This is a genomic window from Providencia sp. PROV109 (genome assembly GCF_033681625.1).
Taxonomy (GTDB): domain Bacteria; phylum Pseudomonadota; class Gammaproteobacteria; order Enterobacterales; family Enterobacteriaceae; genus Providencia; species Providencia hangzhouensis.
This window is the reverse complement of record NZ_CP096320.1, coordinates 1-57,671: the sequence shown is the minus strand read 5'-3', so window position 1 is coordinate 57,671 and position 57,671 is coordinate 1. Positions and strand designations below refer to the sequence as shown.

At 39.6% G+C, this 57,671-nt stretch carries 44 protein-coding genes (1 of these 44 running past the window's edge); 19 read left to right on the top strand and 25 right to left on the bottom strand.

Annotation, left to right across the window (positions count from 1 at the left end):
* The 13 genes from mnmG to glmS form a co-directional block, all read left to right on the top strand.
* Positions 1-681 carry the final stretch of a tRNA uridine-5-carboxymethylaminomethyl(34) synthesis enzyme MnmG gene (gene mnmG, locus M1F25_RS00220; protein ID WP_181488961.1) on the top strand. The gene continues 1,209 nt to the left of window position 1, outside the view, so 681 of the gene's 1,890 nt are visible here — the last part of the coding sequence; its start codon lies off the left edge, out of view; its stop codon occupies positions 679-681.
* A gap of 1 nt (position 682) precedes the next feature.
* A complete protein-coding gene (gene rsmG / locus M1F25_RS00215; RefSeq protein WP_096863680.1) occupies positions 683-1,303 on the top strand; it encodes a 16S rRNA (guanine(527)-N(7))-methyltransferase RsmG in 621 nt (206 codons plus the stop codon).
* A gap of 601 nt (positions 1,304-1,904) precedes the next feature.
* Entirely contained in the window at positions 1,905-2,282 is a 378-nt protein-coding gene (atpI, locus tag M1F25_RS00210) for a F0F1 ATP synthase subunit I (protein WP_004906317.1), read from the top strand.
* Positions 2,283-2,315: 33 nt separating this feature from the next.
* A complete protein-coding gene (gene atpB, locus M1F25_RS00205; RefSeq protein ID WP_004906316.1) occupies positions 2,316-3,134 on the top strand; it encodes a F0F1 ATP synthase subunit A in 819 nt (272 codons plus the stop codon).
* A gap of 48 nt (positions 3,135-3,182) precedes the next feature.
* On the top strand, positions 3,183-3,422 hold the full coding sequence (gene atpE, locus M1F25_RS00200) for a F0F1 ATP synthase subunit C (RefSeq protein WP_004093904.1): 240 nt from the start codon (positions 3,183-3,185) through the stop codon (positions 3,420-3,422).
* 58 nt (positions 3,423-3,480) lie between these two features.
* The gene (gene atpF, locus M1F25_RS00195; RefSeq protein ID WP_004906301.1) at positions 3,481-3,951 is read left to right on the top strand and encodes a F0F1 ATP synthase subunit B; all 471 of its coding nucleotides are present in this window, start codon (positions 3,481-3,483) and stop codon (positions 3,949-3,951) included.
* A gap of 12 nt (positions 3,952-3,963) precedes the next feature.
* Positions 3,964-4,497, top strand: a complete 534-nt coding sequence (atpH, locus tag M1F25_RS00190; RefSeq protein ID WP_004906300.1) for a F0F1 ATP synthase subunit delta — start codon at positions 3,964-3,966, stop codon at positions 4,495-4,497.
* Positions 4,498-4,511: 14 nt separating this feature from the next.
* Positions 4,512-6,053: a F0F1 ATP synthase subunit alpha gene (gene atpA, locus M1F25_RS00185; protein ID WP_112308042.1), complete on the top strand. Its 1,542-nt coding sequence runs from the start codon at positions 4,512-4,514 to the stop codon at positions 6,051-6,053.
* A 51-nt stretch (positions 6,054-6,104) separates the two neighbouring features.
* Complete coding sequence (atpG, locus tag M1F25_RS00180) at positions 6,105-6,968, top strand: F0F1 ATP synthase subunit gamma (RefSeq protein WP_004906295.1); 864 nt, start codon at positions 6,105-6,107, stop codon at positions 6,966-6,968.
* A gap of 34 nt (positions 6,969-7,002) precedes the next feature.
* Complete coding sequence (gene atpD, locus M1F25_RS00175) at positions 7,003-8,385, top strand: F0F1 ATP synthase subunit beta (protein ID WP_004906293.1); 1,383 nt, start codon at positions 7,003-7,005, stop codon at positions 8,383-8,385.
* 21 nt (positions 8,386-8,406) lie between these two features.
* On the top strand, positions 8,407-8,832 hold the full coding sequence (locus M1F25_RS00170) for a F0F1 ATP synthase subunit epsilon (protein WP_094962008.1): 426 nt from the start codon (positions 8,407-8,409) through the stop codon (positions 8,830-8,832).
* Positions 8,833-8,958: 126 nt separating this feature from the next.
* The gene (gene glmU, locus M1F25_RS00165) at positions 8,959-10,329 is read left to right on the top strand and encodes a bifunctional UDP-N-acetylglucosamine diphosphorylase/glucosamine-1-phosphate N-acetyltransferase GlmU (protein ID WP_166268161.1); all 1,371 of its coding nucleotides are present in this window, start codon (positions 8,959-8,961) and stop codon (positions 10,327-10,329) included.
* A 207-nt stretch (positions 10,330-10,536) separates the two neighbouring features.
* Entirely contained in the window at positions 10,537-12,369 is a 1,833-nt protein-coding gene (glmS, locus tag M1F25_RS00160; protein WP_181488959.1) for a glutamine--fructose-6-phosphate transaminase (isomerizing), read from the top strand.
* Positions 12,370-12,437: 68 nt separating this feature from the next.
* Here glmS and M1F25_RS00155 read toward each other — a convergent pair whose 3' ends face one another.
* The 8 genes from M1F25_RS00155 to M1F25_RS00120 form a co-directional block, all read right to left on the bottom strand.
* Positions 12,438-12,848 carry a ParB N-terminal domain-containing protein gene (locus M1F25_RS00155; protein ID WP_094962005.1) on the bottom strand — a complete coding sequence of 137 codons (411 nt, stop codon included), beginning with the start codon at positions 12,846-12,848 and terminating at the stop codon, positions 12,438-12,440.
* Positions 12,849-12,869: 21 nt separating this feature from the next.
* Positions 12,870-14,015, bottom strand: a complete 1,146-nt coding sequence (locus tag M1F25_RS00150) for an ABC transporter substrate-binding protein (RefSeq protein ID WP_181488957.1) — start codon at positions 14,013-14,015, stop codon at positions 12,870-12,872.
* Positions 13,999-15,210: an MFS transporter gene (locus tag M1F25_RS00145; RefSeq protein WP_094962003.1), complete on the bottom strand. Its 1,212-nt coding sequence runs from the start codon at positions 15,208-15,210 to the stop codon at positions 13,999-14,001. The genes M1F25_RS00150 and M1F25_RS00145 overlap by 17 nt, the downstream gene beginning before the upstream one ends.
* Before the next feature lie 2 nt (positions 15,211-15,212).
* On the bottom strand, positions 15,213-16,376 hold the full coding sequence (locus tag M1F25_RS00140; protein WP_181488955.1) for an NAD/NADP octopine/nopaline dehydrogenase family protein: 1,164 nt from the start codon (positions 16,374-16,376) through the stop codon (positions 15,213-15,215).
* Positions 16,377-16,386: 10 nt separating this feature from the next.
* Positions 16,387-17,403, bottom strand: coding sequence for a PLP-dependent cysteine synthase family protein (locus M1F25_RS00135; protein WP_181488953.1), 1,017 nt, complete (start codon positions 17,401-17,403; stop codon positions 16,387-16,389).
* Positions 17,404-17,411: 8 nt separating this feature from the next.
* A complete protein-coding gene (locus M1F25_RS00130; RefSeq protein ID WP_094962000.1) occupies positions 17,412-18,806 on the bottom strand; it encodes a Y4yA family PLP-dependent enzyme in 1,395 nt (464 codons plus the stop codon).
* A 12-nt stretch (positions 18,807-18,818) separates the two neighbouring features.
* The gene (locus M1F25_RS00125; protein WP_094961999.1) at positions 18,819-20,990 is read right to left on the bottom strand and encodes a TonB-dependent receptor; all 2,172 of its coding nucleotides are present in this window, start codon (positions 20,988-20,990) and stop codon (positions 18,819-18,821) included.
* Positions 20,991-21,074: 84 nt separating this feature from the next.
* Positions 21,075-22,934, bottom strand: coding sequence for an IucA/IucC family protein (locus M1F25_RS00120; protein WP_181488951.1), 1,860 nt, complete (start codon positions 22,932-22,934; stop codon positions 21,075-21,077).
* A gap of 595 nt (positions 22,935-23,529) precedes the next feature.
* Between M1F25_RS00120 and M1F25_RS00115 the strand changes: the two genes are divergently transcribed.
* Positions 23,530-24,696 (top strand): hypothetical protein, encoded by a 1,167-nt coding sequence (locus tag M1F25_RS00115; RefSeq protein WP_181488949.1) that lies wholly within the window; start codon positions 23,530-23,532, stop codon positions 24,694-24,696.
* 267 nt (positions 24,697-24,963) lie between these two features.
* Here M1F25_RS00115 and M1F25_RS00110 read toward each other — a convergent pair whose 3' ends face one another.
* Both M1F25_RS00110 and M1F25_RS00105 read right to left on the bottom strand, forming a co-directional pair.
* The gene (locus M1F25_RS00110) at positions 24,964-25,515 is read right to left on the bottom strand and encodes a hypothetical protein (protein ID WP_181488947.1); all 552 of its coding nucleotides are present in this window, start codon (positions 25,513-25,515) and stop codon (positions 24,964-24,966) included.
* 80 nt (positions 25,516-25,595) lie between these two features.
* Positions 25,596-26,135 carry a TetR/AcrR family transcriptional regulator gene (locus M1F25_RS00105; RefSeq protein ID WP_181488945.1) on the bottom strand — a complete coding sequence of 180 codons (540 nt, stop codon included), beginning with the start codon at positions 26,133-26,135 and terminating at the stop codon, positions 25,596-25,598.
* Positions 26,136-26,230: 95 nt separating this feature from the next.
* On the opposite strand from M1F25_RS00105, the gene M1F25_RS00100 reads away from it, so the two are divergent.
* Positions 26,231-27,727, top strand: a complete 1,497-nt coding sequence (locus M1F25_RS00100; protein WP_110592760.1) for an MFS transporter — start codon at positions 26,231-26,233, stop codon at positions 27,725-27,727.
* A 48-nt stretch (positions 27,728-27,775) separates the two neighbouring features.
* Here M1F25_RS00100 and M1F25_RS00095 read toward each other — a convergent pair whose 3' ends face one another.
* Complete coding sequence (locus M1F25_RS00095; protein WP_153673999.1) at positions 27,776-29,185, bottom strand: MFS transporter; 1,410 nt, start codon at positions 29,183-29,185, stop codon at positions 27,776-27,778.
* 74 nt (positions 29,186-29,259) lie between these two features.
* Between M1F25_RS00095 and M1F25_RS00090 the strand changes: the two genes are divergently transcribed.
* A complete protein-coding gene (locus M1F25_RS00090; protein ID WP_096863658.1) occupies positions 29,260-29,922 on the top strand; it encodes a helix-turn-helix transcriptional regulator in 663 nt (220 codons plus the stop codon).
* Between the two features lie 37 nt (positions 29,923-29,959).
* On the opposite strand, the gene M1F25_RS00085 is transcribed toward M1F25_RS00090, so the two are convergent.
* From M1F25_RS00085 to M1F25_RS00055, 7 genes are all read right to left on the bottom strand, one after another.
* A complete protein-coding gene (locus tag M1F25_RS00085) occupies positions 29,960-32,473 on the bottom strand; it encodes a penicillin G acylase (RefSeq protein WP_181488943.1) in 2,514 nt (837 codons plus the stop codon).
* Positions 32,474-32,639: 166 nt separating this feature from the next.
* The gene (locus tag M1F25_RS00080) at positions 32,640-33,215 is read right to left on the bottom strand and encodes a rhomboid family intramembrane serine protease (protein ID WP_096863656.1); all 576 of its coding nucleotides are present in this window, start codon (positions 33,213-33,215) and stop codon (positions 32,640-32,642) included.
* Positions 33,215-38,152, bottom strand: coding sequence for a DNA repair ATPase (locus tag M1F25_RS00075; protein ID WP_181488941.1), 4,938 nt, complete (start codon positions 38,150-38,152; stop codon positions 33,215-33,217). Before M1F25_RS00075 ends, M1F25_RS00080 begins: the two co-directional genes overlap by 1 nt.
* A gap of 80 nt (positions 38,153-38,232) precedes the next feature.
* Positions 38,233-40,434, bottom strand: coding sequence for a flotillin family protein (locus M1F25_RS00070; RefSeq protein WP_094961989.1), 2,202 nt, complete (start codon positions 40,432-40,434; stop codon positions 38,233-38,235).
* A 75-nt stretch (positions 40,435-40,509) separates the two neighbouring features.
* The gene (locus M1F25_RS00065) at positions 40,510-41,148 is read right to left on the bottom strand and encodes an OB-fold-containig protein (RefSeq protein WP_181488939.1); all 639 of its coding nucleotides are present in this window, start codon (positions 41,146-41,148) and stop codon (positions 40,510-40,512) included.
* Between the two features lie 389 nt (positions 41,149-41,537).
* Positions 41,538-42,449 carry an N-acetylglucosamine kinase gene (gene nagK, locus M1F25_RS00060; RefSeq protein ID WP_094962017.1) on the bottom strand — a complete coding sequence of 304 codons (912 nt, stop codon included), beginning with the start codon at positions 42,447-42,449 and terminating at the stop codon, positions 41,538-41,540.
* Positions 42,450-42,746: 297 nt separating this feature from the next.
* Positions 42,747-43,946, bottom strand: a complete 1,200-nt coding sequence (locus tag M1F25_RS00055) for an SGNH/GDSL hydrolase family protein (RefSeq protein ID WP_181488937.1) — start codon at positions 43,944-43,946, stop codon at positions 42,747-42,749.
* Positions 43,947-44,169: 223 nt separating this feature from the next.
* Here M1F25_RS00055 and M1F25_RS00050 point away from each other — a divergent pair, with 223 nt between their 5' ends.
* The 3 genes from M1F25_RS00050 to asd all read left to right on the top strand — a co-directional run bounded on the left by M1F25_RS00050 (position 44,170) and on the right by asd (position 46,015).
* On the top strand, positions 44,170-44,430 hold the full coding sequence (locus M1F25_RS00050; RefSeq protein WP_004906261.1) for a type B 50S ribosomal protein L31: 261 nt from the start codon (positions 44,170-44,172) through the stop codon (positions 44,428-44,430).
* A gap of 2 nt (positions 44,431-44,432) precedes the next feature.
* Positions 44,433-44,573, top strand: coding sequence for a type B 50S ribosomal protein L36 (ykgO, locus tag M1F25_RS00045; RefSeq protein ID WP_004906260.1), 141 nt, complete (start codon positions 44,433-44,435; stop codon positions 44,571-44,573).
* Positions 44,574-44,908: 335 nt separating this feature from the next.
* A complete protein-coding gene (gene asd / locus M1F25_RS00040; RefSeq protein WP_094961987.1) occupies positions 44,909-46,015 on the top strand; it encodes an aspartate-semialdehyde dehydrogenase in 1,107 nt (368 codons plus the stop codon).
* Between the two features lie 70 nt (positions 46,016-46,085).
* Here asd and M1F25_RS00035 read toward each other — a convergent pair whose 3' ends face one another.
* From M1F25_RS00035 to dnaA, 7 genes are all read right to left on the bottom strand, one after another.
* Positions 46,086-46,433 (bottom strand): DUF1622 domain-containing protein, encoded by a 348-nt coding sequence (locus tag M1F25_RS00035; protein WP_094961986.1) that lies wholly within the window; start codon positions 46,431-46,433, stop codon positions 46,086-46,088.
* A 69-nt stretch (positions 46,434-46,502) separates the two neighbouring features.
* The gene (locus M1F25_RS00030; RefSeq protein ID WP_112308050.1) at positions 46,503-48,086 is read right to left on the bottom strand and encodes a phosphoethanolamine transferase; all 1,584 of its coding nucleotides are present in this window, start codon (positions 48,084-48,086) and stop codon (positions 46,503-46,505) included.
* A 210-nt stretch (positions 48,087-48,296) separates the two neighbouring features.
* Positions 48,297-51,194 (bottom strand): autotransporter domain-containing protein, encoded by a 2,898-nt coding sequence (locus M1F25_RS00025; protein ID WP_181488936.1) that lies wholly within the window; start codon positions 51,192-51,194, stop codon positions 48,297-48,299.
* Positions 51,195-51,492: 298 nt separating this feature from the next.
* Positions 51,493-53,907: a DNA topoisomerase (ATP-hydrolyzing) subunit B gene (gene gyrB, locus M1F25_RS00020; protein WP_004906247.1), complete on the bottom strand. Its 2,415-nt coding sequence runs from the start codon at positions 53,905-53,907 to the stop codon at positions 51,493-51,495.
* A gap of 18 nt (positions 53,908-53,925) precedes the next feature.
* Positions 53,926-55,020 (bottom strand): DNA replication/repair protein RecF, encoded by a 1,095-nt coding sequence (gene recF / locus M1F25_RS00015; RefSeq protein WP_004906804.1) that lies wholly within the window; start codon positions 55,018-55,020, stop codon positions 53,926-53,928.
* A gap of 9 nt (positions 55,021-55,029) precedes the next feature.
* A complete protein-coding gene (dnaN, locus tag M1F25_RS00010; protein ID WP_004906243.1) occupies positions 55,030-56,130 on the bottom strand; it encodes a DNA polymerase III subunit beta in 1,101 nt (366 codons plus the stop codon).
* Positions 56,131-56,135: 5 nt separating this feature from the next.
* Positions 56,136-57,527: a chromosomal replication initiator protein DnaA gene (dnaA, locus tag M1F25_RS00005; RefSeq protein ID WP_004906241.1), complete on the bottom strand. Its 1,392-nt coding sequence runs from the start codon at positions 57,525-57,527 to the stop codon at positions 56,136-56,138.
* Between the last annotated feature and the right edge of the window lie 144 nt (positions 57,528-57,671).

Here is a 57,671-nt window from a genome sequence, read left to right as displayed (position 1 = left end):
CGTCGTGACCAAGCTTATATCGGTGTTCTCGTTGACGACCTTTGTACTTTAGGGACAAAAGAACCTTACCGTATGTTTACCTCACGTGCTGAATACCGTTTGATGCTTCGTGAAGACAATGCAGATTTACGTCTGACAGAAAAAGGCCGAGAGTTAGGTTTAGTTGATGATGTTCGCTGGGCGCATTTTAATAACAAAGTCGAATTGATTGAAAAAGAGCGTCAGCGCTTAAAAGATATCTGGGTTCATCCTAAATCGGATAACCACACAGAAATAGATGGAATTTTAACCGTTCCATTATCTAAAGAAGCAAATGGGGAAGATTTACTCCGTCGCCCAGAAATGACGTATAAGATGTTAACTTCACTCAACCTTTTTGCACCGGGTATTGATGATCCTCAAGCTGCGGATCAAGTGGAAATCCAAGTTAAATACGAAGGGTATATTGCTCGTCAAAAAGAAGAAATTGAAAGACAACTGCGTAATGAAAATACCTTGTTGCCTGTTGACCTTGATTACAAACAAGTCAAAGGGTTGTCTAACGAAGTGATGGCGAAACTAAACGATCATAAACCAACATCTATTGGTCAAGCATCGCGAATTTCAGGGATCACGCCTGCTGCAATCTCTATTTTACTTGTTTGGCTGAAAAAACAAGGCATGCTACGCCGGAGCGCTTAACGTGGATTTATTATCAAAACTTAATCAATTGCTAGTAAAAACCGATATCGACTTAACGGAAAAGCAAAAACAGCAGTTAGTTGATTATGTTGGGTTATTAGCGAAATGGAATAAAGCCTATAACCTGACATCGGTACGTGACCCACAGCAGATGTTAATCCGTCATATCATGGATAGCATAGTGGTGAACGGTCAACTCAACGGAACAAAATTTATTGATGTAGGAACAGGTCCTGGTTTGCCTGGTGTTCCTTTAGCGATTGTTCGACCTGATTCCCATTTTGTTTTATTGGACAGCTTAGGGAAGCGCATACGCTTTCTAAAACAGGTTCAACATGAGTTAGGGCTAACTAATATTGAGCCTGTTCAATCACGTGTTGAAGAATATCGGATTGAAAATGGTTTTGATGGTGTGATTAGCCGCGCATTTGCTTCACTGAATGATATGTTGAGTTGGTGCCATCATTTACCTTCATCTGAAGGGCGCTTTTATGCACTTAAAGGTGTCATTCGTGATGATGAAATGGTGCTACCAGAAGGTTTTGTGATTGAATCTATTACAGAGCTTGAAGTACCTGAACTTGATGAGCAGCGCCATTTAGTTAAAGTTTCTATAAAATAAAGTTGCTTTCTGTCAAAATATTTTGTCTTTTAGAGCGATAGTCGGTGTGTTAAAAAGCACCGGCTATTTTTATTTTTAGCTAAAGAATAAATACTTATATTTCACGTGTTATTTACATGTAAATAACGAATAAGTTTCAAAAATAAAGTGTTGATAGAAAAAATGCTGGCTAATTGGCAATTTTTACTTAATCGATTTAGCTAGGTAAATAGTTAACAGTGAAATATTTGATTTATCACGTTTAAATTTAACTTAAAAAACTAATTCTTTAATTGTTTGATTTACAGATTAAATCTATTTTTTGTTGTCAGTAAAGTTGAAAGAATAAATAAAGAGGATAAAGTCAAATGTGATATTTATCACATTAATGTGAATATATGCAGCAATTCATTAACTATTTATTAATTATTACAGCGACAATTCTGCGCCAACTCGAAAAAATTAAATATTTATTCACCTTTTCGCTACTTACTGATTGAATTCATTTCGCCTGCCCGTATAATTTGCACGTTTTTGTCTCTTGACACATTTACGCAAAGGCAGTTTTATACAACACTTAGCGTTTCTGAGGCTGAGAAGAGCTGGGAGTAAACAAAAAGTTATGTCTGTATCCCTTTATGACAACAAACACGCTGCAAAGCAGTTGTCTGTTCAGTTTATAACTTTAGTGATCCTCAGTGGGGCTTTCTGTGCAAATAGTATAGAATGGGGGGCCTCTGCTCTTGCTGGTGGGTTAGCATGCTGGTTACCAAATATCGTATTTATGCTGCTAGCACAATTTCAGAAAGCAAAAGGAGAGGATGAACCTGTCCGCATTGCCTGGTTCTTAGCATTAGGAGCAGGGCTAAAGGTTGTTACAACTATCGCTGTCTTAGTTGTTGCTTTCGGTGTGTTCAAAGCGTCATTAACACCACTGGGTTTGACCTATTTAGCGGTGCTAATTGTTCAGATTGTTGCACCAGCCGTTTTTAAACGGTAAGTATTTTTAAACTACAAAAGGGTAAGAGGCATCATGTCTGCATCAGGAGAAGTGATGACTACAGAGGATTACATAGGCCACCATCTGAAAAACCTTCAGTTGGACCTGAGTACCTTTAAGTTGGTCGATCCCCACGCTAGTCCAACATTTTGGACGTTGAACATTGACTCGCTTTTTTTCTCGGTAGTTCTCGGGGCTCTGTTCCTGTGGCTATTTAGAAGAGTTGCAGCCAATGCGACTAGTGGCGTACCCGGTAAGTTACAGACTGCAATAGAACTGATCATTGGTTTCGTTGATAACTCAGTCCGTGATATGTATCACGGCAAGAGCAAAGTTATTGCTCCTTTAGCATTAACTGTGTTCGTCTGGGTATTCTTAATGAACCTAATGGATTTACTCCCAATTGATTTCCTTCCGTATATTGCTGAGCATTATCTCGGGTTACCTGCATTACGTGCAGTACCAACCGCAGATGTTAGTGTCACATTATCGATGGCTATTGGTGTGTTTATCCTAATCCTCTTCTACAGCATCAAAATGAAAGGAATTGGCGGATTTACAAAAGAGCTCACAATGCAGCCTTTTAACCATCCTGTCTTCATTCCAGTCAATTTGATTCTTGAAGGGGTAAGCCTGCTGTCAAAACCTGTATCACTCGGTCTGCGACTGTTTGGTAACATGTATGCAGGTGAATTGATCTTTATTCTTATCGCGGCTCTGCTTCCGTGGTGGTCACAGTGGTTGTTAAGCCTACCTTGGGCTATCTTCCACATACTGATTATTACGCTACAAGCCTTTATTTTTATGGTTCTGACGGTTGTTTATCTGTCGATGGCATCTGAAGAACACTAATTTAATTTTATCAATAATTGTATTAACTGAAACAAACTGGAGACTGTCATGGAAAACCTGAGTATGGATCTGCTGTACATGGCTGCCGCTGTGATGATGGGCTTAGCGGCGATCGGTGCTGCGATCGGTATCGGCATCCTAGGTGGTAAATTTTTAGAAGGTGCTGCTCGTCAGCCAGATTTAATTCCTCTGCTGCGTACACAGTTCTTTATCGTAATGGGTCTGGTCGATGCTATTCCGATGATTGCTGTTGGTCTGGGCTTGTATGTAATGTTCGCTGTTGCTTAATTAACGTTACGGAACACTGTAAGAACATTAATTCACTAATGAATATGAGGTATTGTCTGTGAATCTAAATGCAACAATCCTCGGCCAGGCTATCGCGTTTGTCCTGTTTGTTTGGTTCTGTATGAAGTATGTATGGCCACCGATTATGGCGGCCATTGAAAAACGTCAAAAAGAAATTGCTGACGGTTTATCTTCCGCAGAACGTGCTAAAAAGAACCTGGAACTGGCGCAAACCGACGCAACCGACCGACTGAAAAAAGCGAAAGCTGAAGCACAAGTCATCATTGAACAAGCTAATAAACAGCGCGTTCAAATGATTGATGAAGCAAAAGCAGAAGCGGAAGCAGAACGTGCAAAAATCGTCGCGCAAGCGCAAGCTGAAATTGATGCTGAGCGCAAACGTGCACGTGAAGAGTTACGTAAACAGGTTGCGATGCTTGCTATCGCAGGTGCCGAGAAGATCATCGAACGTTCCGTGGATGAAGCTGCTAACAGCGACATCGTTGATAAACTAGTCGCTGAACTGTAAGGAGGGAGGGGCATGTCTGAAATTGCTACTGTAGCTCGCCCCTACGCCAAAGCAGCTTTTGACTTTGCTGTGGAAAACCAAGCTGTTGCTAAATGGCAGGAAATGCTAGCCTTCACCGCTGAGGTGACGCGCAATGAACAGGTTGGAGAGCTGCTTTCTGGTTCTATTGCACCAGAAACATTAGCTAAAACGTTTATCTCTGTTTGTGGAGATGAAATTGACGAGCATGTTCAGAATCTGATTCGTGTTATGGCGGATAACGGGCGTTTAACGACGCTACCAGAAGTGTTAACGCAATTTATCCAATTGCGTGATTCTCTGGAATCAACTATTGAAGTTGATGTAATTTCTGCCAACGAACTGAGTGAACAGCAGTCAGCTAAAATTTCTGCAGCGATGGAAAAACGTCTGTCACGCAAAGTTAAGCTGAATTGCAAAATTGATAAGTCTGTTATTGCTGGAGTGATCATTCGTGCTGGAGACCTCGTTATTGACGGGAGTATCCGCGGTCGCTTAGAGCGTTTAACTGACGTCTTGCAGTCTTAAGGGGACTGGAGCATATGCAACTGAATTCCACCGAAATCAGCGAACTGATCAAACAGCGTATTGCTCAGTTCGATGTTGTGAGTGAAGCTCACAATGAAGGTACGATTGTATCCGTTAATGACGGTATTATTCGTATTCACGGTTTAGCCGAAGTCATGCAGGGTGAAATGATCGCGCTGCCTGGCAACCGTTACGCTATCGCACTGAACTTAGAGCGTGACTCTGTTGGTGCGGTCGTCATGGGTCCTTATGCCGACTTGGCAGAAGGCATGAAAGTTAAATGTACTGGTCGTATTCTTGAAGTTCCAGTAGGCCGTGGCCTGCTAGGACGTGTTGTGAATACACTGGGTCAACCAATTGATGGTAAAGGTCCTGTTGATAACGATGGCTTCTCTCCTGTAGAAGTTATTGCTCCAGGTGTTATCGACCGTCAATCTGTTGATCAACCAGTTCAAACTGGTTATAAATCAGTCGATGCCATGATTCCAATCGGTCGTGGTCAGCGTGAGCTTGTTATCGGTGACCGTCAAACAGGTAAAACTGCTTTGGCTATCGATGCAATCATCAACCAACGCGACTCAGGCATCAAATGTGTGTACGTAGCTATCGGCCAGAAAGCGTCTACCGTTTCTAACGTAGTTCGTAAACTGGAAGAGCACGGCGCACTGCAAAATACTATCGTTGTTGTTGCTACAGCATCTGAATCAGCTGCTCTGCAATACTTAGCACCATATGCTGGTTGCGCGATGGGTGAATATTTCCGTGACCGCGGTGAAGATGCACTGATCGTATACGATGACCTGTCTAAACAGGCTGTGGCATACCGTCAAATTTCACTGTTGCTACGTCGTCCACCAGGACGTGAAGCTTACCCAGGTGACGTTTTCTATCTGCACTCACGTTTACTTGAGCGTGCTGCTCGCGTTAACGCTGAATACGTAGAAAACTTTACTAAAGGTGAAGTTAAAGGCAAAACAGGTTCATTGACAGCTCTGCCTATCATTGAAACCCAAGCTGGTGACGTTTCTGCATTCGTACCAACAAACGTAATTTCGATTACAGATGGTCAGATCTTCCTGGAATCTAACCTGTTTAACTCTGGTATTCGTCCAGCGGTTAACCCAGGTATTTCAGTATCTCGTGTTGGTGGTGCTGCTCAGACTAAAATTATCAAGAAACTGTCTGGTGGTATCCGTACCGCACTTGCTCAGTATCGTGAACTGGCAGCGTTTGCTCAGTTTGCTTCCGACCTCGATGACGCGACTCGTAAACAGTTAAGTCATGGTCAGAAAGTAACTGAACTGCTGAAACAGAAACAGTACGCACCGATGTCAGTAGCAGAGCAGGCACTGTCTCTGTTCGCGGCAGAACGTGGGTTCTTGGATGATGTTGAGTTAGCGAAAATTGGTGCGTTTGAAGCTGCTTTAGTTTCTTTTGCACAGCGCGAGCATGCTGACCTTATGAACGAAATTGGCCCGGCTGGTAGCTATAACGATGATATCGAAAGCAAGTTGAAAAAACTGCTCGAATCATTTAAAGCAACTCAGTCCTGGTAATACTATTCGGCCCAGTTCTTAGGGCCGTCTGGTTAATAAGGAGAAGCAGAAATGGCCGGCGCAAAAGAGATACGTTCCAAGATCGGAAGTGTACAAAATACACAAAAGATCACTAAAGCGATGGAAATGGTCGCTGCGTCCAAAATGCGTAAAACGCAGGAACGCATGGCGGCCAGCCGTCCTTATGCAGAAACCATGCGCAGTGTGATTGGTCACCTAGCGTTAGGTAATCTGGAATATAAACACCCATATCTCGAAGAGCGCGAAGTTAAGCGTGTCGGGTATCTGGTTGTTTCAACAGACCGTGGTCTGTGTGGTGGCTTGAACATTAACTTGTTCAAAAAACTGTTAGCAGATATGAAGTTATGGTCTGAGAAAAACGTTCAGGTTGATTTGGCTTTAATCGGTTCTAAAGCGGTATCATTCTTCGGGTCTGTGGGCGGCAATGTCGTGACTCAAGTTACCGGAATGGGGGATAACCCAACGCTTTCGGACTTGATTGGTCCAGTTAACACTATGCTACAAGCCTATGATGAAGGGCGTTTGGATAAACTGTATGTGGTGACGAATAAGTTCATCAATACAATGTCTCAGGAGCCAACTATTCTTCAATTGTTACCATTGCCTGCAAGTGATGATGAAACACTGAAGAAGAAGTCTTGGGATTACATTTACGAACCCGATCCTAAGGCGTTGCTGGATACCCTGCTACGTCGTTATATCGAGTCGCAGGTTTATCAGGGCGTCGTTGAAAACCTGGCTAGTGAGCAGGCCGCACGAATGGTAGCGATGAAAGCCGCTACTGATAATGGTGGAAACCTGATCAAAGAGTTACAGTTGGTTTACAACAAAGCTCGTCAGGCCAGCATTACTCAGGAGCTTACCGAAATCGTTTCGGGTGCTTCCGCGGTTTAACAGCTAGGTTTACGAATTACGTAGAGGATTCAAGATGGCTACTGGAAAGATTATCCAGGTAATCGGCGCCGTTGTGGACGTCGAGTTCCCTCAAGATGACGTACCAAAAGTGTACGACGCTCTTGAGGTTGTTAACGGTAAAGAAAAACTGGTGTTGGAAGTTCAGCAACAGTTAGGCGGTGGTGTTGTCCGTTGTATCGCAATGGGTACATCAGATGGTCTGAGCCGTGGTTTAGAAGTTGTAAACTTAGAGCACCCAATTGAAGTACCAGTAGGTAAAGCAACTTTAGGACGTATCATGAACGTTCTGGGTCAACCTATTGATATGAAAGGTGATATCGGCGAAGAAGAGCGCTGGTCAATTCACCGTGCTGCACCTAGCTATGAAGAATTAGCTAACTCAACAGAACTGCTGGAAACCGGTATCAAAGTAATGGACTTAATCTGTCCATTCGCGAAAGGTGGTAAAGTTGGTCTGTTCGGTGGTGCGGGTGTTGGTAAAACAGTAAACATGATGGAACTGATCCGTAACATCGCGATTGAGCACTCAGGTTACTCAGTATTCGCAGGTGTTGGTGAGCGTACTCGTGAAGGGAACGACTTCTATCATGAAATGACCGACTCAAACGTTTTGGATAAAGTATCACTGGTTTATGGCCAGATGAACGAGCCACCAGGAAACCGTCTGCGCGTTGCGTTGACTGGTCTGACTATGGCTGAAAAATTCCGTGACGAAGGTCGTGACGTACTGCTGTTCGTTGACAACATCTATCGTTATACACTGGCAGGTACTGAAGTATCAGCACTGTTAGGCCGTATGCCTTCAGCGGTAGGTTATCAGCCAACGCTGGCGGAAGAGATGGGTGTTCTGCAAGAACGTATTACCTCAACTCAAACAGGTTCTATCACTTCCGTTCAAGCGGTTTACGTTCCTGCGGATGACTTGACTGACCCATCACCAGCAACCACCTTTGCTCACTTAGACGCAACGGTAGTTCTGAGCCGTCAAATCGCATCACTGGGTATTTACCCTGCGGTTGACCCTCTGGATTCTACTAGCCGTCAACTTGACCCACTGGTTGTTGGTCAAGAGCACTATGATGTTGCTCGTGGCGTTCAGTCTATTCTGCAACGTTACCAAGAACTGAAAGATATCATTGCAATCCTGGGTATGGATGAACTGTCTGAAGAAGACAAACTGGTTGTTGCTCGTGCTCGTAAGATCCAGCGCTTCCTGTCTCAACCATTCTTCGTTGCTGAAGTATTTACCGGTTCACCAGGTAAGTTCGTTTCTCTGAAAGACACTATCCGTGGCTTCAGTGGGATCCTGAACGGTGATTACGACCACCTGCCAGAACAAGCGTTCTATATGGTTGGTACCATTGAAGAAGCTGTGGAAAAAGCTAAAAAGCTTTAATCCAGCTGACAGGAGGTTGATATGGTAGCTGCAATGACATACCACCTGACTGTAGTGAGTGCTGAAAAACAAATGTTTGAAGGCATGGTACAGAAAATTCAGGTGACAGGTAGTGAAGGTGAGCTGGGGATTTACCCACAGCATACCCCGCTGCTGACTGCCATAAAACCGGGCATGGTACGTATTACCAAACAGTTTGGTGACGAAGAGCTAATTTACCTCTCCGGCGGTATTTTAGAAGTACAACCAAATGGTGTTATCGTACTCGCTGATACAGCGATCCGTGGTAAAGATTTAGACGAAGCTCGTGCAGTGGAATCTAAACGCAAAGCGGAAGAACACGTCCGTAAAGCTCACGGCGATGTTGATTATGCTCAGGCATCAGCAGAACTTGCAAAAGCAATAGCGAAACTTCGAGTCATCGAGTTAACTAAAAAGCTAATGTAATGATAGCGGTATAGTAAAAAAAGCCAGTTGGTTAAGTCTAACTGGCTTTTTTATTTGAGCGAAATATGTAGTAATTTATAAAGGAAATAGGTTTACTTTCATCCCTAAGTTGGAGTTTCAGGAAAAATGACTGTGCAAAGAAAAAGTGTCGTGATTTTAGCTGCCGGTAAAGGCACACGGATGTATTCAGAGCTACCTAAAGTTTTGCATTTGCTTGCAGGCAAACCAATGGTTCAGCATGTTATAGATACAGCAAAATCCATTGGTGCATCAGATATTCATCTGGTATACGGACATGGCGGTGATTTACTGAAAGAAAAACTGGGTGAGCAAAACCTCAATTGGGTATTGCAGGCGGAGCAACTCGGTACGGGCCATGCGATGCAACAAGCCGCGCCAAGCTTCCAAGACGATGAAAATATTGTCATGTTATACGGCGATGTACCATTGATAGCCAAAGATACCTTAGATCGTTTAATTGAAGTGAAGCCAGAAGGTGGTATTGGCTTGCTGACGGTTATTTTAGATAACCCAACAGGGTATGGCCGTATAATTCGTGAAAATAATGAAGTTGTCGGTATCATTGAGCAAAAAGATGCCAGTGAAGAGCAACGTAAAATCCAAGAAATCAATACAGGAATTATGGTTGCTAGTGGCAAAGATTTTAAACGTTGGTTGGCACAGCTGAACAACGATAACGCACAAGGCGAATATTATATTACTGATATTATTGCATTAGCACATAAAGAAGGTAATAAAATTGCAACTGTTCACCCTAAACATTTAAGTGAAATGGAAGGGGTGAATAACCGCCTACAATTGGCTGCGTTAGAAAGGGTTTATCAGAAAGAACAAGCGGAAAAATTGTTATTAGCTGGTGTGATGTTAATTGACCCTGCACGTTTTGACTTGCGAGGAACGCTGACTCATGGGCGCGATATTATTATTGATACTAACGTGATTATTGAAGGTAATGTCACATTAGGGAATAACGTACATATTCAATCTGGCTGTATATTAAAAGACTGTGTGATTGGTGATAACTCGGTTATCAGCCCATATTCAGTGATAGAAAACTCTGAATTGTCAGCCGAATGTACAGTTGGCCCTTTTGCGCGTTTACGTCCAGGTGCTAAATTAGCAGCCAAAGCACACGTCGGTAATTTCGTCGAAATGAAAAATGCCTCTTTAGGTTTAGGTTCTAAAGCGGGTCATTTAAGTTACCTCGGGGATGCCCAAATTGGTGATAATGTGAATATTGGCGCAGGTACCATCACTTGTAATTATGATGGTGCCAATAAACATAAAACCATTATTGGTGATGATGTGTTTGTAGGGTCTGATACTCAGTTAGTTGCGCCAGTTTCTGTTGCCAAAGGTGCAACAATAGGCGCTGGCACGACGGTTACACGTGATGTGAATGAAGACGAACTTGTCGTTAGCCGTGTAAAACAAATGCATATTAAAAACTGGCAACGTCCAGTTAAGAAAAAATAAGTAAATATTGAGGAGAGGTAGCAATATCTTTCCTATTATAAATGCGAATTAATCGCGAAAATTAAAATAGCTACTCAAGGTAGCAATATAAAAATAATATCCCCATTTTCTACAAGGCTGGGGAGCAGTGAAAACTGTACAACAATTAGGTTGCGACAAATGAAGGTTTCTCAAGAAAGGAACCTTTTGTCTAGGAATCAAAAAAATATGTGTGGAATTGTAGGTGCTGTTGCACAACGTGATATTGCAGAAATTCTGTTAGAAGGTCTTCGTCGTCTTGAGTATCGTGGTTATGATTCAGCCGGTATGGCTGTCGTTGATCACGAAGGTCATTTGCAACGCTTACGTGAAGTCGGCAAAGTGCAAATGCTAGCTGAAGAAGCGGAGAAAAACCCAGTATCGGGTGGAACGGGGATTGCACATACCCGTTGGGCGACTCATGGTATTCCAAGTGAACGCAATGCTCATCCGCATACCTCTGGTTATATTGCAGTTGTTCATAACGGCATTATTGAAAACTATTTAGAACTGAAAGATGAACTGAAAAAACTCGGTTATGTCTTTAGTTCAGAAACTGACACTGAAGTGATTGCGCACCTTGTTCACCATGAGCAACAAAAGGGCGGTTCGCTGGTGGAAGTAGTTCAACGTGTTATCCCACAATTGCGCGGTGCTTACGGTACTGTGATTATGGATAGCCGTATTCCTGAATTATTAGTCGCCGCACGTTCTGGTAGCCCATTGGTTATTGGTTTAGGTGTGGGTGAAAACTTTTTAGCATCAGACCAATTAGCGCTGTTGCCTGTGACTCGTCGCTTTATTTACCTCGAAGAAGGGGATGTTGCCGAAGTCACTCGTCGTACTGTTCGTATTTTTGATAAAAGTGGTGAAGCTGTCGATCGCGAGCAAATTGAATCAAACGTTCAATATGATGCAGGCGATAAAGGCGTCTATCGCCATTACATGCAAAAAGAAATTTACGAACAACCAATGGCAATTAAAAACACCCTTGAAGGGCGTTTTGACAAAGACAATGGTATCGATTTAAGCGAGTTAGGCCCTCGTGCAAGTGAAATTTTATCTCAAGTTGAACATATCCAAATCGTCGCATGCGGGACATCCTACAATGCGGGAATGGTTGCACGTTATTGGTTTGAGTCTTTGGCTGGTATTCCTTGTGATGTGGAAATCGCTTCAGAGTATCGCTACCGTAACCCTGCTCACCGTAAAAATAGCCTGATGATTACGTTGTCTCAATCAGGTGAAACTGCGGATACACTGGCAGCCCTGCGTTTATCAAAAGAATTAGGTTATCTGACTTCTTTAGCAGTGTGTAACGTGGCGGGCTCTTCTCTAGTACGTGAATCTGAATTTGCTTTAATGACCAAAGCAGGGGCAGAAATTGGTGTGGCATCGACTAAAGCGTTTACCACACAGTTAACCGTCTTACTGATGTTAGTTGCGTATATGGGCCGCTTGAAAGGTGCTAATCCTGAGCTCGAAGAAAACATTTCTCACGCTCTACATGCGCTACCGGCTCGTATTGAAAGCATGTTATCGCAAGATAAAGTCATCGAAGCACTGGCAGAAGATTTCTCAGATAAACACCACGCATTGTTCTTAGGTCGTGGTGATCAATTCCCTATTGCAGTTGAAGGGGCTCTGAAATTAAAAGAGATTTCTTACATTCACGCAGAAGCATATGCAGCGGGTGAGTTAAAGCACGGCCCATTAGCGTTAATTGATGCCGATATGCCTGTTATCATCGTTGCACCTAACAATGAGCTGTTAGAAAAACTGAAATCAAACATTGAGGAAGTCCGTGCGCGTGGTGGTTTGCTGTATGTATTCGCTGACCAAGATGCAGGCTTTGAAGCCAGTGAAAATATGAAAATTGTTTCGCTACCTCATGTTGAAGAACTGATCGCACCAATTTTCTACACTGTTCCTCTGCAACTGTTGTCTTATCACGTTGCATTGATTAAAGGCACAGACGTTGACCAACCACGTAACTTGGCGAAGTCGGTGACGGTTGAGTAATTCAGCTGATTGAAATATAAATAAATCCGATTATGTTGTTAATGGCATAATCGGATTTTTATTTATATTTACAGGCCTTTTAATAGGCTTAATTTAAAATTAACTGTTGGTAATAATGGCGAAAAATGATGTTTTGTAGTTTTATAAGGCAATAGCTTATTTTGATATAAAATAACTTCAAAAATATTTTTCACATCATAAGGTTGGTCTGAGTTTTGATAGTTGACTTTGACTCGATTATCTTGATAACTCAGTAATATACAAGGTAACAGCGATAGTTTTAGTTGCTTAGCCACTTGATAGCGGTGGTTACCATCCATAATAATACCAGTGTGAATTTCACATGTAATTGGTGTTGTCCAAGTCCCATCACAGGCAATTTTGTGGCTAAGATAATCAACATGCTGTTCATCTGTTTCTTCTGATGAGCAAAAAAATTGTATTGGTTTCAATTCAATATGGTAGGTATCGTTAGTCATAACATCACCTTTATCAAAAAATTACTTATTATCTAAGCTTACAAAGTATCCAGGTTCATAAGGAATAGATAAAAATTTTTCATAGAATGTTTTAAATGTTTTATCTGCATTTAAATCAGCGAATAGTTCTGGGTGGATCCAATGTGCGAGCTGCTGTATAGCAATAAAATCATAAGGGCTGTTATAGAATTGATGCCAAATAGCATAAAATTGTTGGTTCTTAACGGCATTACTGCCAGTATAGGCGGGTTTTTTTAAGTATTTTTCTAGTTTTATTTTAGCCGCATTGAGGTTTTCATTTGGACCTAAGCCTATCCAATCTCCTTCAGGCATGAATTTTGAAAAGTTGGCGCTGGTAATAATCACTTTATCAGGGTTAGCGGCAAGCACTTGTTCAGGATTCATCATATAGAAGGTGTTAGGGGCATTGTTTGTGCCGATATTGTCACCATCAGCAAGTGAAACAAAGCGACCAAAGTTACCATCACCAAAAGTCAGACAGCACTCATCGGTATAACCACCTATGCGTTCAATAAAAATGCGTGGTTTTTGGGGATTATTTTTTGTGAGTACATCACTAACTCGTTTTAGCTGTTTTTCTCTAAATTGAATGAATTTCTCAGTTGTTTTTTCTTTCCCCCATAAAGCACCGAATAAGCGCATGGTTGGTGGTGTATTTTTTGATGGGTTAAAGCGAAAATCGACATAGATAATCGGGATCCCCGCCTTCTGTAATGCTTTATCGTGACCTTGCTCTTCAATAGCGGTTTTAGCTTCGATATTCATAATGATGACATCAGGCTGTAAAGTTAATGCATGCTCTATGTTTAAAGAACGTCTTTCTGTGCCACCAAATGTTGGAATTTTTTTTAGTTCAGGGAAATGCTCACTATATTGGCGCCATGTTGCAGGATCTGAGGTTTGCATATCGTTCCCCATTGCAACAATACGTTTTGCAGGGTTTTCTTTATCTAGCATGGCGACTAGGTAAAGCATACGGCCTTCACCTAAAATGACTTTTTTCACTGGAACGTTGACCTTGACCTTTCTATCTAGAATGTCGGTGACAGCAATCTGCTCTGCTGAAATAGCAGTAGAGAATAGCAAAGTAAAAGAAAACAATAACAGGGATACTATTTTGATAGATAATTTATGCTTTTCTTTCATATAATTCCTCATTGGATGAATGTTTGATCAGTAAAATGATTGTAATTAGGCTTGTGATATAACCAGCTGAAACATAATAAAAAAGCCAATCAATTCCAGGAAATAGAATAAATATACTTCCTAAGGCAATTCCTCCGATAGAAGCGAATTGATTGATACTTTGTGATAGACCAAGTACATAGCCTTGATGTTCAGAGGATGTAGTTGAAGATATTAATGCCGTGAGTATTGGCGTTGTTGCACCAAGTAAAACTCCCCAAAGCAAGTACAGTGAGGCAAACCAAAAAATTATAGGGGTTAATGCAAGACAGATAACAACAATGATACAGGTGAAGATAATCCATTTTAAGCGAACCAATGAAACAGTTATTGATTGGTGTTCAAACCATTTAGCCCATAACTGAGCAGATAGAATAACCCCCATTGCTTGTAGACCATAAATTAACCCAATAACCCAGAAATCTATTGAGTAGGAATGGTTGAGGTATAATGAAAAACTGGGGAGGGTGAGCATTCTACTCATTAATAAAAGCCCCATTAATAACATAAGGTGTTTCACAACTTGTTGAGGGCGATACTTTTTTTTGTTGTTAGATGTTTTTTTTGCTTGTATCACTAGATGATGTTTTTTATCTGAAGGTAAGAAAACAAATACAGTGACTGCGCAAACACCACAGAGTAGCCCCGCAATTATATTGATCCAAAAGAAATTGAGATAATCTAAGATTAACCCACCACAAAGTGCCCCCAGTAAAGATCCGATATTTGTAGATACTTGTAGGAAGGCAAAAAGCTGTGTTCGCTTTTTAGGATCGGTGACTGAAACGCCATAAGCTTGAGCGGGAGCAATATACCCTGCGCAAGCTCCTTGCACAGTTCTCAGTAATAAAATTAGCCAAGGGTCGTTACAAAATGATAATAAAATTTGGGTAATTGCTAAGCCAAGCAATGCACGGATCATCATTGCTTTATTACCCATTCGATCACCCATTCTTCCCCAAAATGTACTGGTTAACATGACACCAGTCATAGGGGCGACATAAACCATTGTCAAAGAAAAAGACAGTAGCCAACCCGAGCTATTATGTTGTAAATGAATAGGCCAAAATGGCCCACTCATTTCCATCGCTCCCATTGAAACAATTTGGATACCAAATAAGAAGCCAATAATCAGATGGTTTTTCAGTAAATTCACGGTTAACTTACCTGATATTGGGTTAGATTTAGCTCGCTGAAGGCAGGATGCGGAATGTTAGGGTCTAGTCCTAGATACCCCATGCACCAAGTGTATATTTCGTTCGTATAAGGGAGTGGAGTATTGAGATGCTCACCTAAATGAACGAGTAAACTTAGCCCATAAACAATATCTTCCTGAAATACTCGATGTTGTTTATTAAAAGACCAGCCACTTTGCTTATGTTTTATTAATGGTAATTGGATACCATGGTAAGCCTCATTGGTACGAAGTATTGACCAAAGGGTTTTTGTATCACTAATTTGTTCAGGATAAACTTCGCGTAATTCATCAATTAAGGACTTTACTGTGACTAAAGGAATACCTAAGTTGTCTATTAAGTGTCGGCAAATAGAGAGTCGTTCTTCATCACAACGCTGTAAATAATAGGCGCTAAGTTCGGTACAATCATTCCACCAGCAGATAGGTGACTCAAAATAGTCATTATGCCATTGAGCGTATGGGCCGATTAGCCCGTAGATTACCGAGCTATGCATTATAGGGTTTGCTGGTGTTAGGGTAATTTCCAAATAGTTATCGAGAATACTAATAGGTGCGGAATATAGCCTTGATAACCATTTATGAAGCTGCTTTTTATTGGATTCATTTTCTCGACGATGAAAAGCAATAAAAAGTGCCGACTTTTCTCCACCGAAACAGACTTTAGTCCCAGGTTCTAATCCCCATGCTATATGAGGAACATCTTTCATTCCCCAAATCACGATATTAGGATTGTTTTTAAAGAACTGTTCAGCAAGCCAGTCAAAACCATTAATTCCAGGAATAGCACCGATAAAAACAGTTTTAGAAGAAGATAGATAAGCAGAAATAAAACGTAACCAACTTGCTTGATGATGGGAAGGGACAGTAAGAATGACTATGTCAGCTTCAGGTATCACCAGTTGTGGTGAATTGGTTATTAATCCAACAGAATGGTTTATTATCTCACCATTATTGTAATGAACAGACAGAATATTGTTTTGCTGTTGATGGCGTTCAACCGTTGTTGCATTTTGGGTCAGTAGTGATGTTTTTATATTTAGATATTGACTAAATAAAGCTACAGCAAGGTGACCCGTTTGACCTCCTCCGCAAATCACAACATTAAGATGTTTTTCTTCCGACATGACTTCCTCCTTAGCTAGCTTTCTCTAAAGAAACAGTATTAGTAAGCCAATGATTAAGTTGATGAGATATATCAGGTGAGGTCAAATTACGAGAGCTAAGCCACTGCTCATTAAATACGGTATTAAGATATTTTTCACCGCCATCAGCTACGATAACAACGATATTGCCGTGAATAGTATCGTTATTAATATACTCTAAGGCTTTATAGACAATTCCTCCGGTAGAGCCTCCTATTAACAAACCGTATTGGCTAGCAATATATCGCGCAGTTTCAAATGCTTGAATATCTGAAACCTGTGTATTATGGTCAATACAGCTGTAGTCCAGTACTAATCCAACTTCGTCCCCTTCAGGAGTGCCTGTACCTGATTGATAATAAGGTTTTCCTGGATATCCAAAAATAATGGACCCTTCAGGTTCAACGGCAACAGTGATAGTTTGTGGATTATGGGACTTTAGGCCTTGAGAAACACCAGTCATTGAGCCGCCAGTGCCAACACAGCCTATATATGCATCAATTCTGCCAATTTGTTCTATTAGTTCACAAACTAATGCAGCATAACCACCTGAGTTTGCTGCATTGTCTGATTGATTCATAAACGTTGCATTGGGAAGTTGGGAGGCTAATTCACTAGCAAGGCGCTGACGTTCGACAACCGCTACTTCGTCTTCCTGATAATCACCAATGACATAACGGATTTCAGCACCTAGTGCTTTCATTATCGCTATTTTGTCAGGAGCGGCGTGATGATCAACAACGGCAATAAAATGTAAATCAAATTCAATAGCAGCAAGCGCAAGGCCAATCCCAGTATTGCCTGATGATGATTCTATAATGGTACTTTTAGGCTTAATTTTCCCCGATTTTAGCCCTGCAATAACCATATTACGTGCCATTCTGTCCTTCATACTTCCACCAGGGTTGTTCTTTTCTATTTTTAAAAATAAGGCACTTTTTTTATGGGGTACTGCAATACGTAAAATGGGTGTATTACCTATCAAATCAGTGATTTTGTTGTAGATCATAAGCTTACCTATTTAGTGTCTTTGAAAAAGATAAACTGCCCAACATTGTTTTCCTGTACATATAATCGGCAAGGTATTGGGTGCCGATGAAATTGACTCTCAAGTAAATCCATTTGATATCCCGCGGTATTAACGAATCCTAATAAGTCACCTGCTTGGGGAAGGTTGTTAAATAAAATAAGTCTGTGAGTAATAACATCATCTTCTAAACAGCTATGTCCTGCTATCCATGCTCGGATAGGTTGCTGTTTTGATTGTTTGGTAACAATATGAAAAGGGTCGATTAAAAATTCAGAGTTAAACCACGTTTCGCAGGCGCTGAAGCTACTGCCTTCGACAAATATAATAGGGTGTTCGGATTGCTGGCAGGTACGTACAACTCGAAATAGAGTGATGGCGCTTTGATCAACAAGGCTACGCCCAGGTTCTATCGCTAATGTGACATTTAGCTTATTAATATATTGGGCGATTGTTTCATTATCGGTACATTTGCTTGTGAGTAATGTGCTAAGCCATTGTTCTGCTGACTGTTCACTACCATAAGGATAAAAATCTGCTGGAATACGGTGATTTTGATAAGTTTCAGTGGATTGATTATTAACCCAAGCTTGATAATGTTCTGTTGGGACATATTGAATAGGTAGCCCACCTCCGATATCGATAGTTTGGATGTTAAGCCCTAATTGTTGTGATAATTCAATCAGCGGTAATATTTCGTGAAAAGCTTGTACCCGTGAGGCTAGTGTATAGCCACCTAAATGGAAGTGGATCCCTTGCCATTGTAATTTATCATGTTGTTTCACTAATTTAAGTGCATTAACAAAAGCCGGGTATTTCATGCCGAATCGTGAATGGCTTGAATGCGGTTGATATCGCAGTAGTACTCTTGCTTTAAGTGATTGAAATTCTAATAAATGTAGAATATCTTGTAATTCTTCAAGTGAGTCTACGACAATTAGTGAGTTATGTAATATCAGTTGCCAGAGAAAATCATCTGTTTTGGCAGGGCCAGTAGCGCAAATTTTTTCAGGTGAAATGCCATATTGGTTGGCATCTCTCCATTCATGAAGGCTTGAAACATCAACTCCAATATTTTCTTCGATAGCTGTTCTGAGCAGGACGTTTGATTGATTAACTTTCACACCATATAAAATACATCCATTCACGTTGTTTTCTTGAAAAACAGCCTTCAGTTTTTGGATGTTCTGTTTCATCGTATGAGGAAAAACTAAGTTCAATGGTGAACCATACCGCTTAATCAATCCGACAAGCTGTTCATTATTAGAAAAACACAGTTGATGAATCTGAGGATCCATAATAGGAGGAAGCTCTGTTGGGGCTATTGTTTTAGCTGATAAATGAACAACAGTTGATATATTGACTAAGTTAGATTGATCCACCATGATTTTCACCTCTTAAAAGTCCACAGCAATTGATCCCATTACAGTTCTTGGTGAGCCTTGAGCGAAGGTGCTGTACGAAGCAACGCCAGACCAATAGTGTTCATTTAAAATATTATTGATGTTTAGCCTCAATGTTACAGGGGTATTGGAAACAGTTGTTTTATAAGCAGAACCGACATCAACGGTTGTCCATGAAGGAATTGAGTGGGTATTTTCTTTGTTCACATATTGGCGGGTATGATAATTAACATTGCCATTAATACTTAAACCAGAGACTGAAGGAATATCATATTCGGCTCCAATATTAGCCACCCAAGGAGATACACCGATGGGTTCATGCCCTTTGTTTTTCCCTGAAGCAGTTTTAGTCAACTCGGCTTGAATATAGGTAACACCACCCGTTAAACGAAGTGATTCAAAAGGTTTGCCTGATATACTTAGTTCGACTCCTCGGTTTCTTTGTTCATCATTTGCTGAGTAAATCAAACTGTTAGGATCTAATGATCCACTTGGTTTACTAATTTGGAATAGGCTTAAAGTGGTTATTGCAGATGGTTGTTCATATTTAACCCCTAACTCATACTGTTTTGAACGAAATGGTTTCATCATTTCGCCACTATTTTTTGCATTAACTGGTGCGGTGCTTCCTTTACTTAGCCCTTCGACATAATTAGCGTATAGAGAAATATTATCTACAGGTTTAAACAATACACTAACGAGAGGGGTGATTGCGGACTCGTCATAACGAGTTGAAAGCTTACCCAAAGTAAAATTGTCAGACTTTACATTTTGATAGCGAAGGCCTGGAGTCACCATAAAAGAATCATTCAAGAAGCCGATAGTATCGACGAAAGAAACTCCTGATAGTGTATTTTCAGAACGTTTAGTTATTTTAGCGTAAGCAGGGATCTGTTTATCAATATAAGTAGGATTAAATAAATTGGTTGTATAAGGTGTTCCTGCTGTAGTGCCAATACGGTAGCGATCAAAATATTGATTCCACTGCAATGCAAGTTGATGTGATACTCTACCCGTCATGAATTCACTTTTAACCCCAGTACCAACTGAATAACGTTGAGTTTTAGTTTGGAAATTCATGATATAGGTTGAAATATCGCCTTGATTGTTAAGGATTGTATAGATTTGCTCATTAACTCGATCTATACGAGTAAGTGCTCCTCCTATATCCATAAATAGCGATGTATTGCTTAATATGTCATATTCCATATGTAGTAATGCGGAATCATCATTAGATTTCCACCATGTCCAAGGGCTGGCTAAATTGATTTTCCCACTCGGGGCCGAAGGGACAACACCATCAGGACCTAAATAAAATGGTCGATTCGTAGCATTCATATTTTGGTTTTGAATTATTAAATCTAAAGATGAGCGAAAGCGTTCATTAGAATAATCTAACGCAATTGCACCAACACTTTGCCTGCGTGTTTGATGATCGACGGCTGTATCACCATTGGTGTAGCTACCGTTAACACGAATACCAAAGTATTGGTTATTATCTAGATCATATAGGCGGCCCATATCTAGTCTGCCACCTAATAGTGAGTCGCTAAGGTACTGAGCGGTTAATTGTGTAATCGGCTGGGCACTTGCACGTTTAGTTACGACATTAATAACTCCACCAACTCCACCTTCAGGAGACATACCATATAGCAGTGAAGCGGGTCCTTTTAAAATATCAACACGCTCGGCATAATCCGTTAAAAGTTGAAAATTAGGGGATACACCATAAATTCCATTTAATGCAAACTCACTGATATTACCTTCAGTAATAGGAAATCCTCGAATATATAAGGAATCAAGAAGACCTCCTTTCGAGCTACTAATTTGTATTGAGGTATCGTGAGATAAAATATCTGAAATTTGCTGTGCTTGTTGCGACTGCATATAAGCCGAATTATAATTTGAGATATTAAATGGAATATCCATAATATCCTTATCACCTATTAATCCTGCTTGCATTATTCTAGATGAAAAGTTATTAGGTTGCTGATTATTATTACTTGTTGTGGTAACTAGAATACTATCTTTATTTTTTTGCTCATTAGTTTGAGCATGTGCTGTTATTGTGCAAGATATCCCAATAACAATATATAACCATGTAGAGAATATGTTTATATTCTTATCTGTGTGTTTAGTTTTATTTTCTATTAAATTATTTTTCATATTTAAATTATCATTCAATTGATTTTTAATAAAATGAAGGGAATAGTATTACACTCGCCTTCTTGGTTAATGGATTTCTATTTGTTATTTTTGAAATAATAGAAAAGGATTTGTTAACCCATGTTGTATTCGATAATTAGTATATTGCTGAATATGCATACTAAGTAGCGAACGAGTTTGCCAAGGTTCATTCATAAACATTTGGTATTCATGTCGCCATAAATTATCATCAACTCGTGGTTGGAGCTGTTTAAAAACATCATGAACAACTGTTTTTAGTTCTAACCAAAGCTGGTGATCAGTCAATCGATAAAATCGAGTTAGGTGTACGGCAAGTTCGTGTAAATGGCAGACTAAACAGGCACTGATTAGAAATGTTCTAACGGGTTCTATATCTTCTTCAAAAACAGTAGGTAAGATGCCAGGCCAACGATAAGCTTGCAGCTGATAACCCCGCTGATTCAATAAAGGTAAAAATATTCGACCATCACCATAATCACGTATTAAAAATTTCTCAGGAATACCTTGAACAGTGAAGAGCACTTGAGTGTTTTGTTGATGGGCTTCCAGAGCAACTCCATAAAGTAAAAACATCGAAATACAAGGTGTTAGAATTACAGTCGCATATTGGTTAAACCATTGTTGAGGTGTTAAACCTGATTTTTCAATCAATTCAGTAAATATTGGTCGTGGTTGATATGGTAAATCAGTAAATAGAGTTGCCACAGTTATTGGCAGTAAGTGATCGTTTTTTTCATAAGCGTTGGTGCAACGAAATACGACAGAAATAAAGCGTCCTGCTGAATCATCTTGTTCTACTGCATGGCGGTAATGGATACCTACATCTTCACGCAGAGACTCCATTTTTCCATTAAAATAATGTTCGTGGTTTAAAATGTCATCTATTAGCTGACTTATTCTAGGTCCCATATGGATAGACTTAGCTTGTAAGCTACGCATTTCACTGGTCATCCAAACGGCGATAGGTAACTTTATAAATGCGGTGTTAATTGCATCTGTTGGTAACATTGTCCTGAATGACATTGTGGGTTTTGTTTCTAATTGAGGGCCATCAATGAGTAAAATTTCTTCGTCAATCAGTGATGTTGCTTGTTGTTTTACCCAATGATTTAAATGCCAGTCATGAACGGGAAGAGGCAGCCATTGGTATGGATTTTTCCCTTGTTGTTTAAGCCATTTGACCCATTGCCGGCCAACGATAGGGAATCGTTGAAGGAACCAATCATGAATGCTTTCCACATGAGGTAGTGACTCAACATAGGCCATATCTTGGCGTAGCGCCATAACTGTCAAATTTACCGTTGCATTAAACTCAGGAGATAAAGCTGCAACATCTTCTAAGCTCATGTTTGGCCTACTTTTCCATGTAGGATAATAGGGATGGCCTTCCAATGAGCCCCATTGATCAAGAAATAAAGCCGCATCACGTATACTATATTGTCCGGTAACCCAATCAGTCAGATAGTTGGTATTGTATTTTGCCATTTGAGTATTAATCAGTACTGACCATTCGGTACGATAATTGCGAGCGTTAATATCATTATTAATACTGTTTTCAATATCTGATTTTAATTTATTAATATTGTTATTATTAAAGGTTATATTTAACTCTTCCTCTAATTTTTCTAGAAGATAATATATTGTTTGAATAATTTCTTTTTTATTGTTGTTGTTAATTAAATAAATACCACCATAATTAAAGAATGTATCTACCGGATATATTTCCATGTTCTTAAAAAGAATCTTATAAGGGGTTTTCTTAAATTTATAAATATACCCACAATGGTCTATATCCCAATAAACTTGCTTTTTATCAATAAGATTCTCAGCAAATAAACAATGAATTAAACGTCTAAGTGCATTATTATTAGAGTGTTTTTCATTAATGTTAAAAGCTACTTTCTTTATAGGGTTACTTATCATGATCAGCCTCTTAAGCTACGAAAATGAATCAATTAACGGCATCTGTAATCTATATTCACTAAAGGGAGGATATAGATAAGAATATTTGAAAGATGATTTTAATAACGTTAGCATCACATAAAAGAATAGTAAATGATAATTATTCTTTTTTTTATTCTCAATTGTAAGTGAGAGAAATAAATATGTTATTCAAATAATTAACAAGAAAGGTGAAATCTAGAAGATGTAACATGTCACGGAATGCTTCTTGCCATTTGTTATCATCAATATCTATTGACTTAAAGTAGCGGAGCATCCTTGTATACTGTAGTAGCCTTGGGCTTATTTATAGGTTTGTTTGCTTTTTTCAACTTGGTCAACAACCTGAAATTTAAAGGCAAGGGAATAATCGTGTTGACTGTGTTTTAGTGAGCAGTTTCTAACATTCTCCAATTGTGGATTGGGAAAGTGTTAACCTTATTTAGAATTGGTCAATTGATTAATAAAATGTTCATTATTTAATCATAATAAGCCTTTTTATTTTTTTTGTCATAATATAATTTCTATTTTTTGTTTTTTTTAATATAACATAATAAAAAAATAAGGAAATAAACATATGGAAAATATATTTATCGATGTTATTGATAAGGAGTATGAATTTTTATGTCAATTATATTGGCAGGTTGAGGGAAATGGTCGATTTTCATATTCAATGATTAAGATAGAAGAAAAAACACAATTAAAATCTAAGGAAATAAAAACTATTGTTGCTAAAAGCTGTAAAGCCTATAGTTTAAAACTAAAATGTGTTTCATGTGGTGAAATAGAATGTCTACGAGATAGAAGCCACTTTTCACATTTAAACGGTCTTGAACATGTTTGTATTGATTGTATTCGTATAGAGAATGAAAAAGAAAGGCAGGAAAAAATTGAATACATTAATGACTTATTATTTTGTAAAAAAGAAAATGCATTAAGTATTAATGATCTTTCTTTTGAAAATAGTGTTTTTTTACTTTCACTTATACGGTATTGTGCGGATGAAAACCTAATTTATTTAGATAGTCTTAACAATCTGAAACATGAGAAATTAACACCTAGTTATAATTTTGATTTATTAATTATAGAACAGCTTTATGCTTCTGGTGTGATAGCAATAAGTACAGTTACTAATTTAAAATATTTAAGTGTTAGTGGTGATTATGTTTATTTTAATGATGAGTTTATGTGCTGGGAAGTTATTGTTAAAGAAACAGATAACTTATCATCGATTATTGATTTACTGGAGAGGAAATTATCTGATTTATATTACTTACAAGAAAATAAAAAATCACTAATTGAACTATGTAAAAAAAATAATCTATTTGAGTGTTTTTTTTATTTAAACCATGAAATGAATGAATATAATTTCACATCTTTTCAAATTGGTGAAAAAACCACGAAAAACATCACCTGTTTATTAGAAAACTTATCTGTAGGGCAAGTTTTCTATATTATATCTAAAACAGTTACCGATGCTTTTATATATCACCAAAAAAAATCGACTAAAATCAACAAAGGGCAAGCTGCGAACTCTGTTGTTGATGCAATGAAGCGAATGCATGAAAGGTATATCGCTAATGGATGGTCAGTCTATTCAAAATATCGGCCTCGTCATTGCCCTCAATCAGTACTTTGTCAGGTTTTATTTGTATTTATCTTGCAAACAGATGATGGTGGTATTCATAAATCGTTAAAACAAATTATAACTGACGATGATAAGGAGATTTTCTTGAATCATTAACACATAATTTTATGTCTTAATGATTCAATCACCTAATCTTGCTGCATAGGAACGTAAAACACATTTTTCATACTAGATAATTTTAAAATAATATCAGCACCAAGAATGATAAAATTAAGTATTATTATTTGTTCATAAATTCACCTTGATTATTATATTTAGTGTTTGTTATTTAAATTCAATATATAAATATATTGGGAAAATAAATTCGTAATATACTGATGATAAGAATAATCCGACAATCTGTTTTTGCCGGGTTATTCTTTATTAAAATGAACATTTACTTTTTTCATTGTATCTTTCTATTAATATGTCTTTCCCATTTTTTAACGTGATTTTGTGAGTAAATCGATCATCATTTGTTGTTAGTTCTTTGTTTTTATTGGCTATTTTGATTGCGTGATTATTTATTTTATATATGGAACCATCAGGTTCATTTTTTAATAAACTAAACATATTGATAAAAATTGCATTGTCATTATTTATTTTGTTTTTATTATGATTGTGTATTAGCTCTATTTTTTTTGAGTCTGGTGAACTGTAAATAAAGTAAAGATTTTTTTTCGTTAAATCATTTCCAAATGCGTAATTATCGTATTCTGATAATTCTTTTTTTATGTAACTTTGTGGTTTATTCGTTTGTGTTTTTTTAAAACTGTCTGTTTTTCTATCTAACTCTTCAAATTTCTTCTTTAATGAAGCTACACAGTCAGTGTTAATGGGCTTTTCTTTTATATTATAGACAAATGGTTTCTTATTATTAATAAAATTATTGTTTTTATTTGTCTCTATAAGTAATTTTAATTCATTTACTTTCATTTTAAATTATCTCCATTTTATTTCTTATTTTTAGTTTATTGGAGTGGAGTTATTATCGATATCAAAAAAAGAGACTAAGTCTACCCTTTTAATAAATTTTCTAAATCACTAAATATAGATTGCCACTCATTATCATCAATTTCCATAAATCCCATATAACGCAACATAAAAGCGCCTTCAGTGGCTAGAAAAACAATTCTTGCTTGTTTGCCTTTTTCTGTTGAAGTATCTAGTCTCGCAAGCCGTTCACGATACCAAGTACGCGTACTTTCCAGATATTCAGGGGTTTGTAATAAGGATGCCATTAAGGAAGCGCCTTTTGCCATCGAGACTTTGTCGTGCTGGTGGGTCGCTTGCATATACGCAAAAATTTTCCCTTCAGGGGAGTTATCTTGTTCAATTGTTTGATTGAAAATTTCATCATAGGACTGGCCCCAACGCTCAAACATTGCATCGATTAAGGCATCTTTATTGCCAAAACAATATTGAACCCCACCTTTAGATATCCCCATCGCTTTGGCGACTGCGTCGATAGTGAGCGCTGTAGCGCCTTGCTGTAGAACAATGTCTTCAGCAGTATCAAGTAATTTTTCTCTATCGATTGTTCGTTGACGTCCCATTTAGAAAAACCTCTTTTCAATACGTACGTATGGATTTATATTGTAGCACGATCAGCACAGAAATCATGATCAAATAAACTCATTGAGAGAATTTTATGTTAACCGATTATAAGCGCTGGATAGTGCTTCTATTAGTTTCAAGTGTACTGTTTCTTATCGTTATTGATGTCACTGTACTGTATACCGCATTACCTAAATTAACCCATGATTTAGGCGCTACGTCATCTGAAAAACTGTGGATAATGAATGCGTACCCACTGGTTGTCGCTGGGTTATTACCTGCAGCGGGGATGCTAAGTGATAAAGTCGGTCACAAACAAATGTTTTTGTTGGGGCTGCCGTTATTTGGTTTAGCCTCGTTGTGTGCTGCATTTTCACCAACAGCAACAAGTTTGATTTTGTCTCGTGGCTTTTTGGCTGTAGGTGCCGCAGTAAGTATGCCTGCCACCCTTGCGATTGTAAGGCATGTTTTTTTAGACCCGAAAGAAAGGGCGTTAGCAATTGGAATATGGTCGGCAGTTGCTTCAGGTGGGGCGGCAATAGGCCCTTTGATCGGCGGTATCTTACTTAACCACTTTTGGTGGGGCTCTGTTTTTTTAATTAATGTACCCGTCGTTTTATTGGTTATTCCGTTCGCTTGTTATTTAATCCCCAAATGTGGTGGTAACAGCGATAAAAAAATCGATATTTTAGGTTCCATTCTAGTGTTAATTGGTTTAATTGGGGTTATTTATGCGTTGAAAGAGCTCGGTAAACCTTATACCGACTGGCCGGCGGTATTGGTTTCAGGTGTTATTGGGGTTTTCTTTTTGGTGGCATTTAGAAATCGACAAGTGAAATCAACATCACCAATGATTGATTTTACGCTATTAAAGCACCCTAAATTCAATGCAGGGTTGATGATGGCGATTTTATCCATTGTGGTTATTGTTGGTGTCGAATTATTACTAAGCCAACGTTTACAACTGGTATTGGGCTATACCCCATTTCAAGCTGCGTTGTACATCATCCCAATACCCTTAGCGTCAGTATTTGCAGCACCTTTAGCCGGTATGTTCTTACATAAGTTGGGTGAGATTAAACTTACCATTTTAGGGTTTAGTTGTACGCTAATTGGTGTTGTGGGATTGGCTGTCGTTTATCAAACATCAACGGGTATCTTACTGCTTTCATTTCTTTTTCTTATTGGTTTTGGTCTTGGTGCGATATTCACGACAGCATCAACGACAGTGATGTTAAACGCCCCTGATGAAAAAGCGGGTATGGCAGCATCAATTGAAGAAATTGCTTATGAAATTGGCAGTGTCTTAGGTGTCACCTTTATGGGGGGGTTAATGAGTGCTATCTATACGTTAAAACTCTCATTACCTGAAGACATGACTGTCAGCGATAAAGTTTATGACAGTATTGATGAGGCTTTATTAGTTTCTGAATCACTGCCAGTAAATACTGCATCAGCATTGATAAATCAGGCAAATATTGCCTTTGACCATGCTTTCTTAGGGGTGATGGTAGCAACTATTTTTGTTCTGCTGATCAGTATTATTGTTCTGCCTTATTTGTTACGTTCCAAAAAGGCATTAGTAAATTAATTAGGTTGATTTTCCCGCAAAAAGGGAGCTTTTACTCCCTTTTGCTCTTTATTTTATTTTGCGGATTAATACCGTTGCTAGTAATGGGCTAATTGCAAATAGGGCGAATAACCAGATTGAAGCTTGCTGTGCCCCCGCGATCCCCCCAGGGTTAATTAGCCCGCTATTATTGACGACGACTCCTACTAAGGCCGCAGATAGCGCAGTTGCATACAATTGAATGGTAATAATAGAAGATGACGCAAGGTTTTCCTCTCCCTCTGGTGCATTCTTAAAAACACGTAATACCAGATGTGGCCAACACACACCAATTCCTAGACCAACCCCTGCCATGGCGATGAGATAAATAACGAATAATGGCCATGATTCGATAAGTTGTTGATTATGAGTTAGAACAGCAAGCGCAATTAAAGAAATAAATATGATGACCGGGCCTGTTCGAATAATTCGGATAACAATAGCACCTGTTTTATTGGCACTAAAGAGTGCCCCAAGAGTCCAACCCGCAGCCATTATTGCGGTTAAATAACCTGCTGTGAGCGGAGAAAACAGATGGATGGTTTGTAAGAAATAAGGGACATAAATTTCTGTTGTCATGCCTCCAACTAACAAACACATGGTTAAAAATATGACGCCAAGTGGACTTTTGAGTGAATAGGCTCCCGTCGGTAATAAACGTTTTTCATTTTTGCCATCGAGTAAGGCAATCGTCAGCAGTATGGCTAGGCCAATTAATAAACCAATAAGGTTCATGAATAAGCTGTCAGACAAACTTCCAATTGAAATAGCAAGAACGGATATCACTAACAAAGAAATCGCTAAGAATGGGATTTTGTTAGTTTTTGGTGCCTGGGATTGTTTTTTGGGGAGTTGATTGATGACAATGAGCGCTAGAAAAATAGCGACAGGTAGTAAAGCCCAAAATGCCCAACGCCAATGGCCACTTTCAGCAAAAATACCTCCAATTGCAGGGCCACAGAGTGTTGCTATTCCCCACATACCCGAAACGACACCCATGGCTCGGGACCATAAGTTTTCAGTAAAAACAATGCGAATTAATGCGTAGCTCAGAGCAAATAAAATACCGCCACCCAGTCCTTGTAATGCCCTGCCTCCCAGCAACACTAGCATTGATGGGGAAGCTGCACACCAAATAGACCCTAAAGAAAAGAGAATGAGTGCGAATAAATAAGAAAATTTAGGCCCAAAGCTGTCTAATACTTTACTGGAAAGGGCTGAACCGACAATTGATGTTGCCACAAATAAAGTGGTATTCCATGCATAATATTCAAGACCGCCAATATCATTAACAACACTAGGCAATATGGTTGTTACGATATAAATATTGATAGCGTGTAGCGCAACACCACCAGTTAAGGCGATAGTGAGTAATGCATTGGTGCCACTAAGTAAATCAGCCCACTTGGCTTGAGATACGGTTGATGTTTCATTGCTCATAGAGAGACCCGCTAGACGGAATAGTAGAAAAAGATGTATTATACAAGTAATCGCTTGGATAATAGAGTCGCATAATGATTAATGCAAGTAATTACTTTGATAATTTAAATCTAACGCAGGCTGTGGATAAGGTTCTATTTTGTATCAAAACTAAAGGACCAATTTCTACCGCAGTGATCGCAAATGACTTAAATATGACTGGGGAAGCTGCAAGGCAACACATTCAAAAACTCACTTCGTTGGGGCTAGTTGAAGGTGCGCAGTGCTTATCACAAACAGGGGCAGGGCGCCCTCGGCAAAATTGGGTGTTAACGGAATTAGGGCATCAACGTTTTCCTGATACTCATGCGCAACTTGCTCTTCAATTAATTAATTCTGTTCAAACTATTTTTGGTGATGAAGGGCTAGAAAAGCTGATTAGCCAAAGGGAAATGGAAAGCCGAGAAAAATATTTTGCCCGTTGTAAAAATTTACCATTAGCTGAGCGGCTTGAAGAGCTGGCTGAAGTGCGTAGCGAAGAAGGGTATATGGCGAAGGTTGAACAAGATGATGACAGTTGGTTGTTTATCGAAAACCATTGTCCAATTTGTGCAGCAGCCACCGCTTGCCAAAACTTTTGTCGTTCGGAATTGGCGTTGTTCAGTGAGATTGTGGGTGATGATGGTAGCATTGAGCGCGAACAGTACTTATTAAATGGTGCTGGACGTTGTGTGTATCGTGTGAAGGTTAAAAGCTAAATACCGAGACACCTTGGTATTTAGCTTAATAATAGTATTATCTCTCAATTATTAGTGTTTCAGTTGACTCAACATGTGGTGCCAGCTCTTCGCTATCAAGCCATAGCGGCTTTTTACCAAACTGTTGGTATAATGAGAGTTGGTCTTGGTAGTGAGGTGACGGTTTTCCTTGCGGGGAAATAAAGCCACTTTGCCCTGGAGCAACAATATCCCATGCATTCACTCCTTTTTCGGTAAATACGATTAGGTCGTTCTCAGTTCCCCGGTTGTGATATTCATTTTGATGAAAATTTTCTTGAGGTAAGGCTTGTGGTATACCAAAAAAATTATTTTCACGGAAGGTTAATGCCGTGGCTGGTGTTTGCCAATTGGCTGGGGTATCACCATATTTTGCTATCATTTTTTGGTAAGTAGTATTCAATGCCTTTTTAATAACATCATTCCGCGGTTGTCCTGAAAATAAATCGATAGACTGAGGTATTGGAGATTTATCTTCTAAAAGTGATTCATACAGTAATTTTGCACCTGTACTGATATTTAATGACCCAGTAGGGCCTTCTTGTGTCGTTTCATAACCACTCGCTAGATACCATTTATCAAATGGTGCAGGGACGGTTTGGCCTAGGGTGGCTTTAAGCATTTCTTTTAGCCAGATATCGAGAATAGCAGACCCTGGGTGAATATAGTGTTTTCCATCACTTGATAACTGGTTTATACCATCCCATTGCTGGAGAATGGACACTAATTTGACCGCATTGTTAGTTGACGGCAAACCTTGTGTTGCTTGAGTTAAAAAAGGTGTAAACAAGCGATGATTGAGGTCGACACGGCTAGTTTGCTGCAAAATCGTCCACATATCATCAGCCGTTAACTTATCATAAGCCTCAATGCGGCTATCGATTTCTGTCACCCTGTCTGCACTTCCCCATAAGAAGGCAAACAAGTCGCTAGCGGGATAATTTTTAGCTGGGGAGTTATTCCAGTTGGCGATGTAGCCGGATTTGGGATTATAGACTTTCGGGTTATTTGTAAAGGGTTGCGTCCCTTTCCAGTCCCATTCTCCCGTGCCTGATACGGGCAAACGAGGATCATGGTTTATTTGGCGCTCGGGGTAGTGCCCGGTATGGACATAGCCAATGTTTCCGCCTTTATCCGCATAATACCAATTGATTGTCAGTGCTTGGTTTTGTGCTTGGTCTAGCCATTGCTGCCAGTTTTGCGCTTGCCCTTGCTTCACCCAAGCCATTAAGGATGTAAGCTCTTTGCCATCCCATGCGCGAGCTTTGCTGTATGCGGTGTGAGTTGTATTATCTCGCTTGACCACATTACCATGAACAGTACGGTACACATCAAAAGTAATGGGTTTTTCACCTTTTACATTCAATGTCTCTTGGCGCGATAGCATTTGTTTCCACTGCCCTTGGTGGAGGTAGCTATTTGGGTCTTCAGGTGAAATCTGTTCTGCAAAAATATCAACGCCGTCACCAAAACCAGCCGTAGAGCCCCAAGAAATTTGCCCGTTATGACCGAATAAAATAGCGGGATAAGCAAACGGTGTATTTCCAACAAGATTAAACCCTGCTCCATGTAAACCTATACCGTATGTATATGCTGGGTTAAACCAACCAAATTGTGGACCATTAAGTAAAATGGCTTTTGCGTCAGAAGCTTTTGTTTTTCCAACAAGCCAAACATTGCTGGTGGTTGGGTACCCAGCTAGCCCATTAGCACCACCTTGCTCATATTGCTGAGCGATTAGCGCATTATTTTCCTGAGAAGAAAGCGCAATTAATTTTCCCGTTGCATCTTTTGCCGTGCGTTCAAACATTGGAGCAGTAAGTCGGTAATCACTAATTTGATTCAACTGCGTTATATTTTTTGTTTTTTGTGAGTCTGAATAGGTAAATTCTTCTGATGATATTGTTGTGGGTGCATTGGGATTATTAAGCCAATTAATTTGGTTAAAGAACGCTACTCCCATTTGTTCACCATACTTATCTTTAAGCGCAGTGAGTAATGCCAGATTATCAATTTCACTATTCATATCAGAAAAGCGGTTTGCCATTGTACCGACCATAATCATCGCAACATCAAAACTTGTCCATTGGGATGGTAAAAAATCATAATCAATAAACTGTTTAGGCATTAAGTCATCAGGTTTAGCATTGATTTGTTTAATCCATGCATTCATGCCATCTGCATAACCTCTTAAAATATCTTGTTCTTTAGAGGGTAGCTGCGTGATTTGTTTGTGGATGGAATCAGGCCAATAGTTATTTCTGATTTCTTTATCAAAAGAAATGTAATCTTTACCTAATACTTCGGAAACCGTACCTTGAGTACTGCGTTTAGCCATTTCCATTTGGAATAATCGGTCTTGTGCCACTGCATAGCCGTATCCATAGAAAAGGCTATAAGTATCACTGGCATAGATGTGAGGAACGCCGTAGTTATCTCGTTCAATTTTAATTTGAGTTGACTGAGAAAATGATGAGAGCGATAGCGAGCTTAAACTAAAAGCAATAGCGATTGAAATGAGATGTTTTTTCATTTATTGAGTCCCATATTGTTATTATTTTTTGAGACTATCATTATTATATTGTTAATAAACGGTTAATTTATGGTTAATTGTTAATATATGAATCATGATCACAAAAAAGGATACATAAATTTAGATAAATTACAAAAAATGAGTCACAACTGTGTTGGGATACTATTTAAGGTGAGAGATTATGGGTTTTTTGATGGAAACGATGACTTAGCCATGCATAGATGACCCCAGCAATAGCCCCTGCTATATGGGATTCAGTTGAGATGTACAAGTGAGTCGGTAATAAGCCGCTAGCCATTGTGCCAAAATAGAATAGCACTAATAACGCGATAGCTATATCAACCCAGCTTCGGCGGAAAAAACCTTGGGCGATGAGTAAGCCCCATAAACCAAAAACCCAACCACTGGCACCGATATGAATAGCATTACGACCTAATAACCAAACAGCAAAACCCCCAACAACAATAATAAATAGTGATGCAAGCAAATATGCCTTAATAGTACGGTGCAGTAATAGGGCACTTAGTATGATAAATGGCGGTAAATTACTGAATAAGTGCCCCCAATTACCATGGATAAATGGGGCAAAGAATATACCGATGAGCCCGGTCATAGTGCGAGGTATAATCCCGAATGAAGTTAACCCCCCAGCCATTAAGCTATTAATAAGCTGTACCGCAATAAAAATTGCGACAATGCAGACTAATAGCTTAATGCGAGGATGCCCTTGTAAATATTTCATTAGTGGTTACCCAGCGCTTGTACACTTTCAACAAGCGACGCTAACTGACCAACAACCCGATCACCAATATCTGTATTATCACCACCTAAAGATTTATTACGCATAAAGTCTTTCTTAATTTGTTGCCAACGTGCTGCATCTTTTTCGGTAAGTGTTCCTCGTAACTCAGCGAGTTTGAGTAAGTTTTCTTCTGCGCCGGTTGTGAGCAGCTGTGCCTCACCCAAGTAGTGGTCATCTAGTAATCTTTCAAGTTCATCATTATTCATAACGGAAGAGACTTTTTCGCTGAGCTTATTCATATTACGGTAACTACCTTGCAAGCGAAATGCGGGTTCTGTCCGGTACTTATCGGATTGTGCTGCACTGGCGATATAGTGTTGATTCACTTTCAATACAACATCTCGTAACTTGATTAATTTACTGATTACCGATGTGATTTCATTAATTTCTGCATCAGAGTACGGGTAACTTAAAGTGTTGGTAGAGACAGATTTACCCATCGCTTTATCAACAAATAAGTACAGGTCGTTCAGGTCTCGTAATGCAAGAGGGGCTAATACTGGGTTTGATGTCAGGCTGTTTTCTATATAGCTCAGGGAAAATGCTTCATCCATACCACCTAATACCTCACCAAGGTTATAAATATCAGCGCGGTTTGCAAGCATATCAGGGATTCGGAAAACTTCCCCTGACTCGGTATAGGGGTTACCTGCCATAACGACACAGAATTTTTTACCCCGCATATCATAAGTTTTGGTTTTGCCTTTCCAAACGCCTTCAATACGTCTTGTTCCATCACATAAGGAAATAAATTTTTGCAAAAACTCAGGGTGAGTGTGCTGAATATCATCAACGTATAACATCACATTATTACCCATTTCTAAAGCTAAATTGAGTTTTTCTAGCTCTTGTCTTGCCGTTGCATTAGGCGCTTGTTCAGGGTCTAGAGAAAGCACATCATGACCAAGAGCAGGGCCGTTGACCTTCATAAAAATTAGCCCTAAACGGTCTGCGGCATATTCCATTAAGGTAGTTTTACCGTACCCTGGTGGTGAGATCATTAAGAGTAGCCCCATGAGGTCAGTGCGTTTACCTTCCCCTAAAGCCCCAATTTGTTTTGCCATGTTATCGCCTATGATAGGCAAATAGACATCGTTTATCAGTTTATTACGTACAAAAGAACTTAATGGCTTTGCTTTATATTCATGCAGTTTTAAACGGCTACGCTCTTCAGTAACAATCTGTTGGCGCAGTGCTTGATACTGACGAAATTCGGGGATAAAACGTTTCCGTTGCCCTCGCATACGGCTGAAGTAGTTATCTAAACTCAGTGATAGAGTTTGGTTTTCAATGGTCGCATGTTCGCCAAGTAACCCGTTAACTTTAAAGTAAAGGTCAGCTTCACTAAAGCGAGCGGAAGCCGCTTTATCTAAGATAATAATGGCAATAGCGCCGGGTATGTATGGAACAAGGTGAGAAAATTCAGGGGTTGAGCACAGCCCTTGTAACCAGTTTTGAACTAATGACCAGCGCTGGGCATAGCGAGCCCCTAAATTTTGTTGTGAGCGATTAAAATCTCCCCACATATGGGCTTCTTCTAAGCGGCTCTGGAGTGCTAAAACTAATTCTCTTGCATATTTGCTATAGACGAGTTCTATCGGGGTTCTTGCAAGTGCAAAGCTAAGATATTCGGCGGCTTGAGTCTGCTCATAAGCTTGGCATTGAATGGGGTTATCTTGTAAAAACAAGCTAATTCCCGCTTCGATTTCGGCTTGTAGGTCAAGTAATGCATTGTCATTATGGAATAATTGGTGAATATTCATGGCTGTTCTTGCACGTTCAGGCCATAGTGCAGGAAAATCGTCATTTTGAACTTGTTGCCAATAAATAGCTGCGATAGCACGGGCTGTTGGGCTATACCGTAATAGATCAGCACTTTCACCGATTGGCAGTAGTTTTTTCAGTAAAGCAACAGCATCGTGGTCATGAATACCTTTTTCATAACCTTCTTTATAACGTGGGCTCGCAAAATCACGGACAATTTTTTCAAGTTTTTCCGTTGATGTTAATGCGTTTTTTAGGATATCAAAATTTAGCCCTTCTTGGCGTTTTGTTGCTGCATAGATAATTGAATAAGCAAGATATTCCGCGCGGTAAACCGTATCAGATTCAGACTCTAATGAGGCGCTCCAATAAGGTTTTAGCTGTGATAGTTGTTCATTTTCTATTGGTTCTTGGAAATCTGTCCCGGTGAGATAAACCCATAGTTGTTCATTTTTCGGTAAAATGGTGAGGTCCAGCTCTTGGGTATTTACACTGAACCGGTGACGCCCGAGCTTAATGACATTTCCACCATTTTCAAAAATATCTGTTTTATCACGTAAAACTCGAATGGCTTGGTCCCGAGAAGATTTCAGACGTGCGTCAATATCATCAGCTTTAACGTTATCGTTAATTTCCCTTAATTTTTCAATAATTTCACGGGTTTTAAGCGCCAGAGGGTCTGAGGCAAAGAAAGCATTGAGTTCATCTTGAGACTGTAAACGAGTTGTTCGTCGTTGCAGGCTGTCTAGTAGACGGTCTGCAGCAGTGACTAAATTTTGTGCGCGGCGCTGGCGGTCATCAATAAGAACTTGTTTATGAGATTCAAAGGTTTCGAGTAATTCTTCCCGCTTAGCCAAAATATCATCAAGAAATTCATCATGATTGCTAAATTGACTTTCGAGTTCTTCTAACTGAACAAGCAATCTTGATAACTGATCATCGCAACGTTCAGGATCAGTGGCAAGAGACAGAGCATTGGTAATGCCTTGGCTGAATAGGCGAAATTGTGCGCCAAATTGAGCGACTGTTTCCACACTGCTTTGTGATTTTCGTTTTTGTTGTAAACGAGCTCGAGATTGGTTTAGCTGAGCATAGATTTGCGAAATAGCATCAATAATGTGGGTTTGTTGTGTAACATCGTTGAAGCTTAGTGATGCCATTAGGTTTGAAAGCATATCTAAGTCAGCAGACATTTTTTCCATATCCTTCATGGGAATGTCTAACTGGGCACTGTTTTGGGCTTTTTCTATTTGTTCTTCGAAAACAGTTAATTGTGTTTTAAAGGGCTGTAACGCTTTATCACTAGCAAGAAAAACAGCGGTTTCTTGTGATACATATTGTTGATTTTTCTCTATTTCGCTTTCCATTTCGCTAAGTTTTTCTAAATCCATATAGCGAAATTCACGCAGTGAAATCAAGTGCCCACGTTGAGCACTTAGGGCATTTAAGCCATCAACAAATTGTTGAATATCAGCCCAACTTTCAGGCAATGTTAATGAAAGCAGTGATTTTTGGCGGCTGATGGCTTCATTCATTGATTTGGCAGATTGCTGCCGTATGCTTTCGACCTTTTCATATTCATCAAGGACGAGCTCACTTGTTTGAGTGATTTCTTTAAGCAATTTGCCAATATCAAGGCATTGCTCATCACCAAACCAGTAATAAATATCCAGTAAATTTTTTGCTCGTTGGCTGAGTTGTTCGTAGCGAGCAATAGAAATTTGGCTGCCTTCTATTTCTTTGGATACATGCAATATTTCAGAAATACCACGAACTAAGTCTGCATTACCTATACGGCCTAAAAAACCGCTACGAGTAGGCTGTTTGTCGGCAAACTCTTCTGAGTAAAATGGGGTCTGCCAAACTTGCATTGGGTGAACGCGAGTCGCTTCTTCCCCTTCGCCTTCAAATAACACCATTTTTCCATCTTCCAGCATGGCATAACCATGCCCAATGAGTGGAATTGAAAGTGTTCGTTCAATTAAATTGTAATTGAATAGGGCAATACGACCTTGATTTGGTGAATAGAAAACATATAGAACATCCTCTCCATTTGGGGAACGACGTAAACGGCGAAAACGCATTCCATCCATAGGCTGTTCAAACGTTTTATAATCACCATTTTGTAAGTAGTAACCGCCAGGGAAAATAATACCGTGGTCTTCTGGTAACTGGACGCACGCTTGCCCAATAGCATCAATACGTTGTACGGATTGGGATAACGTGTTGTAAACTAAATAACGCCAAGTTTCTTCCCGATAAGGTAAAACTTTTAAGATAATTAAACTGCCAGTTTGTGCGTATTCAATTTGGGCGTCGTCTAGTGATTGGTTTTTATCAAGAACCGCTTCTCGGTAAATCCCCAAACCATCTTCAGTGTTATTTTCACACTTGATGGTTAAATCACCGCCGATAGTTTCAATGAATACTGTGTCAAGAATATTTATGTGAGGGTATCGGCCGTTAACGGTGTCTTCTCGCGTGGTTTTTTGCCATTCAAAGTCATAGGCTGGTGGGAGAGCGATATCGCGTTCACCCCGGTTATCAATATACTCAATTTTGCGTTTGTCGCTGGAGATTGACCAGCGAAAAACTCGCACGTCCGTGATGCGATCGCCAATTTGAAAACTAGCAAGAAGTTTGCCGTCCCGTTCAACAAGTTGCAGTAACTGTGTGTTCTTATAATAGGTATAGAGTTCAGTAAAATCTTGAACAAAGCGATTATCACTCAAGAAGGTATCTTCATAAGGGACTGCTTCAACATCAAACTCATTGTCGTTTTCAATTAACCGATATAGTGAAAATACATCTTCGAGGTGCGTTTCTTTTTTTAGGCCGAGGAATACGTTATAGCCAAATAAAAGCCACTCGCCAACGCGGACAATGTCCCTTGCTTGGCAATTATTTTCAGTACGAATGCGAATGCGGCCAATGATGTCCATTTGGCTCTGGCCGAATTCATCCAACCGCATTTCATTGAGTTGAGCGGCTTTTTGATGAAGTTGTTGCCCTTGGTCGGTCAGGCGTTTGCGTAATATTTCATAAGCACCACCTTCTGCAACAGCACTATCGAGTATTTCTTGTTCGCGATCCGTATCCTGAATATCTGACATTGCGCAGCGAATTCCCTTAACTAAGACAATAAAAATGAAAAACAATAGGGGTAGGTTCACTACCCCAATGTGCTAAAGGTTTACAGTTGGTCATCCGTTGGTGGAATCGGTTTTGATATAACCGTTTTTGCTGGCTGATTAGCCCCTTTAGCTGCCATAAAACCGTTTATAAGATCTTGAACTTCGGGGTTTTTCAATAATGCGGCAATATCAACTTTTTTGTCTTCTTTGCTACGATTAATGAGTTTTTCAACATTTTCTTTTGCGAAACTGCTTTTATCCATAAAACCATCAACGGCTTTTCCGAGGCTTAGTGCTTTAGAGAAGGTGTTGAAGAAGCTGCCATCACCGCCCACAATTTCAATATTGGTTTTGCTAAGCGCTGCAGCCAATACATCAGCTTGCTCCCGGGCAATTTCTTTATTGGCGTCGATAGATGCCATGGCTTGTTCAAATTCTTTCTCAAGGCGCATACGAAACTCTTCATGAGAGCGAGCGGTATCGCTGAGATGATCCATAGATTTAAATTTGTCAGTTAAACCATCGGCTTCAGCTTTCAAGCGTTGGCGGATAACTTCTGCTTGTGCTGAACCTAATTGGCCTTCTCCTCGAGCTTGTGCTGCCAGTTTTTCTTCCAGTACTTTCGCATCAGCCAAGCCTAGTTTTTCTTTGGCATTGGCTTGTTGTTCTTCACCACGAGCTTGAGCAGCTAATTTCTCTTCAAGGATTTTCGCTTCAGCAAATCCTTGTTGTTGTTCTGCTTTGGCTTTGGCTTCCATTACCTGAGCTTCTGTTAAGCCTTTTTCTTTCAGCCCACGTGCTTCCGCTAACAATTTCTCAGCTGTAATGTTGGCAAGAACAAGACCTTCTTTTTCTTCCGCCTCTGCGGTTGCTTGGCGAACTCGAGCTTCTGCTAAACCTAATGCCGCATGTTCAGCTTCAACCCCTTCAGCTAAGCGTTTTTTGGCTTCAGCTTGTTTTGCTGATGCTTCTAATTCTGCTTGTGCCATGGTGCTTATTTCTTCTGCACGGTGCTTAGCACTGGCTTCATCGGCTTCGGCTTTTTTCACTTGGCGAACTAACGATTCTTCCGCTTCTGCTTGTGCATTAATCACTGTGACTTGGCGCATACGTTCAGCTTCAGAGACTTCACGAACTTCTTTGATTCGTTCCTCTTCCTGTGCCACGGTTTTTTCAACTGCTACACGTTCACGTATAACATTGGAGATATTTTTGCGTTCTTCTTCGAGTGCTTTTTCTTTTTCTATGCGCTGTAATTCAACTTCTCTTTCACGGGCAACAATTTCAAGCTCACGTGCGCGGCTCACTCGCTCTTCTTCGATAGCTACAGCACGAGTACGGTTTTGTTGAGCGACTTCAACTTCACGCATGCGGTTTTCTTCACGGATTTCAATTTCTTGCTGGGTTTGAATACGCGCTTGCTCTGCTTTAAGGCGTTCTTCTTCTTGAACACGTAAAGTTTCAGCTTGTTCACGGGCACGAATATTATCAATTTCACGTTTTTGGCGAGCTTCGGCATCGGCTTGTTGGCGCTCTAAAGCTAAACTTGCTTCGCGGGTTTCAACGTTTTTCTTTTGAATTGCGAGCTCTTGGTCACGCTCTTTTTGGTTGGTCTCAATATTGTGAATTGCGGTGATTTCAGTAATTTTACGAATACCTTCGGAGTCAAAGATATTATTTGGGTCTAAGGCTGATTTAGGTGTTTGTTCTAGGTAATCAATAGCTACATCTTCAAGGGCATAGCCGTTAAGGTCCTTTCCTATCACATCAACAATGCGGTCACGGAAGTCTTGTCGGTTTTCAAATAAAGTGGCTAAATCCAGTTGCTTACCTACTGTTTTTAAGGCTTCAGAGAATTTTGCACTGAATAACGTGCTGACCGCTTGATGGTCTGATGCACGGTCAACACCGATAGCTTTTGCAACTTTCAGCACGTCTTCCGTCGTTTCATTCACTCGCAAATAGAAAGCAACGGTGATATCAGCACGTAAGTTATCATGACAAATCAAGCCATCTTTACCGCGGCGATCAACTTCAAGTGTTAGCAAAGAAATACGCATGAATTCTTTTTTGTAGATGACAGGGTAAACTAATGCCCCTGTAAAATGCACTTTAGGCTGTGATGACATGTCATTGACAATCAAAGCAGTACCTTGTGGGACTTTGATATAGAAGGCTTTGAATAACCCAAAGAACCCTAAAATAACTAGGATGATCCCCCCGATAATTGTTAAAAAGGGCATTAGTGCAGCCAAGTCCATATTGATTCTCCATTGGTTCTGACGATGACGTCATTTCGATTATGCAAGCAAGATATTTATTTTTAAAAAGAGAAGTTATCCGTGGCGAAATTCATTTTCACTGACAACTTGATAACTGTGCGATGCTGCGTCATAGCTAATGATGACTACACGATCACCGCGTTTTAACTGTTCTGAGGATGGGGCGCGTATTTGTAGAATTAACCCAGCTCCACCATCTTCTAATAGTGCCTCGCCATTTTGTTCAGTTACCGCTCCTGACCGCACGGTGGCGTATTTACCAATAAGCTGTTGTACTGTTTTTGGTTTATTGAGGCTTATTAGTTTTTTGCGCACAGGTTTTAAGCACAAAGCAGTTAAATGAAGAGAGATAAATAGGGTGATCGCAAAAACGGCGAAGCTGACGAGATAGCGTAATAAGTCAGTATCAATGAAGCGAACAAAGATATGTACGCTGAAATAACTGATTATCCAGCCAAAAAGAGTAAATAACGTGACAATAATGGTGACAGGGATCCCTGCTAAGCCAAGCTTAGTTAACCAGCCAGCAAAACCGGTTGCATCAATACCGGCATCAAATTCGGTATCAATATTAAATACGTCGATATCCAATAAACCAAAAGCGGCACATAACCAATAAAATAAAACAATGATTAGCAAACCACTAAAGATAATTGTTGGGAACATCAAACTGTTATGGAAAAACAAACTCATAGGGTTTTCTCTTTATTATTAATACATTATTGAGTTTACGTGAAAAGTAACGTTTGTTTAATTTATCACCATAAAATAATTTAACTTAATAATATATTTTTTAATTAATAGCAGTATCAGACTAGTCTATAAGCACTTTTATTTTTTGGGAGTTTCTTATAACACTGGTTGTTTATCCAGTTTTATTTGGTGAAGTTATTCCTAAAGTCTTATTGATAATAACAGGGCATTGATAGGAGAGAATTTTACCATTAATCGTTAAGTTGATGATAATCATTCTCAAACAAAGAATGGGGGTTTAAAGTACAAAATGGGGAGAATAGAGTTGATTAAGGTGATAAATTTGCGCTTCACTGTTTAAAGCATCTATGAAGCGCAAAAAAGTAAGATTAGTCTATCAAGTTCAGGAATGCCGCACCTCGTGCACCTCCAGAGTCACCATAACGTGCTTTTTCAATTGCAGGTAGTGTTGCGATGCCATAAAGGTATTGTGGAAGCACTTCTGGTAGTTGTTTATAGATTTCTTCAAACTGTGACAAACCTCCGCCAATAACCACTAAATCGGGGTCAAAAACAGTGACAATTTGCCCCATAAACATCGCAAGTAATGACATATAGCGGTTAACATGTTCTTTTGCTTGAATATCACCTTGTTTATATTGTTCGATAATTTCGATAGCGGAACGTTTTTCATTGGTGAATGAGGAATAAATACGCTCAAAGCCTGGGCCTGATAGGTAGGTTTCAAAACAAGCAGTTTGGCCACAGCCGCAAGTTATTTCAGGAACTTTTTCCCCTAACAGCTTGGCTCCACGAACGCTGAGGTTCATATGGCCAATTTCTCCAGCGATTCCATTTTTACCGGATAAAACTTTGCCATTTATAATAAACCCACCGCCCACACCAGTCCCTAAAATTAAACCAAGGACGGTAGGATAGCGTTTGAAGTCAGGGTCCCAAGCTTCTGATAATGCAAAGCAATTTGCATCATTTTCTACTTTTACTGGGCGTTGTAATATATTAGCAAGATCATGAATTAAAGGTTTGTATTGTGCAGTAGGGACATTGGTTGTAAATACGGTTCCTTCAGCATGGTTTACGATACCGGGGACGCCAACACCAACTTTTCCTTGGCAATTAAATTTTTCATCTGCTTCGAGTGTGAGTTCGAGAAACGTATTTAAGAGCGTTTGGTAGTCATCTTTGGGTGTAGGAACACGCTTTTGCCAGACCTGATTTAATTCGTTGTCAAAGACGGCAAGCTCAATTTTTGTCCCGCCCATGTCAAAGCCGTAATACATTTTCATCATCCTTTAGTTATTTATGTATCATGTATCTATATGATAAATAATAAATGAAAGTGCTAATTAACCTGATTATACAAAAGTTATTTGATGAAAGAATTATTGATTTAATATTTATTTTTATATTCACATGAAGCTAGCCACAGACAGCTGACAAACATGCAATGCTTGGAGGCAAGTCAAATAAGTTATTGATTTTCTCATGATAAAACAAAGTGAGAAAATCACGCTTTTATCTCGCATTATCAATCAAAGTTAGCAGATACCTACTAGCCTTGATTGATAAATAAAACATTATTTTTTGTTGTTTAGTGGGTTGTACTCTTCTAAGATAAAATTATGCAATTCCATTGCAATAATGTTATGGACTTCCTGAGTAGGATGAACATCATCGATAAAAACATAATGGGGGTCAATTTCTAATGGGGCGGTATTATCACGGCGAATATAACCATTAGTAAAAGCTTTTTCTATATTATATGCTCCCGGTGAGTTTTTATTTATGTCGCCAACTACACTCGTTATCTTTTTCATTACGTTATTAATATTAAAGTAATTAATATTAATATTTTTGTTTAATTTCAATTGGTTAATTATAGTCTGAAGCTTATTATTATGCTCTATGCTGAGATTTTGTATTTTTCGTTGTTTTTTCGGTGATCTGGTTTTTATTGCAGGGGTTTGGGATAGATCAGGAAGCCCCATCACTAGAATATTTTTCGCACCATTTTTGATCATTTTTTTGATTATTTTTTCTTGACTAGAGATAACAACATTGACATTTTTTTTCGAAAAGGTCATATAGTCATTGGCACCAAGAAAAATAATATCTAAACTTTTGTCATCAAACTTAAGGTGTCTTGTTTGTTTTTCGATATTTGAAAGTATGGCAAATTGAGGGTGAAGTGTGGACTTAAAATAAGGTGCACAAGTTGAGCCACCTTCCGACTTATTCGTGAGTGTAACTTTACCTTTACCGGAATGGCTTAGCATCGTATTTGGCATGGTGAGAAACTCAGGCCATGTAAAACCATTAGTGAACCGTCCATCATAGTATTGGTTAGCATTAGTGAGTAATCCACACGACTTTTTATGCATCCTTCCTTCAGAGTCAGATAAGCTGTCACCAATAACTGTGACACTATCAAAATAGGTTATCGGTTCTTTTTTCCCTATATTAAATTTATTTGAATAAGCAGTAGCTAATTGGAATTGATCTCCAGGAATTCTTTTTTCTGTATGTTTGCCCAAAAGTGAGCCATCTACATCATCGCTGGAGGGGGACGTCATTATATGAAATGAAGACGCCCCTTTGGTTCTGCCGTCATTAGGTAGTACAGAAATGTTGTTACCAATATTATAGGGGGTGCTCTGTGGCAAGTTATTTTTAATCGATGCTATTTTTTCCAAGGCTGGACTGGTGGTATAGGGGGGTACTGTTGAATTAGGTCTGTGTGTAATTGCACACTGAGTTCTATCGGGTATCGATGTCATAGGAGTCCTTATTGATTGGGATACTTCTCGATAAAACTATCAATCAACAGACAAACACAGTATCAAATAAAGATTATCTATAATGACATGACTAATAACTAAGAGATTAATGCATATAAAACAATTAATTGATTGATAATCATTATTATTGTCGACAAAGTTATTGCATCGCTTTTTAAAAAAATGTATTGTTATATTATAACATTACATTTAGGTGGTTATTATGAAACAGGGGATCCATCCACAATACCGCACCGTGGTTTTCCATGACACAAGTGCAGACGCCTATTTTAAAGTAGGTTCAACAATAAAAACTGAAAAAACAATCGAGTATGAGGGTGAAATATTTCCATATGTCACGCTTGATGTCTCTTCTCAGTCACATCCGTTTTATACCGGTAAACAGAAAATGATTTCTCAGGAAGGTAAAACGGCACAGTTCCAGAAACGCTTTGGTCGTTTTTTACAGTCAGAGGGTAAATAAAGATGAAAGTACTGAGTTCATTAAAAACGGCAAAAACCCGTCATCCAGATTGCCAAATTGTTCGCCGTCGTGGGCGGGTGTATGTCATTTGTAAAACAAACCCGCGCTTTAAAGCAGTTCAAGGCTGCAAGAAAAAACGTTAGTTATTGAATTTAAATATAATTATAAAATTTCCTGTATCGTTTTATATTTTATCCGCTTAGCCATTGCAGATTATTGCTCTCTGCCGTGGCTTTTTTTATTTGTTTTTTTGTCCACTGATTCCCTCGATTATTAGCATGATTACTAATCTTCTTATTATTAGTGATGAAATTCACTTGCACATAGATGCATATTTTGTCAGGTTTAATACATCCGAAAAATTTCTAGCTTCAATTTTTGTGAATACTGAATGAATGATAACAATGACGGTATTTACTTTGTGGAGTCGAAACTAGAAATTTCTTGGTAAAAATTTAAACGAACAGGGTGAGTAAAAATGAAAAATGTAGGGTTTGTTGGCTGGCGAGGTATGGTCGGCTCAGTATTGATGCAGAGAATGGTAGAAGAACGTGATTTTGATGCGATTCATCCTGTTTTCTTTACCACATCACAACATGGTGCCGAAGCGCCTGTTTACGGTGGTCACCGTGGTGTTTTACAGGATGCCTTTGATATTGATGCATTAAAATCGCTGGATATTATTATTAGCTGCCAAGGTGGTGATTACACTAATGAAGTTTATCCTAAACTTCGTGAGTCTGGTTGGAATGGTTACTGGATTGATGCAGCGTCTTCATTACGTATGAAAGATGATGCGATTATTATTCTTGACCCAGTGAATAACCAACATATTCAAGATGGGTTAAATAAAGGCATTAAGACCTTTGTTGGTGGTAACTGTACGGTAAGTTTGATGTTGATGTCTTTAGGTGGGCTGTTCACTAATAATTTAGTGGAATGGGCATCTGTTGCAACTTATCAAGCAGCATCAGGGGCAGGGGCTCGTAATATGCGTGAGCTTCTGGCACAAATGGGGTCTTTACATACTCAGGTCGCTAAAGAACTCCAAGACCCAGCTTCTGCTATTTTAGATATTGAGAAAAAAGTCACAGATTTCACTCGTAGTGGCACAATGCCAACGGATGCATTCGGCGTACCATTAGCGGGCAGCCTGATCCCGTGGATTGATAAAGCATTAGAAAACGGTCAAAGCCGTGAAGAATGGAAAGGCCAAGCGGAAACGAACAAAATTCTTGCAACAGGCAATAACATTATTCCAGTTGATGGTTTATGTGTACGTATTGGTGCGCTGCGCTGTCATAGCCAAGCTTTCACATTGAAGCTGAAAAAAGATGTTCCGTTGAATGAAGTTGAGCAATTGCTTGCCTCACATAATGATTGGGTGAAAGTGGTTCCTAATGACCGCGAAATTACTATGCGTGAGTTAACTCCAGCGGCAGTTACTGGTACGCTTAGCACTCCTGTTGGTCGCTTGCGTAAACTGAATATGGGCCCTGAATACTTATCTGCCTTTACGGTTGGTGACCAATTATTGTGGGGAGCCGCCGAGCCTCTTCGCCGTATGCTAAGAATTTTATTATAAGCGCGGCACAGCGATAAGTCGTATTCGATAAACCTGCATAATTCAATATGCAGGTTTTTTTGTACCTAAATTACTGACGAGCAGGTTCATTCTGCGGTGGCTGGTGTTCTAACTCTTTTGCCAAGAAGTAGTTCAAGAATGTTCGGATCACGGCAATAATACCTAATTTGATGAGGCTATCTAAATCAGGGTCGACGGTCGTTGCTAAAATATCTGCAGCGAGTTGGAACTCCAATGCAGTCGCTAACCAATCACCAAAACAATAGCGAGCGGTACGTGCTTTTTGGGTTTTCATCCACACGATTAGGGTCTTGATTAACCCAATCACCACGCAGATGACTGAAATTGCTTCTAAAAGTAACTGGAGTACGTGAACACTAGACACCAGTAATTCACGTAAAAAAACTAAATCGAACATTAAAACCTCGATAGGTAAGCAGGATTCATATTTGTTAACTATGGGCAAATATTCGCAAAATATCGAGTTTTATTGTGGATCTATCGTCTCAGAAGGTAATTGGCTAATGGATAAAATATTTCGATTGCCATCGATTACCTGAATATTTTTATTGGGTTGATAACATTCACGTAAAGGTGATAAGCAAGCTTGCTGTGAACCTTGTTGTATATTAAGCCAATCACTGATTAGCCAATAATTATTCGCAGTAGAATAGGGAGACTGTAAATTTTCTGGGCTGATACTTGGTTTACTGGCGCTTTGACTGTACCAAATCAGCAAGGGGATTTCATAGGCTTCTTTTCTTGGGTTGTTAACGCCATGGTGGTAGTGAATATTGTTATCGCTGTCTAGGCGTTGCAATGCGTGGTCTGAATAGTACATCAAACTCGCAGGTTTCCCTTCGAGCTGTTGCATTAGGCTTTCGATAAATTTATCGGTATAAGCAATTGAACTGTCGTAGCAATCGTCATCGTCTTGGCCACTAAATGTTTTTAGCTCATCTTCAGGAAAGCGGTTACAGGCAGGTTCATGGCTGCCATAAGTATGTAACACAATGAGTTTTTTCTTATCAGTAGGGTCATTGATTGCGTTATTGAAGTCATCTTGCAGCTCTTCATCGTAGCCGACAAATTCGTTCCACGTTTTCTTTTGTGACATAGAAGCAATAGCAGAAATGATACTGGTACGTTTATTGGTTTTTCCCTGGTTGCTGACCCAATAGGTTTTAAAGCCCGCATGATTGGCTAATGAAATGATATTGTCCGAATAGTGTGATTTATCCTGCATTTGCTCAAAGCGAATATTAGACAGTGAAATAGGGACTGACAAGATAGTCACAGGTGCAGGGGAATAAGCTTGTTGAAACGCCAATATTTGTGATTTGCGCTTATTTAAGTTAGGCGTTGTATCATACTGATAGCCGTAAAAACCCATATGGTCACGGCGCAATGACTCACCAATGACAAGAACATAGATTTCAGTTTCAGACGCTTTTTTCTGGTAGTTAAATGCGACCTTTTGTGATGATATTTTTTTTATGCCTCTGTTTTCATATAAATTTTTGACTAAAGCTGCCGCATTGTAGAAAGGGGTATTTAAGAAGTATTTTTCTGTGATTAATAACGCGCTATCAGGCTTGCTTAGTAATGAGGCGTAATAGGTTGGAATAGCTAATAGATAGCCACAAAGTAGAGCCATACTTGTCGTTGTTATACGACGATTCATGTATTTTGCACATTGATGAATACATGCTAAATAAGCAGAAAAAACAAATAAATAAAAAATAACATAACCAATGTTATAGGAAAGCATTCCTACGGTTTCACTGCTATTGGTATTGATAAAAGTTTCTGCAATCGAAGAAGAAAAGCGGATATCGTGTTTTTGATAAAAGAAGAATGAAACAGATAAATTGAGTGCCCACAGGAGTGAAACAAACACAGTGAAAATTTTGCCAAGCAAAAAGCGATAAATACCGGCACATAACAGTATTATCAGCGCCCCTGAAATGACGATGGCAATGTCAGCCATAATGCTGGCATCTCCACTGAAAAATACAGGGGTGATAGATATCAATAATGCATAAATTGAAATAATAAGTTGGCGTATCATAGTGTTATTTTACGTATTTTTGACCTTACCTGAGGTTATAGAGACAATTAAAAAATAGTTAATTAACATCTAATTAACTTAGGGCGTTGTTTGTTTATAACATAAAAAAAGATAAGATAATCAAAATAGTGGCGTAAAAAACTGTAAAATCTCGTGATGTTTAGTCATGACCTGCCCCCCACAAGTTGCGAGGGGAGGTAAAGTATTGAGTTAGAAAGTTACCGCAATTTTGGCATCAATATTGTTATCGTGATAATTTTTTGATAAAAATTTATTATAATTAATTGATAGCTTAGTATTTTCTTTTATATTGATATCGGTACCGACTTTTAATGCGACACCATGGCGTGATGCAGGAACACTATGCGTTGTAAATGAGCTCGTGGTATCGGTAAAATTCAATTTTAGTCCTCTATTTAAATTTCCGTATTGATATTGCCAGTTAAGCTCACCGTGTAAACCGATATTTGATGTTTTACTCAATTTCCATTGGTTATCAAGGCGTAGCCCAAGGGTTGATAACACCGTATTGATGCGCTGTTTACGTGCCTGTAGTGATGTGCTGTTGATGTTCTCATTAATAGCATGATTCATTGCGCTGATATAAGTGAGATTGGTAAATGGCTCAATATTTATCCCTTTTGAGTTAATTGGATAGGCCAGCTCCATAAATGCTTGATGTGTGTTAGTGTAATAGCTCGCTGAGTGACTTGTACCATCACTGATTGAGCGTTCGGTGTGAATGAGATGTGAAGTGTGACCGAGCCCTGCACGAACCGCGATAGGTTGCCATAAAGCGCTACCATAAATGGCGGCATGGTAGTTATTACTGTTACCTTGGTCAAAGTGGTTAGATAAGTCACTTTGGCTAAAACCTGCGGCGATACCTAATGTCATTTTTTCGTTAATAAAACGTCGATTTGCCCCAAGCAATAAACCATAATTTGATGATTTATACCCAGTGGCATTGTTATCGTCGGTCGTTTTATCCCAATCATAGAGCATTTTGACCCACATATTGCCTTTGTTTTCGCTACCCCATGATTCAGATAAGCGAGCTTGCTTAAGTAGTGTTTCTTTAATCTGACGGCTATTATTTATTTGATTGGATAATACGTCAGCGTATATTTGGCCAGTGACATTGCGAAATATCGTTTGAGCTTGTTGTTTTGTTTGGCTTTTCAACGTTTGTTCATAAAGCGCATGGTGCGTAGGAAGTGTTTCAATGGCTTCAGCCACTGCGATTTGGTTTTGTGTTGCTGCCGTGCTGGAAAATGCCGTGTTATTACGTCCTATTTTTAGTGTGACTTCTTTGGGGGTGTAGTCTAGCGTCGTTCCAATAAACTGGTAATTAGGTACAACGGCATCAAATTGGCCAGCAACCCCTTTTTGAGCACTTAATATCGTATATTGTGTATCAAATAACTGGTTGATATCTTGCTTAGAAAGCGGGCTATTTTGATTTTCAAGAGTGACACTGACGGTCCCGCCCTTTAATGAAGCTGAGCCTTGGCTAATGATCTTATCGTTTTTACCTGCTGGATTGATTTCAACCAAATAATGGCTATCTGGTGCAAAACTCACGGAATCAACAATATTAATTGTGCCAATTGAGTGGCCTGGTGCAACAACAGCACCTTGGTTGGCGGTTAATTGATGAATGCTTCCATTGCCCTTTAGTAAACCGTGGTGGTTAATATTAACGGAAGCTCCGATTTTGCCGTTATCTAGGACCAACGCGCCTTTATTGATATCTAATGCCGAGTCTAAGGTTTTTTTCAGGGTGACGGTCCCGCCATTAATATGGGATTTTTGCGAGTATTTATTTTCACCCGTTAAAACTAAATGGCCTTGGTTTACCGTAAAGCCTGCGAAGGTATTGTTGCCAGATAATACTAATGTTCCTTGGCCCTGTTTCGTTAACTTTCCTGTGCCTTGTATATTGTTTGTCCATTCATCTAACTTTCCAAAATTAGCAATATCAAAGTCATTAGTGTTTTGGTTGACGATAAAGTTTTCATATAAATAAGCGGGGCCATGATAAGCCGCAGGTAGGTTAATTAATCCCCAATAAGAGTTCGGATCATTTTCTTTGATATTCCAACCTGCAATTGACTGGCTTGGATATGCCGTGCTGGCTAAAATATTATTCCATTGTGCATTATTCAAGTAAGGGAAACGTAATCGAAGTAAATAACCCGCCGTTTTAGGGATATTTTTAGGGTCGATCATTGGTGTATCTTGTATTTCTTTTTTTCCATAATAACCAATGTGGTCATTGGTAATAGGGGAAGAAACGGTTAGGCAATTTTGTATGTTATTTGAACATGATGATGAAATGTCATTACGAATATTTTTTGCCGATTCAACAATGAATTTGGTGTTTTTTTCATCGGATAGTAGCTGTGATAATAAATAATAATTACCTACACGGGAAGCGATGGTATCGGTGGCGAAGTGTGCGCCAACAATCACGCGGCTTTCACCGTATTCAATCGCTCGGTTGAACGTTTCACTGCCTTTTTCAGGGAAAATCATCGCTAATACGGCAGCTTGTTTAAAACCATTCCACGTATGGCCACTAGGGTAAGATGAGCCCTGTATTTGTGAGTAGCCCGCAATATAATGGCCTTCATCATTCAACACTTGATAAGGGCGACCGCGTTTAAAATGGTCTTTAAGAATAAAATCGACTGACCGAGTACGCTGCTTTTTTTCATCATAAGCACGAGTACTTGTGTCATGTAATAAATTGATTTCTTTGTATTGGCTATGGTTTCTTAGGTTAATATCATGTTCGCCAAACAGGATGGTTTGATAACTATTAAACAAATAACCTGAGTTTTGGGATTTATCCGCGAGTGCTAAATTTTTCCTTTCACCTGTAATACTGATGTATTCGTTGCTAATCAGCCTATCTCGCTCAGCAACTTCGCTACCTTCTTTAGGTGTATCATTAATAATATTGTGCTTTATATCTTCAAGCCATGCATTTCTTGTATCGATAATATTTTTCTCTAATTCTAAAAGATTCGTTTTTGCTGTTAGAGTATTGGTGAATATGAATGGCAATAAGGTCATTGATGCTGAAATAAAAATTTTTCTCATTATAACTCCGCCGATGCTATTGGTAAAAATTTCATTTGGCGGAGTTTATTTATAATATATTTATCTTTTATGACAGTTTTAAAAATAAAAAAACGTTATTAATTAAAGTGATAAGTTTTATTTTTAATTGTTTTGTTTTTTACGAAGAGGCTTTTTATTGATTGGTTTTGTTTTTCTATTATTTTATTATTGGTTTGATTAAATGGTAAAAATAAAATAATAGCTATAAAAAAAATCATAAAAAATAACCCCAAACTTTCGTTTGGGGTTATTGAATAACGTTTAATTAGCAGAATAGTTAAATATCAATATTTGCTGCTTTTAATGCATTCTCTTCGATAAATGCACGGCGCGGCTCAACAGCATCACCCATTAATGTGGTGAATAGTAAGTCGGTTGCAATTGCATCTTTCACCGTTACACGCATCATACGGCGCGTCTCAGGGTTCATGGTAGTTTCCCAAAGTTGCTCAGGGTTCATTTCACCAAGACCTTTATAACGCTGTACGTATAGGCCGCGACGTGACTCACGTGTTAACCAAGCCAAAGCTTCTTCGAAGTTACTGATATCTTGACGGCGTTCACCACGCTTGATGTAAGCACCTTCTTCAATTAAGCCACTGATTAAGTCACCTAAATGAGTGATACGGCGGTATTCACTGCCATGAACAAAATCAAAATCGAGATTATAGTCGGTATCAACACCATGGGTGCGAATACGAATAGTTGGTTCGAATAATTGACGTTCACGGTTTTCGTTAATGGTATAACTATATGTGCTACCGAATTGCTCGTTATCTTCTAAGCGCTTAACCAGAGTTTTAGCCCATTCTTCCACTTTTTCGCTGACTTTTAAATCATCTTCAGTCAAGGTTGACTGATAAACCAAGCTGTTAAGTAGGGCTTGAGGGTAAAGGCGCTCAAGACGACGAATAATACGGTGTGCGGCATTATATTCGACAACCAGTTTTTCCAGTTCTTCGCCTTTCATTGCTGGAGCTTCGGCACTTAAATGCAGTTCAGCACCATCAAGGGCGATAGAAATCAGGTAATCGTCCATCGCATCGTCATCTTTAATGTATTGCTCTTGTTTACCACGTTTCACTTTATACAGAGGTGGTTGAGCGATAAAGATATGACCACGTTCAACAATTTCAGGCATTTGGCGGTAGAAGAAGGTCAACAGTAACGTACGAATGTGCGAACCATCGACGTCCGCATCCGTCATGATAATGATGCTGTGATAACGCAGTTTGTCTGGGTTATATTCATCGCGACCAATACCACAACCTAATGCCGTAATCAGGGTTGCAACTTCTTGTGAAGAAAGCATTTTATCGAAACGCGCTTTCTCTACGTTTAGAATTTTACCTTTCAGTGGCAAAATGGCTTGGTTCTTACGGTTACGGCCTTGTTTTGCAGAGCCGCCCGCGGAGTCCCCTTCCACAAGGTACAGTTCAGATAGCGCAGGGTCACGTTCTTGGCAGTCAGCCAGTTTACCTGGCAAGCCAGCTAAGTCTAACGCGCCTTTACGGCGAGTCATTTCGCGGGCTTTACGTGCTGCTTCACGTGCGCGTGCTGCATCGATGATTTTACCCACAACGATTTTCGCGTCGTTTGGGTTTTCCAGTAAATACTCAACTAATTTCTCATTCATCATCGTTTCAACCGCAGTTTTCACTTCGGAAGAGACCAATTTTTCTTTGGTTTGTGATGAGAATTTAGGGTCTGGAACTTTCACTGAAATAACGGCAATCAGACCTTCACGTGCATCGTCACCGGTTGCGTTGACTTTGCTTTTTTTCTGATAGCCTTCTTTTTCCATGTAGTTATTCAATGTACGCGTCATTGCTGCACGGAAACCAGCGAGGTGAGTTCCCCCATCACGCTGAGGAATGTTATTGGTGAAGCAGTATACGTTTTCTTGGAAACCATCATTCCACTGCATTGAAACTTCGACGCCAATACCGTCTTTTTCAGTTGAAAAATAAAAGACAGAAGGGTGGATAGGGGTTTTGTTACGGCTTAAATACTCAACAAAGGCTTTAATACCGCCTTCATAATGGAAATGGTCTTCTTTGCCATCGCGTTTATCGACGAGCTTAATAGAAACACCTGAGTTTAGGAACGATAACTCACGTAAGCGTTTTGCTAAGACGTCGTATTCAAATTCAGTCACACCTTTGAAGGTGTCCATGCTTGGCCAAAAACGAACGCGTGTTCCTGTTTGGTCGGTTTCGCCGACTACAGTCAGAGGCCCTTGAGGCTCACCGTGTTTGTAGATTTGCTCATGAACTTTGCCATCACGGCGGATAACTAATTCTAATTTTTCAGATAAGGCGTTAACAACGGAAACCCCAACACCGTGCAAACCGCCGGAGACTTTATAGGAGTTGTCATCAAATTTTCCGCCAGCGTGCAGAACGGTCATGATAACCTCTGCGGCGGAGACGCCTTCTTCTTCGTGGATACCTGTAGGGATACCACGTCCATCATCCTGTACGGAGATAGAGTTATCGGCATGGATAGTGATCACGATATCATCACAAAAGCCTGCGAGGGCTTCGTCGATAGCGTTGTCGACAACCTCGAAAACCATGTGATGAAGACCTGTTCCATCGTCTGTATCACCGATATACATGCCCGGGCGCTTACGCACCGCATCCAGTCCTTTTAATACCTTGATACTTGAGGAGTCATATGTATTCGACATCAACGTTTCCTGCTCTTTCTATTCCTGAGGTTGAACTTCTATTTTGCCATGTTCTACACTAAACATCTTGCTATTTGCATCTATCATATCATTAACTTGCTCAGGTGTAATGGCACTGACAAACACTTGCGCTTGTGTAGCTTTGAGGCGGGCTGCCAGCAATTGGCGACGGCCTGCATCAAGTTCAGAAGCAAAATCATCCAGTAGATACAGGCATCGTTGCCCGCTCTGATGGGTGAAAAATTCACCCTGCGCTAACCTTAATGCACACATAAGTAGCTTCAATTGCCCCCGCGAAAGCATATCTTCAACAGGGGTTCCATTTGCTCGTATACGCAAATCCGCTTTATGTGGCCCTGAAGCGGTATAGGTTAGCGCTCTATCACGCTCAAATTGGCGCTCTAATTGTTCTGAATAATCAATTTCTTTATCCCAACCACGTTGGAAGGATACCGAGAGTGAAAATTCGGGTAAAAATTGTTGGCAAGTTTGCTCAATATTTTCGGCAATACCTGCAATATAGTCATGGCGCCATTGGCTTATTTGCTCAGAAAGCGGTGCCAGTTGTTTATCCCAATGACGAATTTGCTCATAACGGGTAACTTGTCGTAAAGCGGCATTACGTTGCTTTAATAACCGTTTTAAATCTGACCATACTGAAAAAAACAGTGGGTCATTGTGAAAACAACCCCAATCAATAAAAGCCCGCCGATATTTAGGACCACCATTTAGCAAGGTAAACCCTTCTGGGGTAATCAATTGCATTGGCAATAATTTTGCTAGTTCTGCAATTTTATGGCCATCAGTACCGTCTATTCGAACTTTACTGTCACCATCACGGTTTTTGCTTAAACCTAATGAAAGGTCGTTTCGCTGTTCATCTAAATGGCTAAGTTTACCATGAAGAATGAATTGTTCTTGCTCATGACGAATAACCCGGTTCGCTTGAATGCTGCGAAATGCACGACCATGACCGAGTGTATATATGGCTTCCAATATGCTAGTTTTTCCGCTCCCATTGGGGCCAATTAAAAAATTGAACCCATTAGCAAGGGAGAGATCCGCGTTTTCAATATTTCGAAAATCACGGATCAATAAACGCGAAAGGATCATAAATACCGATTACAAGCGCATTGGCATGACAACATACACGGCTGCTTTACTATCAGCGTCTTCAATCTGCACACTGGAAACGGCGTCGGTTAACAGAAGTTGCACATTTTCACTTTTTAGCGCATTTAAGACATCTAAGATGTAGCTGACGTTAAAGCCAATTTCCATTTCAGTACCTTGGTAGCTTACATCAACAATTTCTTCAGCTTCTTCTTGCTCTGGGTTATTGGCAGTGATGCGTAATTGGTTTTCACTGAAATATAGACGGACACCACGGAATTTTTCATTTGATAAAATAGCCGCACGCGAAAATGCTTGTTTAAGTAAATCACAGCGTGCTTCTAAGGTTTTATCTGGGTTTTTCGGTAGTACTCGGCGGTAATCAGGAAAACGGCCATCAACCAATTTAGAGGTAAAGATAAAGTCCCCCACGTGAGCGCGAATATTATTACTGCCGATTTGCAGCTGTAGAGGAGTATCACCGCCATCTAACAAACGCATTAACTCAATTACCCCTTTACGAGGCACTATCACTGAATGAGAGGGTAGCGATTGACCAATATCCATCGCGCACACGGCGAGCCTGTGCCCATCGGTTGAAACGGTTCTGAGCATTTGATCTTCGGTTTCAAATAGCATGCCGTTGAGGTAATAGCGGACATCTTGGTGCGCCATTGAAAACTGAGTGGCTTCAATTAAACGTTTCAGTATTGATTGCGGAAGAGAAAATTCCACTTCGCTTTGCCAGTCATCCAAGTTTGGAAAGTCAGCGGCTGGCAACGTGGATAATGAAAAGCGGCTACGCCCAGAACGGACGAGCAGTCTGTCATCATTCAGCTCTACATGAATTTCAGAACCTTCAGGTAACCCACGCCAGATATCAAAAAACTTGCGTGCGGGCACGGTTGTTGCGCCAATTTCATGTTCCCCAGTTAGGGCAACATTGGCCATCATCTCCATTTCAAGGTCGGTTCCAGTGAGTTGGAGGGTACCTTCTTTTACCTGTAATAAAAGGTTACCTAAAATAGGCAGAGTTGGACGCCCACCTAAAGGACCACTAACCTGTTGTAACGGTTTTAATAACTGCTCGCGTTCTATTGTAAATTTCATAGCAATTAAGATGATAATGTTCTGATTAAATTAGAAAAATCTTCTTTGATGTCATGGCTTTCTTCCCGTAATTGTTCAATTTTACGACAAGCATGTAACACCGTGGTATGGTCACGGCCGCCAAAGGCATCCCCGATTTCAGGTAAACTATGGTTAGTCAGCTCTTTCGCCAGTGCCATTGCCATTTGACGCGGACGTGCGACAGAACGGGAACGGCGTTTAGACAGTAAATCTGCTACTTTAATTTTATAATATTCAGCAACTGTTTTTTGAATATTATCAATAGTTACCAGTTTTTCTTGTAGTGCTAATAGGTCACGCAGTGCTTCTCTGACAAAATCGATAGTAATCGCGCGGCCAGTAAAGTTTGCGTTGGCAATGACACGATTTAACGCCCCTTCTAACTCACGAACGTTCGAACGAAGGCGCTTGGCGATGAAAAAGGCCACTTCACCCGGAAGTTGAATCTCATTTTCATCTGCTTTTTTCATTAAAATCGCCACGCGAGTCTCTAACTCAGGAGGCTCGATTGCCACGGTTAAACCCCAGCCAAAACGCGATTTTAAGCGATCTTCCACACCGTTAATTTCTTTTGGGTAACGGTCGGAGGTCAAAATAATTTGTTGATTACCTTCAAGTAGCGCATTAAAAGTATGGAAAAACTCTTCTTGCGAGCGCTCTTTGTTAGCAAAAAACTGGATATCGTCAATAAGCAATGCATCTACAGAACGGTAATAACGTTTAAATTCTTCAATTGCGTTGTTCTGTAGAGCTTTGACCATATCTTGAACAAAACGTTCTGAATGCATATAAACCACGCGAGCGTTGGCTTTATGCTGCATAATACTATTGCCGACAGCATGTAATAAGTGGGTTTTACCTAAACCTGTCCCACCATAAAGAAATAATGGGTTGTAGGCCCCACCTGGATTTTCTGCCACTTGCCTCGCTGCGGCGCGAGCCAATTGGTTCGATTTACCTTCAACAAAGTTATCAAAAGTGTGCTTAGGGTTTACATTTGAACGATAAGCAACTTCTGGTTGTACTTTGGCTGAGTTGTCCCAACTCGGTTTAATTGGGGCTGACGGAACGGCAAACGCAGGTACTTGTTGAGCAGTACGAGCTTGTGTTGCTGCCGGTGCGACTGTAATCGGTTTGTTGCCTACCTCAAAGTGTAGTGCAGGCGCGTCAGTTCCACAAAAGTCATTCAATAATTCATTGATATTATTGATGTACTTGTCTCTAACCCAGTCGAGAACGAAACGATTTGGGGCATAAAGTGCCAGTGTATTGTCGTTTAATTCAGCTTGAAGGGGGCGTATCCACATACTGAATTCTGTGGCAGGTAGTTCATCCTGCAATCGGGCAAGACATTGCTGCCAAAGCGAAAGTGACACGTTGGACTCCCCTAAACAAGGTCAATGGAACAAGAAGTACGGATGTAAACAAAGAAATTTCTCGGGCTTACTTTTAATCGCATGTAGTTTAATAGCATGTAGTAGCATGACCCAAAAATGTTTTAGATTAACTCTTACTTACTG

Excerpts from the sequence above, each read along its gene's own strand:
- atpI (WP_004906317.1), top strand. The coding sequence starts at position 1,905 with ATGTCTGTATCCCTTTATGACAACAAACACGCTGCAAAGCAGTTGTCT.
- atpB (WP_004906316.1), top strand. The coding sequence starts at position 2,316 with ATGTCTGCATCAGGAGAAGTGATGACTACAGAGGATTACATAGGCCAC.
- atpE (WP_004093904.1), top strand. The coding sequence starts at position 3,183 with ATGGAAAACCTGAGTATGGATCTGCTGTACATGGCTGCCGCTGTGATG.
- atpH (WP_004906300.1), top strand. The coding sequence starts at position 3,964 with ATGTCTGAAATTGCTACTGTAGCTCGCCCCTACGCCAAAGCAGCTTTT.
- atpA (WP_112308042.1), top strand. The coding sequence starts at position 4,512 with ATGCAACTGAATTCCACCGAAATCAGCGAACTGATCAAACAGCGTATT.
- atpG (WP_004906295.1), top strand. The coding sequence starts at position 6,105 with ATGGCCGGCGCAAAAGAGATACGTTCCAAGATCGGAAGTGTACAAAAT.
- atpD (WP_004906293.1), top strand. The coding sequence starts at position 7,003 with ATGGCTACTGGAAAGATTATCCAGGTAATCGGCGCCGTTGTGGACGTC.
- M1F25_RS00170 (WP_094962008.1), top strand. The coding sequence starts at position 8,407 with ATGGTAGCTGCAATGACATACCACCTGACTGTAGTGAGTGCTGAAAAA.
- glmU (WP_166268161.1), top strand. The coding sequence starts at position 8,959 with ATGACTGTGCAAAGAAAAAGTGTCGTGATTTTAGCTGCCGGTAAAGGC.
- glmS (WP_181488959.1), top strand. The coding sequence starts at position 10,537 with ATGTGTGGAATTGTAGGTGCTGTTGCACAACGTGATATTGCAGAAATT.
- M1F25_RS00155 (WP_094962005.1), bottom strand. The coding sequence starts at position 12,848 with ATGACTAACGATACCTACCATATTGAATTGAAACCAATACAATTTTTT.
- M1F25_RS00150 (WP_181488957.1), bottom strand. The coding sequence starts at position 14,015 with ATGAAAGAAAAGCATAAATTATCTATCAAAATAGTATCCCTGTTATTG.
- M1F25_RS00140 (WP_181488955.1), bottom strand. The coding sequence starts at position 16,376 with ATGTCGGAAGAAAAACATCTTAATGTTGTGATTTGCGGAGGAGGTCAA.
- M1F25_RS00135 (WP_181488953.1), bottom strand. The coding sequence starts at position 17,403 with ATGATCTACAACAAAATCACTGATTTGATAGGTAATACACCCATTTTA.
- M1F25_RS00130 (WP_094962000.1), bottom strand. The coding sequence starts at position 18,806 with ATGGTGGATCAATCTAACTTAGTCAATATATCAACTGTTGTTCATTTA.
- M1F25_RS00125 (WP_094961999.1), bottom strand. The coding sequence starts at position 20,990 with ATGAAAAATAATTTAATAGAAAATAAAACTAAACACACAGATAAGAAT.
- M1F25_RS00120 (WP_181488951.1), bottom strand. The coding sequence starts at position 22,934 with ATGATAAGTAACCCTATAAAGAAAGTAGCTTTTAACATTAATGAAAAA.
- M1F25_RS00115 (WP_181488949.1), top strand. The coding sequence starts at position 23,530 with ATGGAAAATATATTTATCGATGTTATTGATAAGGAGTATGAATTTTTA.
- M1F25_RS00110 (WP_181488947.1), bottom strand. The coding sequence starts at position 25,515 with ATGAAAGTAAATGAATTAAAATTACTTATAGAGACAAATAAAAACAAT.
- M1F25_RS00105 (WP_181488945.1), bottom strand. The coding sequence starts at position 26,135 with ATGGGACGTCAACGAACAATCGATAGAGAAAAATTACTTGATACTGCT.
- M1F25_RS00100 (WP_110592760.1), top strand. The coding sequence starts at position 26,231 with ATGTTAACCGATTATAAGCGCTGGATAGTGCTTCTATTAGTTTCAAGT.
- M1F25_RS00095 (WP_153673999.1), bottom strand. The coding sequence starts at position 29,185 with ATGAGCAATGAAACATCAACCGTATCTCAAGCCAAGTGGGCTGATTTA.
- M1F25_RS00090 (WP_096863658.1), top strand. The coding sequence starts at position 29,260 with ATGATTAATGCAAGTAATTACTTTGATAATTTAAATCTAACGCAGGCT.
- M1F25_RS00085 (WP_181488943.1), bottom strand. The coding sequence starts at position 32,473 with ATGAAAAAACATCTCATTTCAATCGCTATTGCTTTTAGTTTAAGCTCG.
- M1F25_RS00080 (WP_096863656.1), bottom strand. The coding sequence starts at position 33,215 with ATGAAATATTTACAAGGGCATCCTCGCATTAAGCTATTAGTCTGCATT.
- M1F25_RS00075 (WP_181488941.1), bottom strand. The coding sequence starts at position 38,152 with ATGTCAGATATTCAGGATACGGATCGCGAACAAGAAATACTCGATAGT.
- M1F25_RS00070 (WP_094961989.1), bottom strand. The coding sequence starts at position 40,434 with ATGGACTTGGCTGCACTAATGCCCTTTTTAACAATTATCGGGGGGATC.
- M1F25_RS00065 (WP_181488939.1), bottom strand. The coding sequence starts at position 41,148 with ATGAGTTTGTTTTTCCATAACAGTTTGATGTTCCCAACAATTATCTTT.
- nagK (WP_094962017.1), bottom strand. The coding sequence starts at position 42,449 with ATGTATTACGGCTTTGACATGGGCGGGACAAAAATTGAGCTTGCCGTC.
- M1F25_RS00055 (WP_181488937.1), bottom strand. The coding sequence starts at position 43,946 with ATGACATCGATACCCGATAGAACTCAGTGTGCAATTACACACAGACCT.
- M1F25_RS00050 (WP_004906261.1), top strand. The coding sequence starts at position 44,170 with ATGAAACAGGGGATCCATCCACAATACCGCACCGTGGTTTTCCATGAC.
- ykgO (WP_004906260.1), top strand. The coding sequence starts at position 44,433 with ATGAAAGTACTGAGTTCATTAAAAACGGCAAAAACCCGTCATCCAGAT.
- asd (WP_094961987.1), top strand. The coding sequence starts at position 44,909 with ATGAAAAATGTAGGGTTTGTTGGCTGGCGAGGTATGGTCGGCTCAGTA.
- M1F25_RS00035 (WP_094961986.1), bottom strand. The coding sequence starts at position 46,433 with ATGTTCGATTTAGTTTTTTTACGTGAATTACTGGTGTCTAGTGTTCAC.
- M1F25_RS00030 (WP_112308050.1), bottom strand. The coding sequence starts at position 48,086 with ATGATACGCCAACTTATTATTTCAATTTATGCATTATTGATATCTATC.
- M1F25_RS00025 (WP_181488936.1), bottom strand. The coding sequence starts at position 51,194 with ATGAGAAAAATTTTTATTTCAGCATCAATGACCTTATTGCCATTCATA.
- gyrB (WP_004906247.1), bottom strand. The coding sequence starts at position 53,907 with ATGTCGAATACATATGACTCCTCAAGTATCAAGGTATTAAAAGGACTG.
- recF (WP_004906804.1), bottom strand. The coding sequence starts at position 55,020 with ATGATCCTTTCGCGTTTATTGATCCGTGATTTTCGAAATATTGAAAAC.
- dnaN (WP_004906243.1), bottom strand. The coding sequence starts at position 56,130 with ATGAAATTTACAATAGAACGCGAGCAGTTATTAAAACCGTTACAACAG.